This window comes from uncultured Desulfosarcina sp. (genome assembly GCF_963664155.2).
Classification (GTDB): domain Bacteria; phylum Desulfobacterota; class Desulfobacteria; order Desulfobacterales; family Desulfosarcinaceae; genus Desulfosarcina.
On record NZ_CAXXXH010000001.1, the window covers coordinates 1,498,793 to 1,556,463 of the forward strand.

The following is a 57,671-nucleotide window of genomic DNA, read 5'->3' on the forward strand; positions in this document are numbered from 1 at the left end:
TTGAAAGCCGGCAAAGCCGTCTGCATGCTGGGGCAGACGGTTCGTTCAGAGCTGTTCGGCAGCGCCTCACCAATAGGAAAATCCATTCGCTTGAAATCGATTGCGCTACAGGTAATCGGCACCCTTGCGGAAAAGGGTCTCTCCAACTTCGGCAGCGATCAGGACGATCTGGTCATCATTCCTTTGCGCACCCTGCAGCGCCGCTTGGCCGGCAACACCGACGTCGACACGATTCTCATTTCCGCGGCCGAGGGGGTTTCCACCGATACCACCAAAGCAGACATCGAACGGTTGATGCACGAACGGCGTGGGATTCAGGCTGGCCAGGAAGACGATTTCCATGTCCGCGACATGAAGGAAATCATCGACACCGTCACCGGTACCACCACGGATCTCACAACGCTGCTGAGCGCTGTGGCCGCAGTCAACCTGCTGGTGGGTGGTATCGGCATTATGAATATCATGATGGTTTCAGTAACCGAGCGAACCCGTGGAATCGGCACCCGGCTGGCCATCGGTGCGCTCGAACGGGATGTGATGCTGCAGTTCCTGGTTGAGGCGGTGGTCCTGGCTGCCTGTGGCGGGATGATCGGAATTGCCGCGGGATTGGGCGCTTCCGTAGCCGGTGCATATCTGATCGGAGTTCCCTTTGTATTCAAACCGGGAATCGTGCTGACGGCTTTTTTATTCTCGGGTTTTGTGGGTGTGGCCTTTGGGTATTATCCGGCCAGGAAAGCCGCCCAGCCCAATCCCATAGAGGCGTTGCGGTACGATTAAACCCAAACCTACCTGTCCATTGCAAGTAAAAATTTCTTTGTCTCTGGGCAAATCCCAAACAGGCCAGTACAAAGCGGTCCCATAAATTTGTGTAGCCATGTGAAAGGAGGACAATAAGACATGAATTTGCATACAGTTGACAGCTTCATCGAGTTATATATCAATGACGGGCTTAGCTACTATGAAGTCAATAGATCGATTGAGTTATTTCGAGATCTGATAGGAGATTTCCAAGATCTTATCGTCTATGTGTCTTCCGAAAAATGCACATTATCATATCGACAGCTTCGTCTCATTATTGAAAAAGGACTAAAAAAAATGAAGCGGTGCAATATTGGTCGCATCGGTATTGTCGTGAATACCAGTCTGCAAGCTGGCATGGTGCGACTTTTTGTAGAAGGACTTCAGGAAGTGGAGTGCTCTTTTGGGGTGTTCAACGATAAAAAGAGTGCTCTTGATTGGTTGTTTGAGCGATAAATCCCGAGAACGAGATTACCATCGTTTATTTTGTTTTACTGCAACTGTTGAAAAACTGTGGCGATTAATTTGTTTCTCCACTCTTAATGAGGTGGAATCGTTTATGGAGAAAGACATCGTATTTTTGTTCAGGGCAGTATTGCTTTTTGCTTCGATGGTTTACGGCATCAACCCGTTCACGACCTGGAGATGCAGTCTGCATATGCATCCAATGGTCTTGACTCAACCGAAGACCTCCTCCGCCCGTTCGCAGAATTTCGGGTTGATGCGATAGCCTTGTCGATGTCTGAAGCGTGCTTTCTTTGGCCCACATGCACTGTGGTGTGCCATCTGCGATACCGAGTGGCAACTAACAGCCGATATGTCATCTCATTGAAAAAAGCCAAAAAGATAATAGCCGACAAATTATCAGACCCAGGTGATCAAGATGATATGTGCGAAGGTTGGTATGTAATCACAACTTTTAATTGCTTTGAGCCGACCATACTATTTTGAGGTTCCCAAGTCTGGACTTAAACTGCAGATGTGGCAAGAGCTATACATAGCTTTTGCTACCCTTTCTTTGAGTTAGAGAAATCTATTTTAATAGCAACTGTGTTTTGAAGTTGGGTTTAAATGATAAAAAGTCTCTACGACGAACAGCTCTGGATGGCTACCGTGTAATAAACCACCGGTTCCTCTTCTTTCGTTCCATGATACATCAATTGAATGAATGCCGCTATCCTTCACCTCTGGTAAGCAGTTGCGGTACCGGCGCATGCTGCCCATGATGCTCGACTTTGTCCTTCCGACGCCCCATCAGCCGTGCCAAATCGTCGACGATCAGGTAAAGCGAAGGCACCAGGACCAGGGTGATCAGGGTGGCAAAGAGCACACCGAACCCCAGGGATATGGCCATCGGGATCATCATGCGCGCCTGGAACGAGGTTTCCATAATCATGGGCATGAGCCCGCCAAAGGTGGTCACCGTGGTGAGCAGGATCGGACGGAAGCGCTGAACGCCGGCATTCAAGACGGCATCCAGGGGCTTCATATCCTTCTTCAAGTTGCGGTTGGCCATGTCGATGAGGACCAGGGAGTCGTTGACCACTACCCCGGAAAGGGCCACGACGCCGAACAGGCTGTTCAGGGAGAGAGAATAGCCCATAATCAGATGCCCCAGAATGGCACCGATGATACCGAAGGGAATGCTTACCATGATGATCAGCGGCTGGGCGTAGCTTCTGAACGGTACGGCCAGCAGGGCATAAATGCCGAACAGGGCCAGCAGCGAACCGGTCAACATCGCGCTGAGGCTCTCGCGCATGTCAGCCTGGTGCCCCTCGAAGCTGTAAGTCAGCCCCGGATAGCGCGCGATCAAATCGGGCAGGATGCCGCTTTTAAGTTCGCCAAGAATGTTTTCCGCCTGGGCAGGTGGATCCACGTTGGCTGTCACCGAAATATCCCGTCGGCCATTGGTACGCTCAATGGTGGTGTAGGCCCGTCCGGCGGTCATCTTTACGGCATCGCGCAAAAATACCTCGCCTTCGGGCACCCGCAGAATCAGGTTCTCCAGGGTTGCCTCGGATGTCCGCTCCTGTTCTGGCAGGCTCACCCGCACGGTGACCTCATTGCGGCCGCGTTGCTGGTGGACAGCCTGGGCGCCCTGAAACGCGTAGCGTACCTGCTGGGCGACTGACTGGGAGGTCAATCCCATCCGCTCACCCAGGGGTAGCAGCTGGATGTCGAACTGGCGTTTGCCCCGGGCCGAACCGTCATCGATGTCGTGCACGATGGCGAACTGGGCCAATTGTTCAGCCAGGTCACGGCTGGCCGATTCCAGCGTTCCAGTATCGGTGTGGCTGAGCATGACGGTTAGGTTTTTACCCGCCCCGGGGCCGCCCATGTTAGATTCAAAACGCAGGGTTTCCAGACCGGCTATGGTGCCGGCCTGTCGACGCCAGCGATCGACCACCTGGGAGGTGGAAATGGGCCGCCGATCCGCCGCCGTGAGAAAAATTCGCACCGAAACGGTGTTCGATGACACATTGCTGAGCACGCCTTTGGCCAGCTCGCTGCCGCCATTTTCCGCAATCACCTGCTGGGCTGTCTCCACCAAGTGCGTTTCGACGCTTTTCAATCGACTTTCGGGGCTTCCGTAAGCCAGCGTCGCCGAGGCATAGGCAAAGTCCGACTCGCTTCGCGGAAACATCTCCAGCCCCATCCGCCCCGAGGCGACATAGCCTCCCAGGGCCAACATGAGGAAGATACCGAAGGCCAGTACGGCATAACGTTGCCGCACCATAAAGGCCAGAAACGCGCCATAGCGTTCGCGTACGAACCGTTCGAAGGCCAGGCTGAAACGGGCCTGCCAGCGTTCCAGGTAATTCAGCGGCCAGACGGGCACCGTCCGCGTCCGATGGCCCAGATGGGCTGGTAGGATGAACAGGCTCTCGATCAAGGAAACCCCGAACACCGCCGCTACCACCAGGGGGATAACCTTGAAGATTTTGCCCATGAAGCCGGGAACAAACATCAGCGGCATGAATGAAACCATGTTGGTCAATACTGAAAAAACCACCGGCATGGCCACTTCACGGGTGCCGGCTACGGACGCCTGAAGGGTCGAAAGACCTTTGCGACGCCAGTGATAGATGTTTTCACCCACCACAACCGCATCGTCGACCACGATCCCCAGGGTCACGATAAAGGCAAACATGCTGATCATGTTGATGGAAAAATCGCCGGCCGAAAGGAAGATGAACGAGCCAATAAATGAGATCGGGATGCCCAGGCTGACCCAGAAGGCCAGGCGTGTTTCGAGAAACAGGGCCAGGAAGACGAAGACCAGTACCAGCCCCTGCAAGGCGTTCTTGGTGAGCAGTTCGGCCCGCTGGACGAAAATCTCCGACCGGTCCTCAAGCAGGGTCAGTGACAATCCCTCGGGCAGGGAGCGGTTCAGCTTTTCGAGAACGCCCTTGGCGGCGTCGGCGACTTCGGTGGGTGTCTGATCGCCGACCCTGTAGACATCGATCATCACCGCCGGCTGGCCGTCGAATCGCGCCCATGTATTGGAATCCTCGAAGCCCTCGCGCACCGTAGCCACATCGCCGAGCAGGATCCGGGACCCTTCAGCTTGTGTGAGCAGGGGCAGGCGGGCATATTCGCTGGCATAATCCCGGCGGTCCTTGACGCGCACCAGGATGTCACCGCCACCGGTTTTCAGGCTGCCGCCGCCAAGCTCCACGGATGCAGCGGCAATGGCATCCGACGCGTCACCCAAGGTCAGGCCGTAGCGTCGCAAGGTCGCCTGGGGAATTTCCACCTGGATCTCGTGGTCCTTTATACCGGTGAGTTCGACCTGGGTAATGTGATCATTTTCCAGCAACACATCGCGTACGCGGTCGGCCGTCGACCTTAAGGTTCGTTCGCCAACACTGCCGGAAAGGGCCAGGGTCAGCACCTCTCGCTTGTGGGCGGCGATGGCTGCCTGGGGATCTTCGGCCTCGTCGGGAAAGGTGTCGATGCGGTCCACCTCGCTCTTGATCTCCTGCCACAGGCGCATCACATCAGCCCCTTCCATCACGTCCACACTGATGCTGGCACCGCCCTCGCTGGCCGTGGAGGTGATCTCGTCCACGCCCTCCAGGTCACCTATGGCCTCCTCGATGGCCAGGATGATGCCGTTTTCCACTTCCTCAGGACTGGCGCCGGGATAGGCCACCGTGATGTTCACGGTATCCATGGTGAAATCGGGAAAGACTTCCTGTTTGATGTTCCAGCCGACGATCAGGCCGCCCACTAGGAAAACGAACATCAGCAGGTTGGCGATCACCGAGTTGCCCACCATCCAGGCCAGTGGTCCGCGATCCGAATTTTCAGGGATATGGGTCTGCATGAGTCAACTCACTTTCCTTCAGTGTCCGTTGGGGATCCGGCGACGGCATCCTCGGTCGTTTTCAGGGGCATCCCCTGGACCGGCGTGGTTAGACTGGACATGATTACCTGCTCGCTGGCCGCCACGCCGCTGGTCAGGTAGACGGCGTCATCGCTTTTCCAGGCAAGGGTGACGTTGCGGATATCCAGAGTATTGTCCTGGTTGATCCAGACGGTGTCGTCATCCTGCAGGGCCGCGCGTGGCAGTTCGATCACACCGGTCAGTTCACGGCCGGTGATGTCTGCGTATACGTAGTCGTCGATCATCAAGCGTGTGGACGTTGGATGACCCGCTGTGCCCAGCGGATTCTTGACCGATATGATCACGGTCGCCATGCGGCTGGTGTCATTGAGTTTACCGGCCACCTGAACCACATGTCCAGTCCATTGGCCTTCCCCCGCCTGAGATCGGATGGTAACCGGGCAGCCGCCCAGATAGTCGAGGTCGACCAGAGGCAACTGGCCCAGGGAGACCATTGCCTCGACCCAGAACTCGTCCGTGCCCACCAGGGTGGCCAGGCTCTCCTGGGAACCCACATAAGTCCCCACATTGACATTACGTTCGACGATCATGGCGTTGAATGGTGCTTTCACCACCGTGCGGTTCAGATCCAGCATGGCCTTGCGCAGGTCGGCCTCGGCGCTGGTGACATCGGCCTGGGCTTGCTGCAGTTGGGGTTTACGCATCGCGAGGTCTGTCTGTGCGACGCTTTCACCGGATATTTCTACCAGCAGGCGCAGCTCCTCCCGGGCGATGTTTTGGCTCCCCTGTTCGATGGCCAGGGCTGCCTGCGCAGTGGCCAGTGCACTCTGGGCTTTTTTCACGGCCACCTGGTAATCGGCCGGATCCAGGGAGAGCAGTTCTGCACCTTTGGCGATCCGCCCGCCGGGGATGTAAGCCTTGGCCGCCGATTGGACGACACCTGAGACTTGGGCTTTGAGGGTCACTTCACGGGCAGCGACAACGGTACCCATGGCCGCAACAACCGTACGTGCATCGCCGAGGCTGGCCGTACGGACCTCTACCACGGCAACCTTACGCTCCGGTTTTGAACGCTGCATGACCGGTGCAGTGGCCTTGAAATAAGACCAGGCGACCCCGCCGGCAACAATCAGCACAAGCGGCACGAAGGTCCTGCCCACTTTCGTCCAAAATGAGGTGTTGGTTTTGTTTTCTGACATATCGTTTGACTCCATCGTCTCTTTTTTATCCGTTCGCGAGTGCATCAACAGCATCCTTTTGTTTGCTGATACCGTTGGCGCCGGCCGCCCATTCACCGGTCCATTCGCCGCCCAGCGTCCGGTACAGGGTGATCCGGTTCTTGATCAGGGTGGCCTGCTCGTCCACCAACTGCCGCTCGAGGGTTTGAACACTGGTCCAGGCCGTCAGGTAGGAAAGGTAGTTGTCCTGGCCATTCATGTACTGCAGGTGCGCATCTTTCAGGGTCAGGCGCGACGCCTTGAGTTGCTCCTCCAACAAATCGATATACTCGCGCTGGCGCGTTTCCGTGACCAGGCTATCCTCGACCTCCTTGATCGCTTCGGCAACGGTCTGGGCGTAAGCGGTCAGATACTCCTCGGCCACACCCCGGGTACGGTCCACCTCGGCTGAACGATAGCCGCCGTCGAAAATCGGTCCGGTCAAACTGGCTGCCAGGGTGGTGACCCAGTTGCTGAACAACAGATTGAGGGCCTCGCTGGAAAAAGCGGCCTCGGCTGACAGGGTGATGGCGGGCAGCCGATCGGCCTGCGCAGCGCTGACCTGCCAGTCGGCCGAGCGTAGGCGCAGACCGGCAGCACGGACATCCGGTCGGTCGGCCAGAAGATCGGCCGGTAACCCGGCATCCGGAAGTGGAATCAGGTCCGGCAGTGTATTCTGGGCGATAGTGAGGCTGCCTGTGCCGGCATGGCCCAGCAAGACGGCCAGGGCATTTAGCTGCTGCTGCTCGGTCAATTGCAGTCCTGGCAGGTTGGCCCGGGCCGCAGCCAGGGCTGAACGCTGCTGGGAAACGTCCAGAGCATCGGCTTGGCCATTGACGAAGCGCAGTTCCTGGAGTTTCAGCATGCGCTCGTTCATCGCGATCTGATCCTCCAGGACCGCGATCTGCCGTCGTGCTGACAGGATGTCGACCCATGTCGTGGTCACTTCGGCGGCCACGGTAATGGCGGCTGCCTGCAGGTCTTCGGCGCTGGCATCGCGTGTCAGTTCCTCGGACTGACGCTGGGCGTCCAGACGCCCCCACAAATCGAGTTCGTAGGCCGCAACCAGTCCGGCTACAAAGGTTTTGCTTTGGGTATGGTCCGTACCGCTATCGTCGGTTCGGGTCTGCCGCCAGCTCTTATCGGCACCAGCGCTGTAATCGATGGTAGGCATCAGGTCGGCACCGGCCTGACGGGCGGCCGTATCGGCCTGTTTAAGGCGCGCCCAGGCCGTTCGGACATCGAAGTTGCCGGCGAGCGCCTCGATAACCAGCTGGTTGAGTTCATCGCTGCCAAAGGATTTCCACCAGCGGTCCGGTCCCGATGCGTCGCTGGTGTAGAGCGAAAAGTGCTCCGGTAGGTCGATGGGTGCATCCGGCCGCATCTGGGGCTGAAACATGCTGCAGCCGGCGATTGTAACCAGGCTGATGAGAATATAGACGGTTCTGATCATAGTTAACGCCTTTCGATTTTGCCCTCTTTTGCCTGGGCTATCAAGTTAAACGGCTGGGGTACCGAAAACCTGCGCAACTATTTTTAACGGTGTCGTAATAAATGGGATGTATGCCTGAAAATCAGTCGGTTTCTTCAAGCAGTTTACGCAACGTACGGCGGGCACGAACGAGAAGGGACTCCACAGCGCCGACAGACAGATCCATGACCTCGGCGATGTGGTTGTAGGCGAGTTGTTCGCTGTGGCGCAGCAAGATGGCGGTGCGCTGGTTGACCGGCAGATCGGCGATGGCCTTTTCCAGGCGGTCAATGGTGATGGCTCCCTCCAGAAGATCCAGCGGCGTCTCATCGGACGGCGCGTCGGGGATGTCATCGAGCAGTTCGGGACGCTTTTTACGGTAATGATCGATGCAAAGGTTTTTGGCAATCCGCAGCAAATAGGTTCTAAGGGAAGCGTTGGCCTGGTAGCGGCCGGCAGTCTGGTAGAGGCGCAGGAACGTTTCCTGGGCAATGTCCTCGGCCTCCTCGCGGGCGTCACCCAGCATCCGGAAGGAAAATCCGTACACCGCATCCTGGTGGCGCACGAGTAATTCGCCGAAGGCAGCCTCGTCGCCATCGGCAGTGCGGGCAACCAGTTCGGCATCGCTGTGGCGGGAATGACGACGAAAAATCATCGATCGTGTTTATCGCTGTGGTTTTCGAAGTTGGCGAGCAGAAGGGAGAAAAATTTGGATCCCTTCTCGTCGCCCAGCTGCTGGCGCAAATCGACCACATGAGTTTCGAATATGTTCGATTTTTGACTTTCCTTGGCCTGAGCCGCTTCGAACAGCCGATGGAGTTCAGCCAGATCCGCAGGGCCGCTGCCGGCCAACAGGCGGATAATATCGTCACGGGCCGTCTTAAGGTCGCGATCGTAGTTATCCATGGTTTCCCTGAAGCGGGTCATTGTCTCGAGAACGGTTTTTTCCTTTGACTCCGGGAGATCAAGGCGTTGCACTATCTCGACGAGTTCGCGCCAGGGGCGCTCCCGGTGCGATGTCGGGTAATTGATGATCATCGCAATCGCCATGATCACAAACCCGATGTTCAGGGCCACCGAAAACAGGATTAGCAGGCGTTTTTGAAAAAGGGTCACGGGTAGATTCCTTTGCTGGCATAAAAATTCTGGTAGAGATTGCCCGTGCCGGGGACCTGGCTGGCAGTGACATTGATACCCAGCACCGCACCGCACAAAAGCCCGGCCAGAGCCGCTCCGCAAACGGCGCTGCGCATGGCCATGCTGAGTCCCTGCCACCATTCGGCCATGCCCGGCCGCTTTAAATTGGAGCGAAATGCCCGGCGCGCCCGGCGGGCAAAATGATTTGGTGCTAAAATGGGTGGCAAACGGCTCAAGGCATCGGCGATCTGCTGCCGTGCCGCCAGTTCCTGCCGGCATCCCTGGCATTCTCCCAAATGTGCTTTCATCCGTTCCACTTCGGCGACCGGCAGTTCACCATCCAGCAGAGCATCGAGTCGATTTCTGACCATTTTACATTTCATCAGATCCTCCTGATCGACGGTGCCTACTGCACCGTGCCACATTTTGTGTCTCTATAGTACCATGAACGTGTGAAAGTGTAATTTCCTGCGCTATTATTTTTTTCCATGGGACTGTTCCAGCAATGGGCAGGTTCAAGGAGGCCAAAGACTGGGGAAGATCAAATAAGGTTGGTTGTGAATATCAAAAAAAGAATGAGGCGAAAGCCAATTCATACATCACGATTTATAAAATCGGAATTTACTGCTGATATGTTTGAAAGTGTCAATCAGAAAATACCAATCCAGCCCTATGCGACATAGGTCATCATTCAGCTCCCGGGCTCACTGAAGGAGCGCGATTTTTTAGCGACGGATGATCATGCTGATATACGCGGGTTGGGTACCGCATGACTTAGGTTCGTCGCGGAGCTGCCTCTCTCTATGGGCGGGAGTTTATGTATTCCCTTAGCAGTAACGAGGGTTCTCCATTCCGTTACCACGCTCCTTCAGTGAGCCTGGGAACACTTGTCTTTATGCAATTGTCTCCTGCATCTCTTTGTCGATTGCCCAAATGAAACCACCCAACTCACGAGCAATAGCGGTCACTACTGTTTGTTTGGATTTCCCCCTGGTAAGCAACCGACGGTAGCGGGCGCATAACCGTGTCTGGGCTTTCCAGGATATGTCCCGGATGCTTCTGGGAAGACCCTGCTGGCGATTCAAAAGAACGGTTGATACGCGTGCGGGCATTCGGTATGTCCACGCGGCCTGTACCAACACCCGCCGAACATGACCGTTTCCCGTTTTGGTAATAGCGCCTCGGCGAATGGACTTGCCACTGGAGTGCTCGGAGGGGATGAGTCCCAGGTATGCCATCAACTGCTTTGGATTTTGGAAGCAACTCATATCCCCAATCTCAGCCACAACCGTAACTGCCACGACAAATGAGACACCCCTTAACGCCTGGTATGCCTTAACCAACGGAGCTCGGCTCCACTGTTCAACAAACGCATGGATTTGCTCAGTGATCCGCTTGAGTCGCTGGCCACATTCATTGACCATATCGACATATTCCTGAAATGCAATTTGATCTGCTGGATGTGTGAACCTGACGGTCGCCAGCCAATTATAGTATACCTTGGTCCAATGACGATTCCCTCGATAATGGTGGCCGTAACGCAGCAAAAAAGATAACAGGCGTTGCCGTGCTTTGTGTTCAAAACGCCTCATGTCATCTCTGCACCGGACCAGGTCTCGGATAGCTTCATCTTCAGCGGTTGGGACATGGATGCTGGTCAACTCACCTGCTCGAAACAACCTGGCCAGGTTGATGGCATCACGACGGTCGGTCTTGATTCGGTCGCCACTCCGTTTAGGGATCATAGATGGTCCGACCACCGCGCAGTCGATATTTTTAGGATGAAGATGCCGATAGATTTGATAACCGCAGGGACCGGCCTCGTAAACAAATCGAAGTTCAATTGTTTTGGATTGTAACTTCTCAATCAATTTGTTCAAGGCATCGAGGGTGCTGTCGATTTTACCGTATGACCTTACTTTACCGTTTGATCGGTCATTTGCCAAAGCAACGTCAATCGTGTTTTGGTGGACATCCAATCCAATGTATAATACTTTTTTCTTCATGGCCTGCCTCCTTGGTTGTGGCTCTGAGCCGTTGTGACCTTAATGGTTCACATAGCTTAACCCACGTCGCAAGGGCGGCAGGCCTTTCAAACATTATGTCTATGTCCCCCAACACCAGCCTGACCAACAAAAAGTTGTACTTCCATCTATCATCAAACACCAGAATCCAGACACATGGCCCACGGTCCCGGGATTGATCCGGTTGGCCCATCGATGGTGCCGGCGGCTTGAACCGATTTCCAAATTGATTTTTCCGTTCTATCACTGGATCGAGGTTAAAAACCAAAACCGCGGATCCTGCTCAGTTGAACACCGCGTTGCAACTTATGGATTCCTTGGGTAGCGCCTGTTAAAGACCATCCCGCTGCCTTTTTCAGTTGGCCAGTCCTTCCGGCACCACTGAAATGCCGACCATGCTCTTCTATATCTCCAACAGCTTTTGATATTCTTCATTGTATTCCCGCTGAGTCAGGAACCGGGATTGCGGATAGTTTATGTAAATATGCGTTTTTCCAGTTTTTCCATCTCTATTTTTATCGACCTTTAAGACGACTTTTTGCGGCAAATAAACGTCCTGGGCACCCGTTTTATCGTCGGGGTTCCAAATACATCATGGCACTGAAATCCGCGATAAACAGCTTTTGAATCGATTCAGATATCATTTCCGAGCCAATCTCTGTTCCCTTTCCCTTCTTGATCGACCAAAATCCACCGCAGATCGTATTGTGGATCATGGCCAGGCCCAAAGGATTTTTAAATCCGAACTTATAGATTCGTTCGAGAATCCTGCCGTCGACTCCTTTGCCGGAGCCGAACTCGGAAAATTCAACGGTCTCGTCAGGATCGAATTTTACTCGCTTTCTCGGGACAAAGGGAAAGGTCCTGAACAAGGATTGCCTTATCGGTCAGTGCCTTCATTGAAGCGGTTCTCCTGCATTTTTTTAAGGGCCATTGCGACCGCTTCCCGAACCTACTGCGCCATTGAAATCTGCAGGTTGTCCGTTATCAGTTTAATCTGATCGAAATGCTCCGATGGCAGCGCCACACTTAATGATTTTGAAAATTGTCGTGTCCTCATTTATGAGTTCCTCCTTGTTAAATTGAATGAAAGGCACATCAAATGGCCATATCGTTTATTTGTTCTTCAAATTCTGGTGTGTTAGTCTCAGTTTGGAACTCAGCTCGGCTTTCAAATATAAATGGGGAAATCCCGATTTTGAGATTCCTCCATGACCACTATAGTCTCAGCTAACGATCTATATACCGACCACTTTCAGGATGCTATCCTTCCATTCAATTATAGGGTTACTGTTATATCTCTGATATATCGCCTTGATTGCAGCGTCGGTCTGACCCCTCTCAATTCTTCGAATCTCCTGCATCAAATATGGGTCTGCTCCTTTCTTTAATGTTCCTAAATGATTTAATTTTCCCAACCATATCTTATTGGTTACGAATGGAGAGAGATCGCTGATAAGGGTGGCCTTGCTTGAATCAGTAACACCCGAGTTCAGCGCCTTTACGGGTCTGTCGGATTCAAACCATTTGGCCTCGAGCTACGCGAATTATTGGTCGACAGCAAGTATGACAATCACAAATCGTGAAACGTGGGATAGCTGCTGAGGCTGTCGAAAAAGTAATAGCCCATCCACGGTCATCCATAGTCCATTTTTCTTGATATTTAACCACCTTAAAAGAATTTATTCTGTTTAAATATAGTTAGTTATGTGGTATATTGTATCTAAACTATCGATACAACAACCCGTAGCAATTAGGTGGCCTATGGCCCAGTACAAGCAATGCGATTATTCACAATCGATATTCGTACCCGTTTATCTAAAAGATCAATTAATGCCGGGCACGCTTGAGTTTGCCATCCATACCCTTGTGGAAAAGCGCATGGATCTATCCATCTTTGACGGCCAGTACAACAACGATGAGACCGGCCGCAAGGCATATGATCCCAAGGTATTGCTGAAGATCGTCTTGTTAGCCTACTCCAGGGGAATACTATCCTCACGCCAAATAGAGCGCGCCTGTAATGAAAATATTATCTTCATGGCATTGGCATGTGGTCAATGCCCGGATCATAGCACCATTGCCAAATTCGTATCATCGATGAAGGATCAGATCCTTCCATTATTTAGGGATGTTCTACTGGTCTGCGATCAACAAGGGCTTTTGGGAGGGACATTTTTTGCATTGGACGGATGCAAGCTTCCGGCGAATGCTTCCAAAGACAAAAGCGGTAAGTTTAATGAGATAAGAAGAAAAAAAGAAAAAATCGAGCAAACTGTCCAACGGTTGATGCAAGAGCAGATACAATCGGATCATAGTAAAAATAGTGGCTGTTCAGAGTCAGTGTCTCAGCAACAACAAATCGAAAAGTTGATGCACGAGGCGGATCGGATCGATCAATGGTTAAAAGACAACAAGCCTAAAAAAGGCGCCCAGGGTAAAGAGCGGCAAAGCAATTTAACTGACAATGAATCAGCCAAAATGCACACTTCCCACGGAGCGATCCAGGGTTATAATGGCCAAGCCTTAGTCGATGGTAAGCATCAGGTGGTGGTACATGCCGAAGCATTCGGCCACGGCCAGGACCACGGCCATCTATCCCCAATGGTTGATGGCGCAAAGAAAAATCTAATCAAGATTGGTAAATCCAAAAACTGTTTAAGGGGCAAGACATTTGCGGCTGACACCAATTATCACACCCAGGAAAACTTAAAAAAATGCATTGATGAAGATCTGGATACTTACATACCGGATCGATACTTCAGGAGCCTTGACGGTGGCTTCCCTGCGACGCTGGTTGGCACAGCAGCGTCTATCCATCGCCTTGAAATTATGACCAAGGCGTTTTTGGGCATCTGAAGAAGACAGCAGCGCGAAATCGACGGGTAGACAGCTGGCTCCATCAGACCAGCATAATGTCAGCATTCGGAATCCCTTGATGTATTTGCCTGTCGAATGGTCATAAACCCGCGACAGCAACTCTACCGTCTTGGATCGTGATCGGTCGTAGGTGCTGTCATCGATGATGAGAACCGACTCGCGATCATCATCGGTCAGGCGATTGAAGATCAGAAATATTTTTCGGGCCAAGGACAAGATCAGTTTACGCCAATTATGCCGAACCCCTTTGAGAAGTTCGTAGGCTGCATCTTTGCCGAAAGGCAAATCCTGGTTGAGGACAATGCCGCGATAAAAGTTTTGGCCCATAAATGACAGGCGGTTCCTCGCTGTTTCATGTGGGTAAATCGAACTTCAGTTTGCCTGCAATAAGATAAATCATGGTGATAAGTGTTCGCTCAGTTCGATACCCTCGGGCTCTGGCTTTGGCAGCTTGAATCAGACTGTTTATCCCTTCTAGGATTCCGTTATTGATCCTGGAGGTAAACCAACGCAGGACGCCGTCCCAGTGGTTCTTGATGGTGTATGCGGCTTTTTTCATGGGCTCCAGGCGGCTGTGGGTTGCCCAGAAATACCATTTCTTCAAAAAGGTTTCGGCGGTCCGGGCGGTCTGATTGTAGAATTCCTGAAAGTTGAGTTTGATGTGGTACGCCCGGCTGGTTTTGAGGTTGAGCTTTTTGATCGTCAATTGTTCAAGCTGTTCGGCCTGGGACGCCTTGAGGTTGGATGGGTTCTTCAGCCAAAGATAGCGGCTGCCCTTTAGCACCGGCCGGCCTTTGGATTCTTCCCGGCGAACCTGGTCCACCGCTTCGTTGAGGACTTTCAGCACATGGAACTTATCGAAGGTGATATGGGCTTCGGGAAAATGTTTTTCGACACCGCTGATGAACGCCGGAGACATGTCGCAGCACATCTCCTCGATAGCGCCGGGATTGCCGCCATGGTCGGTGAGATCTCTTTTGAATCGATCAACGGTTGATGCATCCTTGCCGCCGGTGGCGAACAGAACCCGGGTTTCGTCAAGATCGACAAACAGGCTGACATAGTTGTGGCCGCGGCGTCTTGAGGTTTCGTCCATGCCGACATGCTTGACCTGACTGTGGTCGGCGGCCTTACGCGCTTCGCCCACATAGTGATGCAAGATACGCCATAACCGGGTATCGTGCTCACGGACAAACTCGGCGACGGTTTTCACCGGCATAGCCTTGGCCAGTATCATAATCATCGCTTCAAACAACAGCGTGAAGCCGCTGCCGGGTCTGGCCCAGGGCACATCAACCAGACGGATGCCGCATTTTTTGCAGTCGATTCTGGCAACCCTGGCGGTCAGATACGCTTCGTGCTGGAAGAAGTTCAGATGCCGCCATGTTTTCTCGACGGTATCGTGGGCCTTGACTCCCGATAGCCCACATTTCGGGCAAGTGAAGGTGCTCCCTTTGGGAAAATCAAGGCGGATATCCAGACGCTTTTCATCGGGGTTGAAATCCGCTGTCGAAACCTGCCAGGGCGGTTTCAGACCAAGAGCCATTTGAAGGAGTTCTGTATCTTTCATAGTGCTTAGCGATTATCACTAGTGCGGTAAGTCAATCAACTATCTACCCATACGAAACAGCGAGGAACCTGACAGGCTGAAGATCGCTTGTGTAAAAGAACGAACGCTGTGGCCATGCCTTTTTCGGATGCCACATTGATGAAGCAAAGTGCCGATCCGGAATCGATTGAAAAAAGTGTCAATTTGCCCGTGAACACGAATGCCGGCTTGCGATTGGGAGGATATCTTGTTATGGTCCACTTGAGCCCTTTCTCTTTGTATTTATTGTGAATTTTCGCAGATCCACTATAAATCAAAGGACTGGGCTCTTCAAGTATTTTCTATATTAAATCAGATAGATAGACCATAAATTTGCTTCTCTATTCCAATCCCGAAAGTTGAGTTATTAAGCCCTTCAGAAAGGAACGGGGAGGCGGCAATCTTTTTTACATATCAATCTGCACGTCTCCAAGGTGTGTGGCTTAGCTTGTTATGGCAGGGTAAAATCTGATGTAATTTAGGATTGGTTTTTTCTAAGGACTTGATTTCTCTGACAGTTTGAGAAATGCTTGGCGGACGGTATTGTAACAACGGTCAGCGACCTCTGAACGAAGGCGAAAAAGAGGTCTGAGAAGGTAGTAGCTAAATAGATAATCAGTCTCTATTCTTTTGAAATCCACATTTAGATCGCTTTTGAATAGTTGTTTTAAGGTTTCATATGTGACTTTATCAACAATCGTCACTAAATCATTTTGAATAGCAAAAATAGCCATTGGGAAAAAGTTCTGGAATTCAGCTTGTACTGCAGTACCAATGTTCTGGAGTTCGGGTGCTCTAGAAAGATTATGTTCAGAATAAAGGGAACAGGTATTTGTAAGCTTAAGTTCTTCAGTACTGATGCTTTCCTTGTCACACTTTAACAGTCCTTTGCGATACAGGGCATAGATTGGCACGCGGAATTCCTCGAAAGAATACAGGGCAGATTTAGGTATTTCTGTTTCTATCCCCAGATCACACACACCAAAATCATATTTCTGATTTTCCATAGCAGAAACAACCATAGCCGCTGGCCCGAGCATAACCCGATGTTTCAAGGGTATGTGTTTTCCAACACTCTGGAGACAGGAGGGAATCAGTTGAATCCCAGTAATGTCAGCCGAAATTACGGAAACGGTGGGTTTTGGGAAATTTTCAAGTTTAGAAAAATCTTCCTTGATACTGCGCATCTGCATAATGATTGGTTTTGCTCTCTCATAGAGCACCATCGCCTCAACTCTGGGAATTAACTTACCAGCCTTGCGTTCAAAAAGCTTCGTACCTAACTGATTCTCTAGCTCTTTTATCGTCAAACTGACAGCTGGCTGAGACCGGTTAAGACTGCGCGCAGCAGCGGATATGCTGTTCGTAAGCATAACTTGGAAGAATGTTTCTATTTGATGGTAATTCATGCTGTCGGTTTCGATTTCAATAAGGGTTGATCACATGGGGGACGGCCTCAAGTTCCAATTTAAGGCTAATCATGACAGACCAATGACCATAAGTAAACCTTATGAAGTCATTTTATTTTAGTATTTGTGCAAATAATATATTTGTTGGATAGTAGAATATCGTTCGTTCGTTATTCAAACGCATAAATGATGAATGCCAGCGCATCGTGGACAAAGCCAGGGAAGTCAAAGTCTTTAGTGCCACAGGTAACCCTAATATGACGTTTCTAAAAGAGGCAAATTGATCCTTTTTTGAATAGTTGCAGCGTAAGTTCCACCGGTAGAAATGTCTCTGATTCGCAGGGATCTAACAGGTCGTTGAAAAACTAACCGGGAGTTGACCCATTCTATCCCGAAAGCGTTTTTTTTGATCTTTGACAATCTGTGTTTCGTTAATTCCGGGCTGTATGTCCTTGTTTTGAGTTCCGATGGTTCCGTTTTCTGCCATCCGTTGTTGATTTTTGTTCTTTTCTGGTCAGGTTGCCCAGATCAGATTGCGCATTCGGGTCAAGTTGTAGGCCGCCATGGCAAACTCGAATATCCAGCCGACCAGACCAAGTCCTCGATAGCGCGTCTTGCGCAGGCAGCCTATTGTTTTGAGCCAGCCGAAGATCTCTTCGACCCGTTTACGGATTTTCTGCTGATCCCATAACCTTCGTGGTGAGTGGTTCGCCCGTCGATCGCCGTTCTCTTGTCTTTCTGAACCACATGCGGCGTTGCCAACAACGCTCGCAGGCCATCGACAAAGGCCGGTACATCGTATCCCTTGTCCCCGCCCACCGTGATCTGGTTGGTTTCCGGCAGGTTTTCGACCATCTCCAGGGTGGCATCCCACTCGGCGGTGCCGTTCTGGGTCAGACGACTGTCGACCACCAAGCCGTTGCCGTTCTCCATCAGCGCATGCCCCATGTAGCAGAGCTTCGTTTCCTTGCCTTTGCCCTTTTTGAGGAGGCGGGCATCTGGATCGGTTGTCGACTGATGGGTGTCGTTCTTGCGTTTCTGTCCTTTGAAATCAACCTCAGGGTTGCGACCACCCGCCACCGGCGGGTCTTGATCCTGATCGTCTTTGGGACGGAAGCTTTTCATCGAGGCCCAGGCTTCGATCAGGGTCCCATCGACGGTGAAATGATCCTTCGACATCAGTCCGGCCCGCTCGGCAATCCCCTTGGTTGACTGGGAGACCGCTGTCGCCACCTCGAACTGCATCAGGCGCTCCCGGTTTTTGGAGAAGGAGGAATGATTCCAAACCTTATCGTCCATGGACAGCCCGACGAACCAACGAAACAACAGATTGTAATCCAGTTGCTCGACCAGCATCCGCTCGCTACGGATGGAGTAGAGCACTTGCAGCAAAGAGGCCCGTAAAAGCTGCTCCGGCAGAATGGGCGGCCGACCGGTATGCGAATACATCTCTCGGAACAAGGGAGCCAGATCATTCAACGCGTTGTCGACCATGTCCCGGATCGGCCGCAAGGGATGATCCTTGGGAACCCGAGCTTCCGGGCTCACATAGCTGAACATGGCCTGCTGGTTCTGGTCTTCGCCGCGAATAACGTTTTCTCTTGAAATATCGGATTGTTATGCGCGACATATTAACAAAACCACGACCCCGATTCCAGCAAATTCAGGGGTTTAGGTGAATAGTTATTCAACAACCTGCGAAAGGGTTTGGCTAATATTGTCCACAATGTACTGGCACCCAACACCTATAAAGGAGTGTTTCACATGCATGTTAAGTCTCGTAAAATTTTGAATGTAAGTGCACTGGGTAAGGAGGCCCTTTAATATGCGAATCACTAATTTAAAGGTTTATCAAATCCATGGTGCTGGCATGCACCCGGTATTGGTTGAACTGAACACGGATGATGGCATTTCTGGCTTCGGTGAAGCTGCTGTCGCATATGGCCTCGGGGCCAAGGCAACGGCCGGAATGTTAACTGATATAGCACCACTAATTATTGGTAGTGATGCTCGTTATCCTCGCAATGTCTGGCACCGGGTCTATGATAACTCGTTCTGGACAAAAGGTGGTGGTGCCATTGTTTTCTCCGCATTGTCGGCCATTGATCAAGCGCTCTGGGACATTAAGGGTAAGGCGATGGGCGTTTCTGTAAGTGAATTGCTTGGTGCCAACTTTACTGGAACGGTTTCAGTTTATGCCAATGGCTGGAACCATAATCACGATGATGCCTTGGAATGGGCTAAAGCTGCTGAGCGTCCCCTGAAGGATGGATACACAAAGCTGAAGAGCTATCCCTTTGCTACTAAGCAGGAAGGAGGAACGCTTGTTCATGTGCAACGCAGAGCGCTTTTAGATGCTGAGTTTAAACGTGCCTGTGAGCGTACCCGCAATTTACGTAAAGTAGTTGGGGACGGAGTTGAATTAATGTTTGACTTAAGTGGTGGACTTTCAAGTGATCAATTAATTCGTTTTCTCGAACTCTGTCAGGAGGTGAACATTGTCTGGATTGAGGAGCCACTGGATGCTTTTAACATGTCTGGATATAAAGCGTTGGCTGGACGATGGAATATGCCAATTGCGACAGGGGAGCGGGTTTATACACGTCACGCATTTAAGACATTGCTCGACACAAACGGAGTAGATGTTATCATGCCCGACGTTGGAAACTGCGGTGGAATTTGGGAATTGGTACAAATTGCAGGTATGGCAGAGGCTTATAACGTCCGTGTTTCTCCGCATAACTGTGCTTCAGCCCTTTGTACTAAAGCCTCAATTCAGGCGTGGGCAGCATGTTCAAATGCAATGGCACTAGAGATCTATCCTTATTTCAGTGATGCGAATGATTATGTACATGTGCTGAAAAACCCTGCTGAGGAGGAAATCAGTAAAGGTGAGCTGCGTCTGACGGATGAGCCTGGGCTGGGTGCTGAAGTTAATATGGAGAACATAGCTCCGTTCAAATCCTTTGAATACCAGCAAGCAGTATTGTGAATTTTGATTTCCCGAAGGTGGTAGAGGCTCTCACGATCATTTATCTCTATTGGCGCATTTCGTATATGACAGAAAATCTCTGGATGAAAAACTTCGAAAAAAAACCAATTAAGCTGACTTCACTGTCAAGGTATCGGGTAAGGGACAGACCTTGGTGTACACTGGTAGCAAAATTTAATTTCCATTGTTGATTGTCAGCATTCGTTGATTTTGACTTAATTTAGCAAAGAAAGAGCGATAACCAAAGCATGACGACAAAAATTACCTCAGCGACAATATACTTTGTTCAGGGCCAGGGACTGAAACCTGTGATAGTGAAGCTCGAAACGAGTGATGGCATTGTCGGGCTGGGTGAAGCTGCAATTTCCTACGGGTGTGGCGGAACAGCAGCAGCAGCAATGATCAGAGATCTTTGCGAGCGGTTTATCATTGGCTCCGATTCTGTAAACATTAATGCGCTGGTTTCTGAAATGTACGACCAGTCCTTCTGGCTGAAGAATCCCGGCGGCATTGCCGGTGCAGGGCTCAGTGCCATTGAGCTGGCGCTATGGGATATCCGTGCGCGTGAGCTTGGCGTACCAGTCTACGATCTCTTCGGGGGCCGCCTTCGCGATTGTCTGAGCTACTATGCCAACGGATGGTATTTTGGAGCCACGTCTGTTGCTGATTTGCTGAAGCAGGCAGAGGCAGCGGTTATCGATGGACACCGCGCACTTAAAATGTATCCACTATCCAGAATCCAGCCCAACGGTACATTGCGCCATCCAACAAACCGTTCTTCTGATGATTGCGGAGCGGTCTCTTCTGCGGTTGATGTTGTGCGCCGGCTACGGGACGCGGTAGGCACTGACGTGCAGCTAATGCTTGATCTCTCCGGGGGGTTGTCGGTCGGTGATACGATCCGGTTTTGCTGTCAAGTCGAAGAGTTTGATATTGCCTTTGTTGAGGAGGTCAATGATCCTGGAGATTTGGGAGCATTGCGCCGGATTGCCGATAAAACCCAGATTCCTGTCGCAGCCGGCGAGCGTCAGTATATGCGTTACGGATACCGTGATCTATTGGAAAGCAGAGCAGTAAGTATTCTGCAGCCAGATATTGGCAATACCGGTGGATTTTCTGAAGCACATAAAATCGCCGCAATGGGCGACACCTATGGTGTGAAGGTTCAACCACATGTATGCGGCAGTTCGGTCGCCGCGAGTATCGCAACCCATCTAAGCGCTTGTATCCAGAATTTTTATATACAGGAGCATTTTCCTTTCTGGCAGAGGGTTCCTGGATATGTGGAGGTTGCCACTGAGCGATTCGAGGACAGGGTGCGCGATGGGGTCATTTCGATTACTGATATGCCGGGTTTTGGGGTCTCACTGAATGAAGCCGTTATGGACACCCATATATGGGCTCAGGTCTAGTGACCACCGCGAGGTATTATATTTAAATTTTTTAAAAAACATAAACGTTGGTAAAAAGGTCACTTGGCACCAATTTGGAAGATATTAATCTATTATTAATTTAATTCTTAATACTGTAAGTTTGTACGAGATAATAATTCCAAATTGATTTTTAACAATAAAACGATTTTAGGGAGGTAACAATTATGAGGTTCGTATGTGGTACATTGTTCATCGGTTTAATGTCATTTTTTTTTGGAGTTTTTACTCCAACTACATCTCAGGCTGCAAAATATGTACTAAAAATTGGCCACTCAAATCCTGAACAACCATACTCCAATGTGAGTGCTCCTTGGGCAGTCTTTGCGCAAGAGGTTGAAAAAAGAACTGGTGGGGATGTTCAAGTCAAAATTTATGCAAATGGTGTTCTCGGTAATCAAAAAGCGATGTGGGAACAAGCTTCAATGGGGGTCATCCAAGCCACCATTATGTCCGCAGGCAATATCGCCCCATATTATCCAAACATTGCAGCTATATCCATCCCATACTTATTTCTTCATCATGACGTCGCTTGGGAAGTTTTTGACGGTCCCGTGGGGGATTGGCTCAGAAAAGATATGGTAGAAAAAACGGGAATGAGGCCTTTGGCTTGGTGCGAAGATGCCGGATATCGAAATTTTACAAATAGCAAGAGAGAGGTAAGAACACCTGCTGACCTTAAAGGTCTGAAAATAAGAACGATGCCAGTTCCGGCTCATATGAAACTTGTTGAAGTGACGGGCGCAAAACCGACGCCAATTGCCTGGAGTGAACTTTACAGTGCCCTTCAAACAAAAGTTGTAGATGGAGAAGAGAATCCAATTAGCACCATAAAGCTTGCACGGCTTTACGAGGTCCAAAAATATTTGACGCTTGATGGTCACCTCTATGGTGCTATTTCAATATACCTTAACGATAAGTGGTTTCAAGAGTTACCAAAGGAATATCAGGCCGCGATAATAAAAGCCGGAGAGATAGCGAAAGTTGCCGCCAGGGGGATTTGCCGCATTAATGAATCAATAGACCTGGAATTCTTGAAGTCAAAAGGTATGGAGGTTTATGCACCTACCACGGAAGAAAAGAGAATGTTTCAAGATGCCACTCAGAAAGAAGTCATCACTTACTTGAAAAGCCAAATGGATCCCAAAATTATCGATATGGTTTTGGATGAAACTGATAAGGCTGAAAGAAAATTAGGTTATAAATAGTTCAATCTGTGGGCCGTTCGATTCATTTTGCTTCGGTTGACTCGAACGGCCCTCTACTAGAAGATGAGGAGACTGTCCATCCCCAGTTTAGTCCTCTAGTGAATGGAATTTCGAATGATAACTTTTGTTGAGAAAAGCCGAGAACTTATAGGATCACTATGTAAATGGTTCTCGATAATTTTATTGTCGCTTATGACAATAATTATGGTTGCCCAAGTTATTAGTCGCTACTGTTTTTCTTCACCTTTGACATGGGCTGAAGAACTTGCCAGATACCAGATGATAGCATTGGCTTATGTTTGTTCCGTATCAGTTATGCTAGACCGGGCCCATTTGAGAGTCACTTTTATCCTAGACAAATTATCTAAAACGACTCAATCCATGTTAAAAGTCCCAGTTCTTTTACTTCAAGCTGCATTTTTGTTTCTTATTTTTTACTATAGCATTCCAATGTTGAAGGAAGGATTAAGGGTTGAAGCAGTAAGTTTGGGAACATCCATGTTTCCTTTCTATCTCCCTATTACAATTTCTTTTTTCTTAATGTTTTTGGAATCACTGATTCAGACTGTTGAAGCATTTATAAAAGCTTATAAGCTATTATTCACAGGAGTTTAATGTGCTTATTATCTGGATAATCCTTATATTTTTAATTTTAATTATGCTCGGGATGCCTATCGGGCTGTGTATGGGATTTACTGGGGTCTCATACTTTATTTTATCAGGGCAAGAGGCATTTATGCCTATGTTGCCTAACTATGTATTCAATGGTCTTAATTCTTTTGTTCTTATGGCTTTACCATTATTCATGTTAGCAGGGGAAATAATGGATAAAGCCAAAATCTCGGATAGATTAGTGAATTTTGCTAATCTTATTGTAGGAAGAATGGAAGGGGGGTTAGCTCAGGTCAACGTCCTTTCTAGTATGCTTTTTGCGGGTATTACCGGAGTTGCATTGGGCGATGTCGCAGCATTGGGTAAAATATTCATTCCAGCTATGAGTAAGGAAGGATATGACAAGCCATTTTCGGCAGCCATAACCGCATCTTCATCGCTTATCGGTCCAATTATCCCTCCGAGTATTGTCATTGTTATTTATTGTGCGGTTGAAGAATTATCAGTTGGAGGAATGTTTGCCGCAGCTCTATTGCCAGGCCTTTTAAAAGGTTTAGGCGATATGGTGATCGTGAATGTTCTTGCAAAAAAGCGTGGGTACCCCAAAAGGACCATCTCAGCAAAGCCGATAGAATATGCCTTAGGATTGAAAGATGCTTTATTAGCTATTTTAATGCCAATTATTATCTTAGGAGGAATAGTCCTTGGCGTATTTACTCCAACTGAGGCCGCCGCCGCAGCTGTGGCTTATGCGCTTGTTGTCAGTATTATTATTTATCGAAATTTGAAAGTCAAAGAGCTTCCCCCAATAATTTATAGTGCCGCATATTCTTCAGCCAAGCTTTTTTTTATTTTAGCATTTATTGGAATCATTTCGTGGGTTTTTGGTTTTGAAGATGTCCCTGGGTTGATCAGGGATTTCGTGCTTTCACATGTTTCTAATAAATATGTAATACTTCTTCTTCTGAATTTATTCCTTGTTTTTGTGGGTATGTGGATGACAGAAGGGGCAGCTATAATTTTATTCGCTCCAATGCTTGCTCCATTGGCCTATTCCGTTGGACTGCATCCCTTTACGTGGGGAATAATAATGATAATGAATTTAGTGATGGGCTTAATAACACCACCTGTTGGGGTTATTTTATACGCCACAGCCGATATAGCTGGACTATCTATGGAAAAGGTATTTAAAGCAATCCTCCCTATGTTTATGATGAATATATTTGTAGTTTTTCTTCTTAATGTTTTTCCATCACTAACTACATATCTGCCCAAAGTACTAGGATTCATTGATTGATAAGCATGAGATACATCTTTTTAAAAATAGGTATCGCTGTCCAACAGTTAGATCAATAAATAGTAGGCCTGGAACCTGTTAGTGTTTTAATGTAAGTGTCCATCTAACCCCATCTTCACAAAACCGGTAAGGCGTGGCAATATGCTCCTCCAGGAAAGGAGGAGAACTCGTGCCGGAAGATTACCATCTATTCAATCTCCATTTCATATATCATTCGTTTTCTTTTCCGATCTTTTTTGTCGCATATCATAACACAAACCTAACGTAAAAAGCTTGACTTAGAGCCGGTTTCGGAAAAAAGGACAGGCTTTTAAGTGAAAACTCTGCTCTAATAACGCAGTAACTATTCGTTAACCAAGGAGAGCAGACAATGAAACGACCTAGACGGAATCACGCAGCAACCTTCAAAGCCAAGGTGGCGATAACAGCCTTACGGGGCGACCAGACCTTAGCGGAGTTGGCTCAACAGTTCGATGTTCACCCGAACCAGATCGTGCAGTGGAAGACCCAACTGCAAGAGCACGCCAAGGATCTGTTCGCTACAGCGGCAGAGCGCAAGGCCGTCAACGGCCCCAATGTCAAAGATCTACATGCCAAGATCGGCCAGTTGGCAATGGAAAACGATTTTTTGGCCGGCGCGCTCGGTCGTATTCCCGATGCGAGCGCAAAGTGACGATTGATCGGCAGCACCCGTTGCCGGTGGTGCAGCAATGCAAGATCCTGAAAATGGCGCGCTCGTCGTTCTATTACGCCCCCCGGGCCGTCTCAGCAGCAGATTTGGAATTGATGCGGCAGATTGACAGGCTGCATCTTGCATATCCCTTTGCCGGCAGCCGGATGCTACGGGATCTGCTGCGACAAGACGGGGCCAGTGTCGGTCGCAGGCATGTCGCCACCTTGATGCGAAAAATGGGGATAGAGGCCCTTTACCAACGCCCCCGCACCACCAAACCGCATCTGGGCCATAAGGTGTTTCCGTACTTGCTGCGCCATCGAAAGATCACAGCGCCTAATCAGACCTGGGCCATGGATATCACCTACATTCCGATGAACAAGGGCTTTATCTACCTGGCGGCTGTATTGGACTGGGCGACGCGACGTGTCCTGGCTTGGCGGCTGTCCAACAGCATGACGGCCGATTTCTGCATTGATGCTGTCGAAGCAGCGATTCGGGATTACGGAACCCCGGAAATCTTCAATACCGACCAGGGCAGCCAATTCACCGGCAAAGACTTTGTCGGCTTGTTGGAAAAGCATCATATTCAGATCAGCATGGACGGGAAAGGCTCCTGGCGCGACAACGTCTTTGTCGAACGCCTCTGGAAGAGCGTCAAGTATGAAGAAGTATATCTTCATGCCTATGACTCGGTGGCGGATGCCCGGCGCGGCCTGGGGCGCTACTTCCTTTTTTACAACCAACGCCGACCGCATTCGGCGCTTGACGGGCAGACCCCCGATGTGGTCTATTTCGGCCAACTTCCTCAACACCGGGCAGCCTGATCCCAACCCGGCAGAGTTTCTTCACTTAAAAATGCGGGTTTCTGTCCAGCACCCCGGAGCCAGCGCTCATTTTACCATTTCACTTATATCCAGAAGTCTTTAACTTGTACTCCAATTTCACGATAAGCCTCTTGAATTTCATATCGGAATTGACCTCTCGGTTCGGAGTCATTGACCTCCGGATACATTTCAGCAATTTCATCAATCCCCTTGTTGATTTCGCTGACGGCTACTTCAATCGTTAGTTTTCCCGCTATTATTCGCTCACAGATCCCCTTTGAAAGTTTTTCACAAAGATTGTTTCCGGCATCAGAAAACATTTGATACCTTTTGGGATCACTTTCGAAAATTTTAAAGATATTGCCTTTTGCGGTTCTCTATAAAGCTCAAGTTAACATTCCTTAGGGCACTTCCATTTTTGTCATTCCGGACGAAGCGCAGCGAAGATCCGGAATCCAGGAGGCCTCATGTAAAATCTGGATTCCCGCCTGCGCGGGAATGACAGCAAAAAACGTATAGCTTGAGTTTCATAGATAAGCGTTTTGCCTTTTTTCAACATAAGAACACCTCCGAATAATTCGATGAAATAAAAACCTGACAGAAAGTCATAGTTTTGTTATTTTAGGAATTTTCTTTGCCAGCTTTTTTCTCCAATACAGGTCCCTATCGATCTCAATCCCTGGCGGGACCACCAAGTCCCGCAGCTCCTTGAATGAAATATACCCCCATTCGGCATTGGCCGTGTCTCCGTTCAGGATGGCATAGTCCCAAAACAAATCATCTCCGTCGTACTCCGCGACATACCAATCACACCCACCAATGAAAAAGTGCATGTGGATGATTTTATCCTTGAGGGGAATGTTTTCAGTCTCGTAGAGCCGCGGTATTTTCGAAAGCTCTTCTTTAGTTGGCGTATTCCACATTTTATTCAACTCCTTTCGGTTTCAGAATCAGGTTCAGGACTTTCTCGGTTTCAGACATGACCTTCAGACAGGCTGCTTGGGGTGTGAGTTTGATTTTCTCAGCGTAGCGTCCAATGTACCGGTATGAATTGCCGGTGGTGTCACGGGACTGTTTCCCAACCATACGGCAAAGTACCTGTGCAGATAGTTCCGCAATAATCTCTTGCAATGAATCCTGCCCCGGTTTTAGTACCCCTTTAATTTTCTCGTGGGCAGCATGGGCAAGTTCATGAAAAAAGACACCCTCCTCCGCCGTGGCAATGGCGATCTCCTTGCGTCCAGGCATGTAATACCCGTAATAGCGGTAATTGCCTGGAATCGCCTTAACAGAAATACCCCATTCCTCGGCCCTCTCAATCAAAGGAAAGTCCGGCAGTTCCAACATTTCGTAATCCAATGCCTCACCATCGGTATCCTCCAGTCGAAAGACCGGCCGACACATGAATCCCCGAAGATAATTTTCAATTTCGCCATTTTCCTCGTTCTCGTTTTTTACAAAAGACGGAACCAATATTCGAAATGACCTGGCTCCTTTCTTCACGAATCGGCCAACCTGTTTCCATTGCCTAAAGCCGCGTGCATCCTGTGTTCCAGCCAAAAACGTGAGTGTCCGGTTGAGCAATGACCACTTGGCAGATGGAATGTCGGCAATAGGAAATACCGAATACGCAATCGCCTCTGGTATGTCCCCTTGTTCAAAGGACGCAATTATGCCGCTAACGGTCTCATGGATTGACGCCGCCATGGAACACCTCCTTAAATTGTGATTCAGCTGATTGTTTAAATGGTTGGATTGATCGGTGGGATGTCGGTCTTCAGATTATTAAAATCCCTTGAAATCAGTAAAATAGGGCAAAAAAGACCCCGAAAAACAGGCAAAGCCCCCTCTTTTAAGTATGTTTTCAACCCCATGTTGTAAAAACGGGTCCCGGCATTACAATTTTACACGAAACGCCCTTAGAATGGGTTTAGGCGATATTGCCTGCCATGCTGTCACCGGCTATTCGTCAACCAATTTGTATTGGTCTTCGCCGGGAACCAACCCCAGTGTTGAACCGTTATCCCAATTCACATGGATCGTCCCCATGTCGTCTACAACGTCTACGGTTCCCCTATTGCCCGGTCTGAGATTGGTGTACGGGTCACTCGTTGAGATCAATTCTATTCGCTTGCCTGCAAGTTGGTCTTTCATATGCTCACCTCCGTTTGGATTGGAATCGGTTGGGTGTATTCAACCTGGCAGTTACCGAAACTGATTTCCCAGTCTCCAAGATCCTTGTTGACGGAAAAGCCGGTGTTCATCCATGCGCCACCGGGCATGCAATCGGGATGATGGTCGTGGTCAAATTTCTGGAACAACCGACAGATGTAAGACCACATTTCATTGCCGATCTCCGGATAGCCTTTGATTTTCGAAATCCGGTCCCATTCCGGAAGCGCCAGTTTATAGATTTCGATCACCACATCTTTCTGGTGCTCATGTTCAACGAAAAGAGCGACAATGAAATCCTTGAGCCGTTCCGGGTTCGAAATTCCCAATGATTGCCAGTGCCGGCGGCATTTGGTTTTTAGTGTCATTTTTCCTCCTAATCGTAACAGTTATGGCAGTAGGTCTTGCCGTTGGCCGTCATCACGAATGTATTACTGAACGGATGCAGGCAATACCGATGGCCGCAGTCCAGAACGATATATTTTCCGGCCAGAAAGCTCTTAAGATCCTCCAGCGTCAGCTGTTTTTTTTACCCCTTTCGAAACCGCTCCATCGCCTGATGGTTTGAAGTGTCCATTGCGTTGCGCAATTTCCGATCGCAGCATCTCATCCACCAATGCCGTCATTGGCTTTTGTTCCTGCCTGGCCAGCCGGTACAGAATCGGAATCAGGTCTTCTTTGACTTTCGGTGAATACATGGTGGATCCCCCTTCCCTGCAATTGGTTGTGGTTTCAAATTCAGGGCGCACCAATGGCCCCACGGTAAATGACGAAATCGCCCGTTTAATCGAAGCTGCTAATCAGTTTTTCAGTTGGGGGATTATTCTGGATCAGGCTTGGTGGGATGATCAGAAGGCGGGACGGTTTCAGTTTCACCGGTTTCGGAATCTTGGTCGTAGTTTTCTTCGAAAAGCCCGTTAACAGCTTCCAGGGTCTGTTCAACGGTGACATCCGCATAAATCGTGGTCGTGGCTATGGATGAATGCCCCAGCTGTTTCTGGACCAACCGCAGGTCCTTTGTACGCTGATACAGATAGGTGCCGTAACTGTGCCGGAGAGAGTGGATGGAGTAATAAATCGGCAGACCCGATTCAACCATTGCGACTTTGAACGCATACTGCAGGGCTCTGGTTGAATAGGATTTCCCGTGACTGGATACCAGCAGGAAATCATTCTTGTCCATGGGTTCATCCATGGTCCGTTTCCATTCCAGAAAGCCCGAAAGGTGCTTCATGAGGTCCCGAGAAATAAAAACGTCACGGGTTCGGTTACCCTTGCCGGTTACCCGTATGCGGGGTTCACGGGTATTGAGATACAGGTTGTCGATCTTCAGGTTTGCGATTTCCGAAACCCGTAGCCCCGCGCTTGCCCCCAGGTCAATTGCCATCCAGAAACGAGGCCAGGTCGTTCGCCCCTTTTGCAGATCAGCTAAAGCCTTGTCTTCAATTGTCCGCCGAAGTTTCTTGACCTCGGACTCGGACAGAAACTTCTCCCTGTCCAAAGTCCATTTTCGATTAAACTGTTTCATGGCCACCTCCTGTGTTGGAAATACTACGGTTTACATAAGTGATACTGTACATTACCACGGTGAATCTCCGACTAAACTGCTAATATCTTTCAGATAATATGTAATATCTGAAGTATTCAGCCTATTTCTTCCTTCCGTATCCGGTTAATTTCATTCAGGATATTGTCGATGATTTCGTAAATCTGGCAAGCGCGACGGCGTAACGATTTCCAACTGTATCCTTCGTCGGGATCACATCGCAGCCGAATGGGCGGCCTGCGGTAATTCAAAGCGATTTTGTATAACGGTCGCAAGACCTGACTCGGTGAACCGTGATATGGCCATCCAATTTGATTCATGCGTTGCTTCACCTGGTTGAAATGGACGACTCCTCTCTTGCTCCAAATAACGGGACCGCAATCGAATGCACATAGTCCGTACCGGTTCCAACTTAGCGCCGATGACAAGAAGGTACTCAGGGTGCCTTTACTAAAACCCGGAAGCTTTTTATTGAGATTTTGAATGTACTCATTTTCAAGAGTCTCGCCGAAGCGAACAGTATTTACAATTCGGTTTCTAAGACCGGTCAGTGTATGCGACCCTTCGGACTCATCAAGACCCCACCGGCCTTTCCGGACTTTTCCACGTTCACCGTATTCAAGCTGCATCCGATCAAAAAGAAGTTCATGGGCACCGAGTTTGAGCCAGAAAAAATTGAGGACCATCTGACGAGCATTATCCAGGTTTCCGGTTTCCAGTGCACTCGCAATGGCAGCTCGAATGCATCGGGTGTTTTCTGTTAATCGGGCTTTGAGTGCTATATCAATTTCATCCATTCCTCGCGGAATCCCTTTCAGTTTTATTCTTGGTACTCCGCGAACACCAATACCGAAGGGGCTGATTGAAAAAGAACGTCCGTACCGTGAATTGATAATGCAGAAGTCTTCCTGATGATCCCAGAGGAACAAATGCCTATGTTCCGGCTTTGGTCCCCTTGCATATCCGATTGCCCAATTCAGATAGGCCAGTTTGATTTCTTGTAGGTCGAGTTCGAAATGTCTCCAGAATGAATTATTCAGCTTCATTTTACACCCTAAAAGTTTGCGTAACTAACTGTTTTTTATAATATTATACCAATTTTAGGATAGTGTGTAAATAGGATAACATACTGTAAATATAATAAAATAACACTATCGGGACTATTAGACAGACGAAAAAGGTGAATTTGGGGTAATCTTGACTAAAAACACGGCAAGGTCGAAGATCCCGCGTATTTAGGCTATAATCCAAATCTTATTCACACGATTGTGAAAAAGCGCCTATTACTTAATTTTTATGTTGCAATTATTCATATAATGAAATATGGATGTGTAAGTTTGATCTTTAATTAATTATTAAACTGGAGAACAAATGAAAACTCCCGACATCGAATCCCTCCAAGATCTTGTTCCTCACGTTCAAGAACACCTTCTCCCCCAAATTCATCAAGCCGCTGAAATCTGTATGAATTGCTATTTGATGGACCCTGCCTTCAACGACATGTGGACTTTTGGAACCCAGTTCTGGAGGAACACATGGAACCGTTTCAGAACTATTGCTGAAGAGATTGATGAATGTCCTTTCGAAGTATCGGGCAAAGGCAACGAATATAAGCTCAGACTCGGTCCATACGTTTTACGGCACCATCGCATCAACAGCCAGTCCAGGCTTCCGAGCGGCGCGAAAGCCGTAAAATCCGCAGCAAATCACATTCAAATGAGCTTATTTAACGATGAGTGGGACGCACCGGTGGAAAAAGACAATATCGTCATAGCGATTGATGTCGATGTTCACAGAGGATTGAAAGAGGTATTTCTGGGCGAGATCATGCCGTTGGAGGTGGACTCCAGTAAGTATAAATGGGTGAGAAAAGCCCCGATCTTTCTGGTGGACGGAGGACAAGCATCAACCGCTGATGTCATCCACATCGCGGATATGCCTGGGTTTGTACCTGAAGAGGAAATCGTTGAAGTGCCAGTAAAACTCGATAAATCCAGAACAAATCTAAAAGGCTTGGAAAGTAAAGGTGACAAATGACCATTAGTAAGGGTGATTCGCCACAGTTCGCTTTGGATCGTCTTGATCCGAATAGAATTACGTTTGCGAGGGAATGGAGAGGCCTCACCAAGAAGGAGCTGGCAAAAAGCATCAAGAAGACACCGAGTGCAATATCACAGATAGAGCGGGGACTCATAAGCCCGGATCTGGAAACATTCATAAGTATATCATTCTCGTTAAAGGTACCGCCTTCATTTTTCATTGAAAGATCAGTGTCTTCGAAATCAATCGATATGTCCACATGCCATTTCCGGTCATTACGATCTACCTCTCAGGCAATGAGGCGGCAAAGTGCGCGAAAAGGGGATCTTTGGATCGACCTTATTGAAATCCTCGGATCAAAGGGTGTGATCTTTCCAGAAGAACAGATCTCCAACTTCCAGGTTTCGTCTGAATCCGATGACCATATCGAAAATATCGCTATAGCCCTACGTAGACATTGGAAGATGGGTCTTGGTCCGATACCGAATATCGTAAAATTACTTGAAAGCAAAGGTATTCTGGTCCTGCCCCTTCATGATGCCGTTGAAAAGGTTGACGCCTATTCCACGTGGCGCGGGAATCAACCCTGTATGTTCGTGTCTTACCAGAAGAGCGCTAGTCGGATAAGGTTTGATGTGAGCCACGAGCTTGGTCATCTTGCAATGCATGAAGACCTCGTCACTGGTGACGCCATGGCGGAGAGACAGGCCAACAGATTTGCTGGCGCATTCCTGGCTCCTAAAGAAAGTTTTTTGGAGGAATGCCCCAGGAGTTGGAGCTATGCCGCATTCGCCAGACTAAAAGACAGGTGGAAATTGTCGATCCAGGCCTTGTTGTACCGTGCAAAAGAATTGGGCCGGATTTCCACATCAACTCATCGACGGGCAATGATCCAATTATCAAACGCGGGTATGCGTAAAGATGAAGGCGATGAATGGGAAAAGGAAAAGCCCGTGATGGTCACGCAGGCGTTGGAACTCCTGAAAGACCAGATCACTCTCGATGAACTCGCAGACAAGCTCTCGATTTATATCAACGACTTAAGGGATATTTTGTGTCAGTGCGTCCCCATGGAAACGCTGAACAAGATTGATCGCAGGATAGATGCTGATTCTGCAACAATTGTAAGGTTTCGAAAAATGAAGCATTCGATTTGATTTAAAATCAATTTCTTTAAATAGGTCAAATTTAGAGTTGGTTATTTACTTTGCGTAATGAATTTTACTTTTACCATAAAATAGGAAAGGAAAGAAAATGGCAAGAAGATGTTTCTTTAGTTTTCATTACAAACATGTGTGGAAAGTAAACCAAATCAGAAGTATGACGAACGTAATAGGAACAGCGGCAGCAGGATTTCAAGACGCATCTTTATGGGAGGAAGCTAAAAAAAAGGGGGATAAAGCCATAAAGGATATGATTGATAAAGCCCTCTTAAACACATCTGTTACTGTTGTTTTTGTTACTTATGGAACTGCTAATCGTAAGTATATCAATTACGAAATTGATCAATCGCTATCCCGTGGTAACGGCCTTGTTGCTGTTCAAATTCACCATCTCAAAGATCAGCACGGCCAAACTGGAGCTCCAGGTGCTATACCATCACAAATTAAGGCAAACGGATATAAAGCATACAAGTACACTACAAAGGAAAGCTTTGCCAAATGGATTGAAGAAGCTGCAATCTTAGCAGGAAAATGAACTGCTATGCATCAACTTAAAAACAGTGTTTCATAAATTGCCAAGGATTGTTGGAGAATTAGCCATACCAAAAAGACAAGTCTTTTACAGTTTCCATTTTGATAACGATGTTATGCGAGTGCAGCAGATCAGAAATATAGGCGCACTTGAGGACAATAAGCCAATTTCAGCCAATGCATGGGAAGAAATTAGACGGAAAGGAAATCCATCAATAGAGAAATGAATAAATGATAATGCGGTTCTCTATGATGCTCCAGTTGTCGCAAAATACTCGGACAGCGGGTCCAGATCCCAAGGAATCTCCGGCCAGGTTATCCGGGGCGTCTTTAGCGCTTGCTGAACGATGCGCATGAACTTTTTGCCAATTTTCTTTGATTTGCGGCGATTGAATCGAAAGACATACTCATCCAGGTAGTTTTGAAGGTATTTCGGTTCGAATCGACCCTGATACGTTCCTCTGATCAATCGCTTGATCAAGGTCGTCACCAAGTGAGCGCCGTATAGCTTATCGTAGTTCTTGCTCTTGCTTTGGTTGGTCGTTTCGCGACGGAACTGTTCTTTATCAATGATGTTGTAGCTTTGCCAGTCATCCGTGGCAATGGTTGAGCCGGGCTCAATATTGTCGAGAATAAAGGTTTCCAAAGAAAAACCTGAACAATCCAGGGCGACATGCAGGCGAATGCGACCCATTCGCTTTTCGAGGTCTCAGCGCTCGACGGCAACCGCTACGATGGTTTTGCCTTCGGCCCCACGGCCTCGCTTGCCGGTACGTTGACCGCCGATGAAGAACTCATCGACCTCGACGCGTCCAGACAGCTTTTCCCGCTCGTGGCGGATCGTACATCGCCGGAGTTTTTGAAGCCATGTCCAGGCGGTTCCATAGCTGCCAAAGCCCAACAGTTCTTTGAGATTTACCGCATTGACACCGGATTTGCGGGTAGTAAACCACCACATGGCTTTGAACCAGTAGGTGATCGGGCTTTTAGAGCTATCCATAATCGTACCGGACGTTAACGAATGCTGGTGTTCGCACTGGGTGCAAATATATAGGTTCCGCGAACTCAGCCAATACCGGTTGTGGCCGCATTTTCTACACACAAAGCCGTTGGGCCACTTTTGTTGGAACAGATACTCGTAACAGGCATCCGGATTTGAAAACCGTTGATCAAATTCGATCTCGGATCTTGGAAAGTCCTCAGTAATGGAAAAGTTTGTCATGGTGGCCTCCTTTTGTTGGTTGTGAGGCCATCATAACGCAGCCGTGTGACAGATACGGTCACAACAGGTTTACTGGAGTTTCATAGAGAACCGGAAATGATAATATAGCTAATCGATCTTGTGTAGTAGTTTTAATCGGTGAAGAAACTGCTAACCGCCCATGGGTTGCTTATGAAATTGAAAAGGCTTGGAATGATGGGAAGGGATTACTTGGGGTATATATTCAAAATTTTATTTGCCCAAATACCGGCAAATGCAATAAAGGTCCGGACCTTTTTGATCAGTTCAGCTTCAATGATGGCAAAAAACTATCATCACTGGTAAAATGTTATAACCCGAGTCGACCTGATGCCTATAACGATATTAAAAACAACCTTGAAGACTGGATTGAAGTCGCTATAGCACAAATGAAATAGAGAATTTAACAATTTTGGAGGTGAATTTTGGCCCTCTTTTACGAACTTGCTGTGTTGGGTGCCCCTACCGATGATCAGGTAGGCGATCTCGAGCAATTCATTTCGGACGCTTTAGAACCATTTGGAATGAAACTCGGGCATGAGGTATCATGGTTGGTTAAACCATTGAGGTTCTGCCCCAAACAAAAGAAAGCTGCTGCAGCAGTTTTTTTTGGCGGGAAGGGCGTCAAAATTACCGACTTGGATCATCTAATTAAACAATCCATTCCAGTTCTACCGGTGGTTTCTGATTCGGCAATGGTTCGTGATGAAATTCCTGAATCATTAAGATTTTTGAATTGTCTCGTATACAACGATGGTGGGACACAACGAGTCGCAACTGCTTTGTTGGAATGTGTCGGGCTATTACCACGCCAGCGCCGTGTTTTTCTAAGTTATCGACGAGATGAAGCAAGACATGCAGCACTCCAGCTCTTTGATGAACTTTCATCCAGAATTTTTGATGTCTTTCTGGATACACATGGCATTGCTCCAGCAGAAGATTTTCAAGCAATGCTGTGGCATCGTCTATGCGACTCTGATGTTTTAGTAATGCTTGATACTCCAAATTACTTTGAAAGCCGTTGGACAAGCGCCGAATTTGGACGAGCCTTGGCTAAAGGCATTTCTGTTCTAAGAATAGGTTGGCCTAGCGCATCTCCATCAGCACGAACTGCAACAGCAAGTCGTGTAGATCTATTAGATGAAGAGGTGGATCAGGATACAGGTCAACTGGCAAAAGGAGCTATCAAAAGAATTTGCTCGCAACTGGAGGCCGTGCGAAGCCAAAGTTATGCCATTCGCAATTTGAACTTGGTAAGCAATTTGCGAAATGCCATAGAAATGATTGGAGGCAATGTTACAGGTGTAGGGATGCATAAGGCAGTGTACATCCAACTTGCTGATGGTAAAAATGTCGTTGTCTATCCAACCGTAGGTGTCCCTACCTCGACAACCCTACATGATGCTACTAATAATTCACCAAATTGTTCATCAGCTGTCATTTTTGATCCGGTAGGGCTACATCCGGGGTGGATAGAACATCTTGATTGGTTGGGTAGCCAAATTCGGTCAACACATTGGGTTAAGGCTACTGAAGTTGCTTGGCAATTCGCGGATTGGGGGGATTAGGAAATGAGTGCCATTTTTCTTGCTGCCAGTGTTCCTATTGTCGGACGAGGTGACTACTATGAAACTTCTGATCCGTTTCTGATTCAGTTTGCAGTGCGAGAGCTCGTTAAAGCGGTAATTCGAGATAAAAAAATCGTTTGGGGCGGTCATCCCGCCATCACTCCGATGATATGGACGATATGCCAAGACTTAAATATTGATTATTCAAATTCCGTCGTTTTATACCAGAGCCTATTCTTTAAAGATCAATTTCCTAAAGAAAACAATCAGTTTGACAACGTCATTTTTATCGATGCCGTGCCTGATGATATAGAACAAAGCCTATTGAAAATGAGAGAGGCAATGCTTTCCCGAGAGGACTTGCAAGCTGCTGTATTTATCGGGGGTATGGAAGGGGTCTTCGAAGAATACAAGCTTTTTAGAAAATTTCACCCGAACACCAAAGTGTTGCCTGTACCTTCTCCCGGCGGCGCTGCTCTTCAGCTTGCAAAGCAAATTGGTTGCTTTGATGAAAATAGGCTAAGTGATGTTGATTTCGCCCGGTTATTCCAGACAGAACTAAATTTTTAGATTCTTAATGCATTCAATCCAACGTATTGTTTAGTGTATATGAGACACCATCTGAATTTGAAAATACTACCAGTGTGAAACGAAAAAATGAAGGTTATCTTAATAAGATTTCAAAGTAGATCAGTTACCAACCTCCCGATTCGATAGGTCAATCGCTGTTTACAGAACATATGAATTCAACAATAAACATTCGGTTTTACGGATAGGTATTTGACCTGTTATCGGTCCGCCTCTGAATCAAGGAGACTCTCGGCGAGTTTGAGGCTCTTGTTTTGAACTCTTTTCTACATTCTGGGCAATAATATTCTTCTGGTTCTTCGTGGCCTTTTTGTCCAGGTACATCTACGTGGAAAATGCATCCACAATAATCACAGGTTTGGTCAAATGAATCTTTGGTGTAACCATAAGCTGGTTCTATTGGGCTTGTCATGTGTCACCTCTTTTTTTTTCTTGCGGAAAGAAATATGATTTGGTGTAAAGGTTTTAAACGTATTTTTTTCCATTTTTATCCGCTGCAGCATGGCTGACAAAAATGAGGCATGTCAACATCTTCTAATAGCCATCTATCGTTCTGTATTTTTATAGAGTTGTGTTATAATATGGCTGCATAAATTTCAAGCTAAGAATGAACAAAAACTAACTTTTTCAGGATACGAGATGAATATTTCAGTCTTTATTGAATGCGGTTATGCACTAAATCCAGTCATCGAAGCCTCCGCATTGGTTTCAGTCAGGCTTTGCACGTCGTTGCAGCAATTAGTTTTTAGGGAACAGTGGTTTTCCTATATCATACGTTCCTGATTTTGCAAGTTTTCTGGATCTAAGTCAGGGTGGCAGGTCCGTTTCAGGATTCTTTTCAGTCTTAGTTCTAAGTAGAATTCCAGATACACGGCGGGCTGCAATCCTGTTTAGCTGCCGGATTGGCACTGGCGAGTCTATGGGTTGTTGTTTCCTGTTTGCGGGATCATCATGATTTTATCAGTGGTCAGCAGTCCTTACCCCAAAATGTAATGAGTCTGATAGATGATTATAAGAGATTTCAGAATAATAATTTGCTATGGCAACATAACAAATAAACCGAATCAGCTGAATTTTTTATTTTACTTTATACTAATGGAACGCCTAAATAGGCCGATGAGTACAATGCAAAACTATTTTATGCATTTAATTGGGGGTGAAATAAATGAATGACCAAAAACGACAATTAATTAGGTTTCAAAATTTCTTAGAAACACTATCCAGTGGTAAGATTGTCGATAAAGAGGCAGAAAAGGTTAAGAATTTTCTCGTTGAATGTTGGGATGAATTATATGGATCTGGTGATACATCGATGAGCATTATGAAGTTGCATAGGATCGAAAACATAACTTACACATCTCCAAAAAAAATTGAGTTTGATATCGAAAGGCATGGCGGCACAGTGATGGGAAGCATCTATGCTGAAGTTTATCACTGGACGATCGATCTTGAAAGTTGTACCGCCAATTGGGAGTACCCTAAGAAAAGACTAATCGCCACAAGAGATAAACCTTTGAAGGTAGAACCAATTGCAGAAAAGATAGCAAAAGATATTTTTGAACATAACACAAAATCTGAAAATATAGAGTGGAATTCTAATGCAAAGGTCCGGGTACTAATTTCCAAGGTTATTCCCGAAACCAACCAACAAACAACGGCCGCCCGCAGAAAACGTTTTAGGAAAAAGATTGAAGAACTTTTGCTCTCTAATGGGTGGAAAACTACCCCAAAATTTAATATCTTTGAAAAATGTTAACCATTGAGAATTATTCATTAGCCAAATTTTGATTTCCATGCTCCTTTTATAAAGGAGCCATCATAATAACTTACAGTGAGAAATCCGTGAAATGCTACATATCATATTCATCTGAACATTTATAGGATATTATTTGGCAATGTCATTAAGACAACTATATGCACCATCAATATTGAAAGAACGAGCCCCATAACCAATATCCCTTATCGCCTTAGGCAGAAAGTAGTCGTGCTTTTCCAAGATTGTATCTGGAATATAGTTAGCTATTTCAGTAGCTGTCAGCTTTGGCGATTCAATAATATTGCGAATCACGTCATGAACCTCGTCAGTAGTGCTATTTGTAATTTCAATGAACCCACCGAAGCAACTTGCCAATAGTCCATTCAATTTAAGTAGAATCGTGATGGTATTTGTTATTTGATCACCAAGCCATGGAGCTATAAATACAGTGTTACCAGATTGAAAAACCTGGATATCATCAAGATTTAATGCATGGTAATACTCAAAACCTTCGTAAACGATCGATTTGGCTTCTTCGTCAAGATAAATTGGAATCGACCGATTATGGTAGACTCGCCTCATTTCTTGTCTGACAATATCGTGAACAAATAAACCATCTCCGCTAAATGTTGGAGGGCTCCCGCCCTTAGCTTTTTTCAGTATTATCAATTTCCCTTCGTGATCGATGCTTTTAACTTCCCACCGTTTTCCGGCAAAGACGATTTGTTGACCTTCAACTAAGGGCTTATCAATGGGGACAGACCCCAATATTTTCCCATGATATTCGAGTCTGTATTCCTCGGGTGTTTTAAAAGCCGTATAGAAGGAATAATGCCCTACCAGTCTTTCTCCTTTAGCGCCTAAAATCAGTTGTCCATCGCTGGCTTGAGTTATCAGATCTTTCTCGCCTAAAGCACGTAAAAATGCGACGTATAGCGGCTGATCTATTGATGAAAATGGACCGGATTCACATAAAAGAGCCCATAATTGTGTGGCATGTACACCGCCATACTGACCAATCAGCGACAGGGTTTGCTGCACCAGGGTAGATAAGTGAAATTGATTTGTTGGTGCGGGTTCATACCATTTTTTTAGCAGTAAATTGATCATTGCTATGCACTGGACAGTGTGTACACGCAACCTGTCAAGAAGATGGCTGCTTTTTGTGATTTCCTGTTCAGGAATAAATAATCTTAGGATCGACGGTTCGCCTCGCCGTCCAGAACGCCCCAGACGCTGCCTTAAACTGGCTACTGAGTGCGGGGCCGTTACCTGCGCAATTGAGGTCACCTTTCCTATATCAATGCCCAATTCTAACGTTAGGGTGCAAACAGCTGTTGTGGGCAATCTTTCCTTTTGAAGACGGGCCTCCAGGCTTTCTCGGATCTCTTTTGAAAGGCTGCCATGGTGAGGAAAAAACTCGTTGGGTACGAAACTTTTTTCACATAAATCGGAAAGGGTCACCGCTATGTCTTCAGTCCTGGCTCTGCTATTGGCAAAGACCAAATGTGACTTCCCGCGTAAGATCGAATATAGATCATTGGTGATTTTTTCAAAGGATGATGGAATATTCTCATTTTGCTCATGAGGCGACAGATATCCTCTAAGCTGAATTTTTAGATCGGAATGAGAAGCTGTGGATTCTATGATCTTGAATGGAATTTTATGATTTGGCCGCAGGTAATACGCTACCTGTTCCATATCCCCAAGTGTCGCGCTCAGAGCGATTCGCGGAATAGTTTTCTGAAGAAGGAATTCAAGGCGCTGCATCAGTGACTGTAGCTGGCACCCTCGTTCCGAGCCTATGAATGCATGGAATTCGTCAATGATAATGTAGCATAGGTTGCTAAACGCCTTTAATGTCCAACTTCCCTGGTTCAACAACAGTGATTCGAGTGATTCGGGGGTAATCAGCAGGATTCCGTTTGGATTTCGCTGCTGTTTCAATTTAAGGGATCGGGATACATCGCCGTGCCATGGAGTGACAGAAATATCCAGAATATCACAAAGCCCCTGAAGTCTTCGATATTGATCGTTAATCAATGCTTTGAGCGGACTGATATATAAAATTCCGATACCGTCAGGATTTTGATCAACAATCTTTGAACATGCCGGGAGAAAGGCAGCTTCGGTTTTTCCGGCTGCAGTTGAAGCGCTGATGATGACATCACTGTCTGCGTTTAAAATCGGAACAATGGCCTCTTCTTGAATATCCCGTAGTGACGCCCATTTCTGATTCCATATCCAACGCTTGACGCCCTTATGCAACTTTTCAAAATTTGCCGAATCGCTCATAATTCCATCTAAAGCCGAAACGTCGCCAATTCATCCTCTTCAGCACTTTCTGTAGCGACCATCGGCATATCGGTATTAACCTCCTTGTCAATCTCAACATTATCAATCAATTGGTCCCACTTCAAAGAGTCGCTCTGATCAAGGACGGCAAGCAAATCGACAAAGGCTTTAATGGTATTCCGAGGGGTTCGAAAGTATGCATCGCCGATTTTTTGGGAGCAATGTTTCAAGAAGGCGACAAGGGCTTCATCGGGAACCAGGTACTGTTCCGGATCACCGGAGGCATAAACGTGTCGCAAATTGCCCAACAATACATACAGCTCTTCCGGCAGCAGACTCGCCAGATGCAACGTGGGAGACGTATAATCGATGACACCCGCCGATTTTGCGAAGGCATTTTCTGCCAATCGTGATTGAAGGGCTTCATAGCTGTAAAGACCTTTTCTCGGATCAAGCAAAAACTCCGGTGTCCCTCCGAACAAAAAGCCTATGTATTCAGCACTACCCTGAAGGCAATCATTCAGTATGCGAAGGATCTGTTCGTAGTTGGATACACGGGCTTGTTTGCTGGAAAGCTTATAGATATTCACCATCTCATCCAAGATGACCAACAATCCACCATATCCTGCCTGCCGTACAAACAGGCTAAGCAACTTCAAGTGATCATAAACACTGGCATCTGTGACAATTGATCGAACACCCAATGCATTGCGGGCATCCGTCTTAGTCGAAAATTCCCCTCTAAGCCAACGTACGGCATCAATTTTTAGCTGTTCATCCTCTTCCTTATGCCCTTGCCAATATGATGCAATTACCTTCGAAAAATCGTAGCCTCCGACAAGCTCAGTTAAATGGTTGAGACGTTTTTCAATGACCACGTTGACCTTGTGTCCGGATGCTTTGGCCTTCTTACGAGCTTCGGTGATGAAACGCTCAACCACGCTGGTAAGTGCATTGCCATCTGGCTTTGTACGCGTAGAAAGGTTACGCATCAATTCGGCATATAAATTTCTTGCCTGGCCACCCGTGGCATGAAGTCTTCTATCCGGCGCAAGATCCGCATGAATAGTCACCAGTCCTTTTTCAAGGGCAATTATGCGGATCAATTGCATGAAAAAGCTTTTCCCAGACCCAAATTCCCCAATGGAAAGACGAAAGGAAGAGCCACCATCCATGATACGCTCGATATCCTTTATAAGCGCTTCGACTTCCTTTACGCGCCCGACCTGGATGTGCTGTAAACCAGTCCGGGGGGTAACTCCGGCTCGTAATGATTGAATGATGGCATCTCGCTCTCTCGGGCGCAGCCGTGGTTTATTGTTGGACATCTACAATCTCCTTTGCGAGGCTAACATCAACATAGATTGGTTCGCCATCATCGATAAGTGGTGCATTCGCGTTTTCAAAAGCCCATTCATTGAGAACTTCCATCGCCCCATCAACCATCAGTCCCAAACTTTTGCAGGTCGCCTTAAAAGCTTCACGTTCCCAGGATTCTTTGGACCTAAGATGGTTGAACAGATTTTGATGAGCTTCGTCCAGTGAGGCTAACGGGTTGTTTGAAACCATTGCACCTTCTGGAATCGAGTCGGGTTCGTCATCCTCCTGTTCCGCGAATATATCCTCAAGAACACTTTTGACCTGTCTGGTCTCTTCTTTTCGAATGCGTATGAGCTCTTCATTCAGGATGAACCCGCGAGCAGTTCCAACGGGCCTTGCGGGTTGCGGAATGGCAAACGATGTATCCGTATCTTTAAGACCTACGGTGACGGGCCCGCTCTCAGCGGCAAGCGCATGAATATCCCCGGTTACCTGTTCTTTGTTCAACCCCAGTGTGGTGTAGAGCTTTTCAAGCTGTTTGATCTCCTCAGGCTTTATTTCACCATCAGCATGAGCCACAGATACGAGGATATGGCTTATTGCCGTCTTCTGGTTTTCACTTACCCCTGATAACCGGGCTTTAAGACCCGCTGCATTTTGGGGGGTTCGCATTGACCAATGCAGAAAAGCGAGGAGAGACTCTTTTTCGATGTTGGTCAATTCACGATTATCTTGAACAAGACTCTGAAGTGTGGCTTCTTCCTCCGGAGCTACATCCTGGTCGATTTGGCTGACCATTGCGCCAAGGCGAAGGATGGTACCAACAGTTCTAAATTCCTTTGAAGGATTGAAATCAATGCCATGTCCTTTCGGGAACACAGCAATATTTCCGTCAAGGGAAAATTTCATGTTGTGATAACGAATATCAGGAGCGATGCCAAATCCCATATTTTCGACAAACGAGGCAAGACTTTCCAGGTCCTTCTTTAAAAGTTTGGGCGGTACCTCTTGACCTATCGTTTTGTACAAGGTGGCCACTGGGAGGAAGCCTATGCCACCGTTGCAGATTTTTGCTAAGCGTTCATTGATGATTTTTGCTCCGGAGGTTTGGCTGATCAACTCTTTGGGAATTAACGATAGCGCGGCCAACGATTTTGGGTCACTACCTTTCCTGCCCAGAAAACGGCTGTAGGATTCTAATTCCTGAGTGCATTCATCAATGATGGTTCCAATTCTATTAATTGGACCGGTCAAAATGAATGGATCGGGCAAGTCTGGAACCTTGAGTTTTCTGTCACTTCTGATGGATGGGCTCGCGGCCCGATAATCGATCCTGAGACGGGTTTTATTAGGTTTGACAATAATGCCATCTCCAAATTTCTGGAAATACCTTCTGGCAAACAAATTCCGAAATTCTTTGGCGCAGCGGCGTGCAGGTGTTTTAAGATTCACATTCGGATTGAGTCGAAACCAGTTGAGCGCCATATCTGCCGGGATGGAGTTTCCGGCAGCGACGTTTTTCGCCAGAACCAATTGGAATGGCTCGGTGCAGTAACGATCGTCAAAATCTATGTAAGAAGGAGTGGGTTTGTCATTTTGAAAGAGAGCCCATTCCATTGCGAGAAGGTTGTTGGCATATCCACGAAAGGAGCGATTGCGGCCATAAATTTTCAATAGCCGCTGAACTTCGTTAATGATTTCCGATCGCTCCTGGGATGAAACCGATCCATTGGTTCCATCAACGATCAGTCGTCGTTCAAGCCCGTAAAAAAATAGAAAAACATAACCAATGTATGCCTCAGGTTCAACACGCCCACCCGCAAGCCATTTCAAATATGCACCACGGCATTTGGCAGGGATATGACCATAATAAGGCCAATAGCCCATTTCATCGCCAGCTTCCCATGGCTCAGCTGGTTTGATTGGCAGCTTCGGATTGATCAAACAGGCATCGTTTTGATACCCATCGTAATCAGAAAGATTAGTTCCTACATAAATTAATCCACCAGGAATATCGTAGCCTTTTACGCTTACCTTGCTATTGAGTGGGTACCAATCGGCAGGCGGTCCGCTGGGTTTGTCGGATCGATCATAACTACCTCTGTAGCTGCCTGGACCTGAAACTTCTACACGCAAAGTAACTTCGTTAGACTGCGTTGGCTTCTTGGTCTTAGAAGATCCTTTGAGTGCCCTATAGATCACGTACAGAATAATCAAGCCAATAATAATTTTCATGGCGACCCCTTTTTATCGGTACAGCATTGTTCATACCAAACCCATGATAAAATATTTGCTGATACGTAAAAGGTGGCTGAGAAATTGGTCAGAGCAGACCCAGCTGCCTTTTGATCCTTTCTACTTATTGTTATGATACGGTATTTTCATAGTTTGCGCCACCAGTCTTAACCCAATCGTCCACTTCCTTCTTATTGAATTTCCATAGACGCCCCATACGATGAGCGGGCATTCCAAACTTATCTATCCATTTGTAAACGGTATCACTGCTTACACCAAGGTGTTTGCAAATTTCTTTGATTGATAGCCAGCGGTCTTCCATAGTGTTCATTCTATTTTGCTTGATCTTTCCAGTTCCAGTTGGGCAAGGGACCTGTATCTGACAAGAGGCTCATTCCATAACAAAGACAATATTTTTAATATTCTGGAGAAATTATAAGTATATGTCAACAAGTTTAAGCCGATTTCACCCGATTATAACCGTTTTCAATCAGGTTCTACACTAATCGTTTCGTATAGTTCAGAAGCACAATTCCTAATAAAAATTGAAGAATTTGTGGGATGTCTTTTCCCGGCCCGATGAGATTTCTGCCTTGACCCAGAATAGCTTGCCGATATGCGGCTGGAGAATCTGCTGAACCCTCGTGGTGATGTCTGAAAGGGAAAAAAAGCGTGTATTGGTGGGTTCGGTCATATCAAGGGATACTGCTGTATCTGTCTATTTCTGGTTGATCTGTTCCCTCAGCTTGTTGGAGCACTTGAACGTCACCACCCGTCTGGCCGGCAAGATGGCATCCTCGCCGGTGGCCGGGTTCCGGCCCTTGCGGGCATGCTTTTCCTTTACACAGAATTTACCGAACCCGCTCACCAAGATATCCCCACCGGACTCCAGGAATGACTTGATCAATTCAAGTAAGGCTTCTGTGATGTTGACGGAATCTTTTCTGACGATGCCGAGTTGGGCCTGAATACGATCGACGATATCATTCTTGTTCAAAGTCATGCCTGGGTGTCAACGCCTCGAAAGTCGCAATATTCGAAGTGGCAGTTTTTTAGTACGGCGTCACTGAAGTCTGATCCCCTGAAGTCTGATCTTTGTATGATGCAGTCCCTTATGTCTGAGAACGTAAAGTCGCATTTGTGAAAGACGCAGTGATCCGGGAACCTCAAGTCTCTTAGTACTACTTTGTGGAAGGTCTCATTTTTAAGGAGGTGGACGTCTCGGAGCTTAGCTGTATGAGGACGGACTTGACTTGACACCTTGCTAAAAAATGGGTGGTCAGATACCTTCTGGATTGTCGCCAAACAATCTAAAACAGGAGGCACATCATGACCACCCAAGACAAAATCGCAAGAGCTAAACTCAGCATACTGGAACTGGCCGAATACCTAAAGAATGTTTCCCAGGCCTGCCGCATCAACGGCGTTTCCCGCCAACATTTCTACGACATTAAAAAAGCGTATGAAGAGCACGGCCTTGAAGGCCTCAAGGATAAAAGCCGGCGCAAGCCGTGTATCAAAAATCGGGTTGCTCCTGAAATTGAAGCGGCCGTGATCAAAATGGCATTTGAATATCCGGCTTATGGTCAGGCACGAGCTGCCAATGAACTGCGTAAAGAGGGCATTCTGGTGTCATCCGGCGGTGTTCGAAGCATCTGGATTTGGCACGATCTGGAAACTTTCAAAAAACGTCTGGCATCGCTTGAAGAGCGGGCAGCCAAAGAAGGCATTGTTTACACCGAGGCCCAATTGACGGCGTTGGAAACAGCCAAGCGCAGTCGGGAATCTCACCCGGATGAAATCGAAACCCAACATTCGGGTTATCTGATCAGCCAGGATACCTTTTATGTCGGGTATCTGAAAGGTGTCGGCCGGATCTATCAGCAAACGGTGGTCGATACCTATTCGTCGGTGGCCTTTGCCAAGCTGTATACGGCCAAGATCCCCGTCACCGCTGCCGATACGCTCAATGACCGTGTGTTGCCTTTCTTTGAGGAACACAATGTCCCTGTATTGTGCGGGTATTGACGGATCGGGGAACCGAGTTTTGTGGCAGCCTGGATAAACACCCTTACGAGTTGTTCCTGCAACTCAACGAAATCGACCATACCAAAACTAAGGTCAGAAGCCCTCAAACTAATGGTATTTGCGAGCGTTTCCACCAAACCGTGCTGAATGAGTTCTACCGTGTGGCATTTCGAAAGAAGCTGTATCGTGATCTTGAGACTTTACAGATCGACCTGGATGAGTATATGGACGAGTATAATACAAAACGAACCCATCAGGGAAAACGCTGCAAAGGTCGTACGCCAATGGAAACATTCATTGAAGGCAAGCAGCGATATAAAGAAAAGAATCTGGAAAAAATAAATGCTGCATAACTGTCGTTGACACATCCAGAAGGTTTCTGACCACTGTCAACTCAAGTTCCGTTCAGGACAGCTTAGCCAACAGCTTCTCTGGGTAACCATTTTTCTTGCGATCACTTAAATGATCCCAGCAATGGTCTTCAAGGAAGACGCAGCATTCTTCACAACCCGCATTAGAGCATATCTTCATACTTGTTAGACCTTAAAGGTTTACCTGTGATTTCGCCACCGATATTTCACAGAGAAAAAGCCTGAGACGCGGTTCGTGCGGCTCCTCGAACCTGATAGCTTCATTATAGTCCTTTTCTGGAAACCCGTATTTACTCATTTTTTCGACCACCGTCCAAATCATTCCTTTACCCGAAATGTTTATTGTCTAAATCGCTTACTGTTTCTTGCACGAAAATAATGGTGTTTTGCAGTCTCCATCCGAGTTCCTCGCAACAAAACGTTGCCCATTCCACCCATACCGCCGCCAATGTCCGTATCATCGAAGATATGTCTATAAGCACCACTCGTGGATCATAGTGATCCCTGCTATACGATAATTGTCTTCTCAGCGACCACGCGGATCCGTGGATGTAGGCACTCATCTGTCGGTATACTGAGTTGTAGAGACGACTGTATCTTTTCCCGCATTGTTGTGCTTGGACAGACACACTTTTGTTGCACCAATTAATGAACGGCCGGACCCGCTTTTTTTTGTCTTCATACGAATAATGTGGCCTTGCTTTCTCATGTGCCGGTTTGATGGACTCTTTGAATTTAACCATTCTTAGTACGTGTTCCGGGTTCGCCGTTGGGCTCTCCAATTCCAATAAGGCTTCGGTGACCTTATAGGCTTCGATTCCCATGTAGCCCCAGAACTGCGCGGCGCGGCTTTCCCGTTCCATCGCGACATATCGCATTGTGATAAGGCTTTCGCAGAATAGGCGAACGTGCGACGCTGCTTGGTGGATCATCTCGCAACGCAACAAGAAATAGGTCGCGTTGATGGTTTGGAGGTCCTTGTTGATGGCGCAAAGCAAATATTTCTTGTAAGGAGTGTCTGCGCGGAAACCTTTTTCTTGGATCATCGCTTCTTTTTGCAACTCACCCGCGATTGTTTCCATTAGGTCGAGCCATTCCCAGGTCTCAGACCCAAAATCGATTTGTTCGATCGTTTTTATTAAGTCTATCCTGTTCACCTTCATGGTCTCCCTGACGGTTCACGGCGTCATTCTCGTCCGGGAATAGTGTTTTTATGGTTATAGGTGTCTGCAGGCGAGATCCCACAGGTAGTCCGCCGCCTCTTTCGGCGTCAGCGCCTTATCGCGTTCTTGTCCGAACGCCCCCATTCCGAGCGGTTTGAGCTTCAGTTGTCCCTCGCTTTCTTCCAGCGATAAGGACTCGTTCATTGATCCGTCGTTACCGACGTCAATGGATTGTCCGTGAGAGAACGCGATCGAGTTGCCTCCGAGTATCCCGCCGATCCAGATCTTGAACTGGGTTAATTGTTGCTCGTTGTTGTACAACGTAAACAGCGCCTTTCTGGTAGTGATCCGTTCAGTATCGTGGTCGAACTGCGGGTGTTCCTGTTTTGTCGCGGACGCATATCCGTCAATAAGGTTCACGATTTCGGTGAACGACGCTTTTAGGAAATCGTTTTTTTCTTTGTCTGTGTAGGATCTTTTCAGTTTCGGGAACTGGGGCTTACGGGGCAGCTCTACTGGTTTCTGTTGCTGCGTGCGGCCAGTTTTCCGCCCAACCTTTGTCAGGAAGGCGTCCACGACCACTTCGGGGTCTGAGCTGCTGACGGCCAGGTAGCTGATGACTCCGGACATACCCGGCACTTCGCCCGTGTAACCGTCGAGTCGGACCGGCAAGATATAGGACTTTCCTTGTTGCTTTATCATGCGCTCGATGGCTTGTTGGCGTTCGTGGCTCGGCCACATCTTTTTGACGTAGTGCTCCGAAATGATCATGATGCAAAACTGGCTTGAGCTGTGGTACACCTCGCGCAACTTGACGCTGAGGTCCTGGCCCCATAGGTCTGCTGCGTAATAGTCGTCGTAAAAAATATTGACACCGGATTTCGTTAGACTATCGGCAATTGCTTCGGCGAATCCGCGATCTTCGCCTGCGAACGACAGCGCCACCTCGTATTCGTAAATCATCATTTTTGGTTCTTCCGGCTTAAGCGTATTTCATTTTATTGCTTCTTGGGATCTTCGACCCAGAGATCCCTTGCAAAGTCGTGGCTGAGTGCTGCTCTACTTATAAACGCGGCATATGATGCTTGGATTGCTTCAGCGTATGGGGAACGAATACGCCCGATACGCTCAAGAGGAAAGTAATATCGCGATTCTGCGAAATCACCGTACAAGTCAAGGTCACGGTCGCAATGCGTTAAAGAACCCATGGCATCCGGGTCATGGCCGTTGCCAAGAAACTGTTCCATTGCTCTGAATCGCTCAAGCCACCCTGGAAGAAGTTGAACAGGTACTTGTTGTCCAATTTTCCAGGTGACGTGACCATCTATGTTATACACAGCTATATCAAGGACTCGCAAGTTGACAGAGAAAGCCTGCCGAAAGTTCACCAACCAAGACTCTCCATGGTCACCGACACCTTGAATAACGAAGTTGGTCTCGCGCTTGGCCTCCCCAGGTTCCCCCTGTTCGAGAAGCACCAGTTCCGCTTCATCACGTCGCCGCTTGCCGAAATCTGGTCCTTTTTTCCCCCGAACAATCAGGTCACACGGTTGCGCAAGCAGTACGTATCGCCTTCCATTTTTTATATGGCGAAAGATATCGCCACAACGTAAAGGCGAATGAAGAGCGTTGACGTAGTCACCATCATCAAACACCTCAGCAACACGCCATACATGCAGTTGTGATTCCGTCGTGTATTTTGGAGCATGAGGCCCGCACTGGTTAAGTGCACGAACGTTGCGAATGCGCTGAAGCCTAACAAACAAATCACTTTTATCTGCGAGAGTCTTTTGCGAAGCAAGGCGTTGATTGACTGCCAGGATTCGGTTCACAACCTCAAGTTCCGAAGCACCTTCGCCCAACGAGTTCTCGAATATGGCAGCGTCAATGGTCTCAACAGAGAAGGCTGCCATTTTATGCGCGGCATCTAACGCAGCATCATTCATAACAGAACATGTATCAAGAGCGACATCACAGCAGAAACGGCAAAGAAGAGACACTCTGAGTGCACGTGAGAAGTGGGATGAAATATCTGAGACACCAACACCGAGGCCCCGCTTGGACATGACGCCAAATTGGTGAGCCTCAATTGAATCCATCTTTTTACCAATCTCAAATCGAAGTCCATCGGCAGCATCAGTCCCCACCTTATGTGTGAACATAATGCAGTGCGCTTTGGACGCATTTGTCAGAATATCCGCCATGATCTCGTCACCAAGATCGTCAGCAAGACCCTCTCTCACAAATTCTCTGTCAACCAGAAAGAGGGTCCTGTCATCGACATCAGTCAAAATATCCGATCGTTGAGATTGCCACTTCCGATATGAGTAGACATCAACATTTTTTAGGCCATCCCTAAGTCCAATGATCTGGGCTGGAGTGAGATCCTCATCCGGACCTCCTTGCAAGCCACAAGCATTGGCCTGTTTCGTGAGACTCTCAAGCATACGTGGAAGTTTGTCGCTCTGGCTATTTAAGACAGTCTCGATCTGTTTGTCACGAATTGCCTCTGGGGCATCCATACTGATATTACTAAAAGCGTTGTGCTTCGGCAGATATCCGTTGTTGTGAAGAACCCTTAGCTTGGCCTGGATCGCCACTTTTAAGGCTTCTTCAATTGGTTCTGCGAAAACATCGTCAACCCATACCACTCGGTTGATTCCAGCCGCCTCTTGTAGATCTGCTATCGCAAACATGGGCTCCTACTCCTGAACCACACCACTGAAATCAACTACAAATTTGAAACGCCGCCCGGCTTTATTCCTATCCTTTGCAAGAAAGATTGAACATCCTTCTTCTTCGAGGAGTTGTCGAGCGATAAACAACCCAAGGCCGTGGCCTTCGTTTGGCGGTTTGTCTGTGGTGAAGATTTCAAAGCAGGCGTCTTCCATTCCTTTCCGTACCCCCGGCCCAGTATCCCAAAACGTCATCCTTGGGCTTTCTATAACGACGTGGATGGCGAGAGGGTATTTATGATCATGAATCTTCATGCTCCTTAACCAATACACGCTATTGCGTGTTAAATTGTCTACTACCTGTGTGAGGCGTCCTTTATTAATCCTCAAACAGAAATCACCTTCTCCAACACACTCAATGAAGGGCTGGATGCCAAAGCGTTCAAAACGATCGTTTCGGAGAGCAAAAAAATCAGACATAAACTCGGAAAGGACTATTTCGTGTTTTGTTTCCCTGAAAGTACGAAGCATAGGATCTATGAAACTTAGTTTCTTGCCTACCATTACCGCATGGGCACGGACGGATTCGAGGTCTCCTGTGATCTGAGGATCTTTCACACCCACCTTACGTAGTCGGTCGGCGATGCTCCTCACGCGTGCACCGATCTCATCGACCGTTGGGTGTACTTCGTGCGCAAGCGCCTGTGCTACAAGCCCAATGCCAACAGTCTCGTATACCTCACTTATCTGTTCTTCCAGCTGTTCAAAGCGGTTGTTTATGACATTGATGTATCCTTGTTTGTCGGCGAACTGAGTTAACACTTCCTGTACCTGTGAACTTTCCTTTGTCACCTGTTGAAGAAGATTCTTGATGTCGTCAAGCGCTTCCATGAACCTCGTCCGTAATTCGTTAGGAAGAGAGTTTGACTTAATCGCGTGATCAAGGCCAGTCATTGCATTCTTCAAAACAACTGTACGACTGGCAGAAGCCTCTTTAACTTGCTCACCGACTTGTGCGGAAACGGCCATAAGTTCACCGATCTCTATAGCGCTCTGCTTAACGGTTATGATCTTTGGAAGCCGCGCTTCCTCTCTCACCTTCTTTGAGCGAAATTCGTTATATGTACGTCGCATTTCCTCCAAAGTGTTGTTTGCAAAATCACGAAACTTCACAGCCAATGCCCAAAAGCCAGACCACGCATCATTGTCAACAAAGCTTTCACGGTCTGACTTCTCAATTAAGTCTGGGTTATCCTGACCGGAGATAGCAAAGAATCCAATTGCATTACCAGGTCTGAGACCGTACCAGCTTCCACCACTTGTCCATTGTTCTCCGAGGTTTAGCCAGTCCTTCCCAAGACGAATACGGAAGTTGTCCCTATAAACATATACGCCAGACAGCTCCTTAACATATTGTGTATAGTCTTTTATCCGACTTGCGACTTCCCGTATTTCACCTACGCCGCCCCTGAGATGGAACATGTAGATTTCACCAAGGAATGGACCAGGATCAGCTCTCTTCGTTCCTTTTGGAACATCGGCTGACACATCCTGGAGTGAAAACAAATCACTGAGTTCAAGAAACCAGTTTTTTGAATTTGGTTTCTTCGGCGTGTAACGTGCAAGCCGCTTGTGAGTAAGCAGATACTGTAGGAGTTCATCACCAGAATCCGGGAGCACGTGCTGCTCGAAAAAATCAGGATCATTTCCTTTGAACACAGGCAATTTTACTGCACCTTGCAGGGAGAGCTCACCTTTGTCCCAGACGAAATCGAATTTACCAAGCGCGGTGTCGAAGAAACGCGCTGGAAAGCTGACAAGATTTAAGTCGTGCTTGTCCACCCTTAGCGCAACTGTGAAATCAGTAAAACTTCTAAATGGTGAAATAAATGTCGAGAGCTTCATCTCAAGTCTCTTGAGTTGAGGCTCTCCGATCCAATAGGGTATATCTCTCAATCCGCTGATCTCAATCACCGTCCCTGTTGAACCGGATGCTGGCAACTCTTCAATGTCCACTGGGATTGTGCTAAGAGGTCGGCCCGATTCGCAATCATTCCAGAAAATTGTAACCTTGTGACCGTTCTCAGTTGGGGAGTGGAAGGTCTTGATGACAAGCCGATCACCGAGGCGCATTGTACCGAGACGCCCTAATCCTTTGTCACCTATAGGAGTCCGTTTAAATTTGGGAGTGACTCTGCCCTTGGCTTTCATGGCCCTCTTGGGTGAGATGCTTACTGTCAGCCAGCCCCGCTGGATGTCGGTGGGGGACATCCCGAAACCGTTGTCCTCAACACTTATTATCCCAACCAACTCGACCATCTTATATTGTCCATCAATCTGTGAAGCAACACTATCCGTTGCATTCTCGCTCTTTCCATCCACGGGCGACTTGTCATTCGAAGAGATGGATCGCTTAACGGTTTCTACAGCTTCAGTGTCGATGATTACATTGCACCATTCAGCATCGGCATCGTATGAGTTCTTGACCAATTCCAGCAGTGCTTGCTCTGAGTCGGTAATTAGCTCGTCCCCAAGCTGGTGAACGACATGTGCATCAATATCGAGATGGGGGGTAATCATTTGTTTACCTTTCGCATGACCAGGATTGCCTCCCGGGTCATTGTATTCGCGATACTATTCTTTGGGGCCATTCTCTTTGAGGAAATTCGACGATTAAGTTTACAAAGAACAGTTACACCGTATTCACAGAGTAGCTCGGATAGGATATTGTCGAAAGGAACGCGACGGTTCCCAACGTTTCTGTTACCCAAAGCCCAAACCATGAGACCACCTGAGTGTAAGGAGTTCTGGATTGAGGGCAAACATGCGTCCACATCCCGAAAGAATGAAAGCACTCGCGATACCCGGTCAACAGGCTCTTTATCTATATATTCGAGGTAGGACTTGAGAGACGGTGATCGGTTAAGCAACTCAACATGATCAGCGGCCTTCACACGACGGCTACCCCCCAGGCTTCGACTATCGATCTCGTGCGTAGACTTCAGGTAGTTGCGATCTGCAACGGGGTCAATATCTGTGAGCTCGATCCACTGCAGGGGAAGATACGAGTACTGGCCATACGTCACAGTGGTGAGATTATCACCATATGGCGGGGATGTGATAATGATATCGTTCTTCTCCGTTGCCTTAATTGTGCGCGTATCCCCAAGGGTTACATTGATCCTACCTTTGTACCGACCAGCCTTTATTGTTCCTAAATCATGCATGGTACGAGCTTGCGATCTGAAGTATTTTAGATTGCGTTCGATAGCCTTACGGAAAATCGCTATGGCATCGCATGTACGATTATCAATTTCTTCCTTCGGGCGGGTGTGTAGCTTTACGGTGGATGTCCTGGAATTGCTGGAAAACCGGGCCGCTTCTGCAAGGCCAATCCAGAAGAAGCGCCGAGCCCAGAGGGCATCCTCAACAATTATGGAGCGACGTATTTTGGAAAGCGCAATCTGGTTTGATTTCGAGAACCACTTGTCGATGTTCATAAAGTCGACGTTTATGGATGTGGTTCTATCCGCATCGATCCGCTCAAGCATTTCTTTTAATTTCATTTCAAGACTGTTAACGTAAAAAGGACCAGCCTTGACGCGGCACAATAAAACAGCGAGGGGATTGATGTCTATTCCGCTGAAATTCAGTTTCCTGTTCATCGTTTCCGTGAGGACAGTTCCTGACCCCACAAATGGGTCTCCCACTCGTTCAATCTCAGGGTGGATTTCACATGCTACGTTAAGGATTGCTTCGGCAACTTGAGGGACCATCATTGCTGGGTAGTGGAATAGACCATGACCGTTTTTTCGGTCGGCTTTGCCTTCAAAAGACCAGTAGTTGGGATCAAGCGCCTCCAAAGCGACAAGGCGGTCTACAAGACGCTTATCACGAGATGGCGTTGATTTGATCACTTCATATTTCCTGTATTACCAGCTTTATCTATTATCATTACGATCACCAAATTCTCCATTACAGAACTGATACCCCCGGACAAGTTCATACTTGATAAGTTACCCCAAACACAGTATCGGAAAGCCATTTTTTAAATCCGGGATTGTCGCAAAACTGTTTGAATAACTCTGTGTGGTCGGAGAGCAGGTCCATCATGACCCGCTGCAGTGCTTTGTCGTGTTCGATGCGGGCATTGTCCAGCTGATTCTTCATGACCAGTACGGCGTCCTTGGTCGGTTCCAGGAGGCAGTCAAGTCGGCGGATCACCGTCATAGGCAGAATTACGTCCCGGTATTTTCCGCGCACATAGACATCCCTCAACACATCGTCGGCAATATTCCAGATGAAATTGGCAATGCCGTTGTGAACCTTCATATTCATGATTTCGCCACCTCGTCTCGGTTACCGAGCCAGGCATCGATGGTTTCCTTGTGAAACCGCCAGTGACGCCCAACTTTCTGGGCTGGGATCTTGCCCTCCCGGACCAGTTTGTATATCGTCGATTTGGGGATATCCAAATAACCGACCAGTTCGTTTATGTTGAGAACATCTTTCGGTTTTTCCATCGATATGGCCCTTTCCCATGGCCGTGAATGCAGTTTGCCGATCATCTTATAATTGACAGTTAGGTTATCGTTAATGACAGTTAATGTCAAATTTTTTAGGATAGTGGACAGTATTGGTAATGGAAACGAAACTGATTTGATTGTCTTAGCGGGCGTAGGCAACTATATGCCACTTCACTATGGAGAACATAATTTATAAGACACCGTTATAATAGGTAAAATCGACAGTAATTCTTCGAAAAAGTGTGTTTATAGGGGCTCGAAATATATAACCAGCTGTTTCCATGGGTAAACTGCGACTTGATGTCCTTCATTCGAAGATAGTTTTGATGTGAGGGGATAAGTTTCAACCGCCTCATATTTTGTTCCCCAATCGAATCATGCTCCAGATGCTCCATCTAAAGCTGAATAATGGCCGGGAATGTTCCGAAAAGGATCATTTCTGCCATCCAAACCTGCTCTCATCTCCCTATGATTGCTGCAAAATGCCTAAATTGATCGAAAATTATTCGTTACATGTCTTCCGGTATGGGCAAGATGGACACGGCGGAACGGCAAATCTCCCTGTTTTATCAATTCTAAAACCTGCCTGATTCGTTTATCAGACATTGGTGCAAAATAATGCTTGACATTTTATTGCATAATGAATATTCATTATGCAATAAAGGTTGAAATGCTATATTCAAACCAGCAAATGTTAGAAATTACAGGGGAAACCAAGCCTCGGATTCAGTATTGGGTCCTGAAAGGATTGTTCCAGCCTGTTGATCAAGGAAAGGGAGTGGGCACCTCCCGGAGATACTCCGAAGGCAACCTTCTTGAAATATTGGTTATTCAAGCGATCACCCAGAATCTGCCCAACGTTGATTTCGCTAAAAGTATTTTGGCCGAGATTAGAAGAACAAATCCATCATTTTTTTCTCAATTAGGTGACAGGGAGGACTCGATTGATAAGGCTGATTGCATTCTGACGGTTCTTTTCGAGTCAGTGAATGCCATCATGGTCTATGTGCATGATTTTGAAGATGCCACGGTGTGTGACCGCACGTACCTGTCGCTTGGACTCAGAGTATACCGTATGGATCTTAATTTTTTGAAAAATACGCTTAGAGAGAGGATTAAATCAATTTGAATCTTTACTAAATTTCTCTGTAATTGTGGTTATGGACGCTAAATAGATATACGAACCTCCAGATAAGAACAAAGATAACAACGTCAAAGATAACCAACCAGCTTCAATACGCCGATTAGTCCTTAATCCACCCTATCTCACACAATTTTCAATTTGTTTTTGGGATTGTTCGATTAGTAGGTGCAGTTATGGAAATGGACGATCGCGTACTAAAGGCCGGCTTAGAGCACATAATTGAGATTTCCAATGAACGTAAGGCTATGCTTGAAAAACTAAGACAAGCTTTGATCAGTGACGATGTTGATAGCATAAAAGTATATGCTCGGTTGTTATGTGGTATAATCAATGAAAATTAAGGTCATTGAATTTCTGAGGGTTTCAACGGAAGAGCAGGGAAGCGATGATCGGGCTGGCCTATCTCGCCAAAAAGAGGCCAACGCCAGGACTATTCAGAAGTACGATCTTGCCGTGATAAAAACTATCACACTAATTGATGTATCCGGTACCTCCGTGGTTCATACTCCTGAAGTTAAGGATTTGATTTCATTAATGGTAGCTGGCCAAATTCAAGGTGTGGTTTTAGCGGACTGGGACCGACTCATTCGTCTTGATAATTTTAACGACTTTGCTCTACTTCAGCATTTCAAAGAAACCAATACGTTAATCTATCTTCCTGACCAACTTATTGATCTCAATACACAATCCGGTTTTCTGATTGGCGGATTTCAGTCTATTATATCTGGGAATGAGTTGACCCAAATCAAGAAGAGGATGCTTGCGGCCAAAGAGGTCAAACGGAAAGACGGCAAACATCCCAATTGCGACATCACCCTTCCTCGTGGTGTGGCTTACGATCGACAAAACGAAAATTATTATTACACCGATGAAGCTGAACAGGTTAAAATTTTGTTCAGGTTGTCCTGCGATGAGGGTATCAATAATTATTGCGAATTAGAACGCCGTACCGGAATCAAACATCGAACCATACCGAACTTGCTAAAGAATGAACTTTATATAGGATACAGGACCTATACTGAAAAAAGGGGCCCTGAAAAGTATCTAAAACCTGACGGCAGACAAGGTGACCGGAAAAAGGTCCAACGTTCGCCGGACGAAATAATTAGGGTCAAGGTCATAGATGAGCCTTTGATTGATGAACAAACCTTCTTTAAGGCTCAGGAGATGATGAAAAACAAAAACGGGCGCTATCATGCCAAGAGATCTAAGAAAGGGGAACGATTTCTATATAGTGGCTTCCTTATTTGTGGCTCATGCGGTGAGATCTTGTATTCAACCTCGGGCGGCCGAAACCACAAAAAGGATTATTACCTTTGTAGATCGAAGAATTATATTTACGTTAGCAAAAATGGACCTTCGAAATGTTCAACTCGCTATCTTCCACGTGAGC

At 47.4% G+C, this 57,671-nt stretch carries 52 protein-coding genes and 5 pseudogenes (2 of these 57 running past the window's edge); 20 read left to right on the top strand and 37 right to left on the bottom strand.

Features of this window, described 5'->3' with window-relative positions:
• Both ACHZBS_RS06735 and ACHZBS_RS06740 read left to right on the top strand, forming a co-directional pair.
• Window positions 1-777: the 3' portion of an ABC transporter permease gene (locus tag ACHZBS_RS06735; protein WP_319405745.1), read on the top strand. Its footprint begins 435 nt before the window's first position; only the last 777 of its 1,212 coding nucleotides appear in the window; the start codon falls outside the window, past its left edge; it ends in the stop codon at window positions 775-777.
• 120 nt (window positions 778-897) lie between these two features.
• Window positions 898-1,254: a hypothetical protein gene (locus tag ACHZBS_RS06740; RefSeq protein ID WP_319405746.1), complete on the top strand. Its 357-nt coding sequence runs from the start codon at window positions 898-900 to the stop codon at window positions 1,252-1,254.
• A gap of 718 nt (window positions 1,255-1,972) precedes the next feature.
• Here the strand turns inward: ACHZBS_RS06740 and ACHZBS_RS06745 are convergent.
• The 8 genes from ACHZBS_RS06745 to ACHZBS_RS06780 form a co-directional block, all read right to left on the bottom strand.
• Window positions 1,973-5,131 (bottom strand): efflux RND transporter permease subunit, encoded by a 3,159-nt coding sequence (locus ACHZBS_RS06745; RefSeq protein ID WP_319405747.1) that lies wholly within the window; start codon window positions 5,129-5,131, stop codon window positions 1,973-1,975.
• An 8-nt stretch (window positions 5,132-5,139) separates the two neighbouring features.
• Entirely contained in the window at window positions 5,140-6,351 is a 1,212-nt protein-coding gene (locus ACHZBS_RS06750; protein ID WP_319405748.1) for an efflux RND transporter periplasmic adaptor subunit, read from the bottom strand.
• Between the two features lie 25 nt (window positions 6,352-6,376).
• Window positions 6,377-7,822 (bottom strand): efflux transporter outer membrane subunit, encoded by a 1,446-nt coding sequence (locus ACHZBS_RS06755; protein ID WP_319405749.1) that lies wholly within the window; start codon window positions 7,820-7,822, stop codon window positions 6,377-6,379.
• A gap of 121 nt (window positions 7,823-7,943) precedes the next feature.
• Window positions 7,944-8,495 carry a sigma-70 family RNA polymerase sigma factor gene (locus tag ACHZBS_RS06760; protein WP_319405750.1) on the bottom strand — a complete coding sequence of 184 codons (552 nt, stop codon included), beginning with the start codon at window positions 8,493-8,495 and terminating at the stop codon, window positions 7,944-7,946.
• Window positions 8,492-8,956, bottom strand: coding sequence for a periplasmic heavy metal sensor (locus ACHZBS_RS06765; RefSeq protein ID WP_319405751.1), 465 nt, complete (start codon window positions 8,954-8,956; stop codon window positions 8,492-8,494). Before ACHZBS_RS06765 ends, ACHZBS_RS06760 begins: the two co-directional genes overlap by 4 nt.
• Window positions 8,953-9,360, bottom strand: coding sequence for a zf-HC2 domain-containing protein (locus ACHZBS_RS06770; RefSeq protein ID WP_319405752.1), 408 nt, complete (start codon window positions 9,358-9,360; stop codon window positions 8,953-8,955). Before ACHZBS_RS06770 ends, ACHZBS_RS06765 begins: the two co-directional genes overlap by 4 nt.
• A gap of 510 nt (window positions 9,361-9,870) precedes the next feature.
• Window positions 9,871-10,983, bottom strand: a complete 1,113-nt coding sequence (locus tag ACHZBS_RS06775) for an IS110 family transposase (RefSeq protein WP_319405753.1) — start codon at window positions 10,981-10,983, stop codon at window positions 9,871-9,873.
• A 587-nt stretch (window positions 10,984-11,570) separates the two neighbouring features.
• Window positions 11,571-11,873: a hypothetical protein gene (locus tag ACHZBS_RS06780; protein WP_319405754.1), complete on the bottom strand. Its 303-nt coding sequence runs from the start codon at window positions 11,871-11,873 to the stop codon at window positions 11,571-11,573.
• A 1,009-nt stretch (window positions 11,874-12,882) separates the two neighbouring features.
• On the opposite strand from ACHZBS_RS06780, the gene ACHZBS_RS06785 reads away from it, so the two are divergent.
• Window positions 12,883-13,860: a transposase gene (locus tag ACHZBS_RS06785; protein ID WP_394708034.1), complete on the top strand. Its 978-nt coding sequence runs from the start codon at window positions 12,883-12,885 to the stop codon at window positions 13,858-13,860.
• Here the strand turns inward: ACHZBS_RS06785 and ACHZBS_RS06790 are convergent.
• The 4 genes and pseudogenes from ACHZBS_RS06790 to ACHZBS_RS06805 all read right to left on the bottom strand — a co-directional run.
• Window positions 13,837-14,208, bottom strand: a pseudogene (locus ACHZBS_RS06790) (transposase); the annotation flags it as partial. The gene ACHZBS_RS06785 and the pseudogene ACHZBS_RS06790 overlap by 24 nt on opposite strands.
• 25 nt (window positions 14,209-14,233) lie before the next feature.
• The gene (locus tag ACHZBS_RS06795; protein ID WP_319405756.1) at window positions 14,234-15,451 is read right to left on the bottom strand and encodes an ISL3 family transposase; all 1,218 of its coding nucleotides are present in this window, start codon (window positions 15,449-15,451) and stop codon (window positions 14,234-14,236) included.
• A gap of 512 nt (window positions 15,452-15,963) precedes the next feature.
• The gene (locus ACHZBS_RS06800) at window positions 15,964-16,878 is read right to left on the bottom strand and encodes a LysR family transcriptional regulator (RefSeq protein ID WP_319405757.1); all 915 of its coding nucleotides are present in this window, start codon (window positions 16,876-16,878) and stop codon (window positions 15,964-15,966) included.
• A 514-nt stretch (window positions 16,879-17,392) separates the two neighbouring features.
• A pseudogene (locus ACHZBS_RS06805) lies at window positions 17,393-18,468 on the bottom strand (IS5 family transposase).
• Window positions 18,469-18,703: 235 nt separating this feature from the next.
• Between ACHZBS_RS06805 and ACHZBS_RS06810 the strand changes: the two are divergent.
• The 6 genes from ACHZBS_RS06810 to ACHZBS_RS06835 all read left to right on the top strand — a co-directional run bounded on the left by ACHZBS_RS06810 (window position 18,704) and on the right by ACHZBS_RS06835 (window position 25,917).
• The gene (locus ACHZBS_RS06810; RefSeq protein WP_319405758.1) at window positions 18,704-19,870 is read left to right on the top strand and encodes a mandelate racemase/muconate lactonizing enzyme family protein; all 1,167 of its coding nucleotides are present in this window, start codon (window positions 18,704-18,706) and stop codon (window positions 19,868-19,870) included.
• Between the two features lie 248 nt (window positions 19,871-20,118).
• Window positions 20,119-21,282, top strand: coding sequence for a mandelate racemase/muconate lactonizing enzyme family protein (locus ACHZBS_RS06815; protein ID WP_319405759.1), 1,164 nt, complete (start codon window positions 20,119-20,121; stop codon window positions 21,280-21,282).
• A 185-nt stretch (window positions 21,283-21,467) separates the two neighbouring features.
• Window positions 21,468-22,508, top strand: coding sequence for a TRAP transporter substrate-binding protein DctP (dctP, locus tag ACHZBS_RS06820; RefSeq protein WP_319405760.1), 1,041 nt, complete (start codon window positions 21,468-21,470; stop codon window positions 22,506-22,508).
• 204 nt (window positions 22,509-22,712) lie between these two features.
• Window positions 22,713-23,123, top strand: a complete 411-nt coding sequence (locus tag ACHZBS_RS06825; RefSeq protein ID WP_319405761.1) for a TRAP transporter small permease — start codon at window positions 22,713-22,715, stop codon at window positions 23,121-23,123.
• Window position 23,124: 1 nt separating this feature from the next.
• Window positions 23,125-24,417 (top strand): TRAP transporter large permease, encoded by a 1,293-nt coding sequence (locus ACHZBS_RS06830; protein WP_319405762.1) that lies wholly within the window; start codon window positions 23,125-23,127, stop codon window positions 24,415-24,417.
• A gap of 370 nt (window positions 24,418-24,787) precedes the next feature.
• A protein-coding gene (locus tag ACHZBS_RS06835) for an IS3 family transposase (protein ID WP_319405763.1) occupies window positions 24,788-25,917 on the top strand; the annotation gives its coding sequence in 2 pieces (ribosomal slippage) (window positions 24,788-25,058 and window positions 25,058-25,917; 1,131 coding nt in all).
• 83 nt (window positions 25,918-26,000) lie between these two features.
• On the opposite strand, the gene ACHZBS_RS06840 is transcribed toward ACHZBS_RS06835, so the two are convergent.
• The 8 genes from ACHZBS_RS06840 to ACHZBS_RS06875 all read right to left on the bottom strand — a co-directional run bounded on the left by ACHZBS_RS06840 (window position 26,001) and on the right by ACHZBS_RS06875 (window position 30,681).
• A complete protein-coding gene (locus ACHZBS_RS06840) occupies window positions 26,001-26,237 on the bottom strand; it encodes a hypothetical protein (RefSeq protein ID WP_319405764.1) in 237 nt (78 codons plus the stop codon).
• 285 nt (window positions 26,238-26,522) lie between these two features.
• Entirely contained in the window at window positions 26,523-26,840 is a 318-nt protein-coding gene (locus ACHZBS_RS06845; RefSeq protein WP_319405765.1) for a DUF2958 domain-containing protein, read from the bottom strand.
• 1 nt (window position 26,841) lies between these two features.
• Window positions 26,842-27,624: an antirestriction protein gene (locus ACHZBS_RS06850; RefSeq protein ID WP_319405766.1), complete on the bottom strand. Its 783-nt coding sequence runs from the start codon at window positions 27,622-27,624 to the stop codon at window positions 26,842-26,844.
• Window positions 27,625-27,879: 255 nt separating this feature from the next.
• On the bottom strand, window positions 27,880-28,071 hold the full coding sequence (locus tag ACHZBS_RS06855; RefSeq protein ID WP_319405767.1) for a DUF4314 domain-containing protein: 192 nt from the start codon (window positions 28,069-28,071) through the stop codon (window positions 27,880-27,882).
• Window positions 28,068-28,457, bottom strand: a complete 390-nt coding sequence (locus tag ACHZBS_RS06860; protein ID WP_319405768.1) for a hypothetical protein — start codon at window positions 28,455-28,457, stop codon at window positions 28,068-28,070. Before ACHZBS_RS06860 ends, ACHZBS_RS06855 begins: the two co-directional genes overlap by 4 nt.
• A gap of 132 nt (window positions 28,458-28,589) precedes the next feature.
• A complete protein-coding gene (locus tag ACHZBS_RS06865; protein ID WP_319405769.1) occupies window positions 28,590-28,787 on the bottom strand; it encodes a hypothetical protein in 198 nt (65 codons plus the stop codon).
• Window positions 28,788-28,909: 122 nt separating this feature from the next.
• Window positions 28,910-29,617, bottom strand: a complete 708-nt coding sequence (locus ACHZBS_RS06870) for a tyrosine-type recombinase/integrase (protein WP_319405770.1) — start codon at window positions 29,615-29,617, stop codon at window positions 28,910-28,912.
• A 116-nt stretch (window positions 29,618-29,733) separates the two neighbouring features.
• The gene (locus ACHZBS_RS06875) at window positions 29,734-30,681 is read right to left on the bottom strand and encodes a hypothetical protein (protein WP_319405771.1); all 948 of its coding nucleotides are present in this window, start codon (window positions 30,679-30,681) and stop codon (window positions 29,734-29,736) included.
• A gap of 325 nt (window positions 30,682-31,006) precedes the next feature.
• Between ACHZBS_RS06875 and ACHZBS_RS06880 the strand changes: the two genes are divergently transcribed.
• The 3 genes from ACHZBS_RS06880 to ACHZBS_RS06890 all read left to right on the top strand — a co-directional run bounded on the left by ACHZBS_RS06880 (window position 31,007) and on the right by ACHZBS_RS06890 (window position 33,373).
• Window positions 31,007-31,672 (top strand): hypothetical protein, encoded by a 666-nt coding sequence (locus ACHZBS_RS06880; RefSeq protein WP_319405772.1) that lies wholly within the window; start codon window positions 31,007-31,009, stop codon window positions 31,670-31,672.
• Window positions 31,669-32,832, top strand: a complete 1,164-nt coding sequence (locus ACHZBS_RS06885; RefSeq protein WP_319405773.1) for an ImmA/IrrE family metallo-endopeptidase — start codon at window positions 31,669-31,671, stop codon at window positions 32,830-32,832. Before ACHZBS_RS06880 ends, ACHZBS_RS06885 begins: the two co-directional genes overlap by 4 nt.
• A gap of 97 nt (window positions 32,833-32,929) precedes the next feature.
• Entirely contained in the window at window positions 32,930-33,373 is a 444-nt protein-coding gene (locus ACHZBS_RS06890; RefSeq protein ID WP_319405774.1) for a TIR domain-containing protein, read from the top strand.
• A 243-nt stretch (window positions 33,374-33,616) separates the two neighbouring features.
• Here ACHZBS_RS06890 and ACHZBS_RS06895 read toward each other — a convergent pair whose 3' ends face one another.
• The 3 genes and pseudogenes from ACHZBS_RS06895 to ACHZBS_RS06905 form a co-directional block, all read right to left on the bottom strand.
• Window positions 33,617-34,063, bottom strand: coding sequence for a transposase (locus ACHZBS_RS06895; RefSeq protein WP_394707972.1), 447 nt, complete (start codon window positions 34,061-34,063; stop codon window positions 33,617-33,619).
• 15 nt (window positions 34,064-34,078) lie between these two features.
• Window positions 34,079-34,369, bottom strand: a complete 291-nt coding sequence (locus ACHZBS_RS06900) for an IS1595 family transposase (RefSeq protein WP_394708035.1) — start codon at window positions 34,367-34,369, stop codon at window positions 34,079-34,081.
• 36 nt (window positions 34,370-34,405) lie between these two features.
• A pseudogene (locus ACHZBS_RS06905) lies at window positions 34,406-34,591 on the bottom strand (transposase); the annotation flags it as partial.
• Between the two features lie 104 nt (window positions 34,592-34,695).
• Here ACHZBS_RS06905 and ACHZBS_RS06910 point away from each other — a divergent pair.
• The 4 genes from ACHZBS_RS06910 to ACHZBS_RS06925 all read left to right on the top strand — a co-directional run bounded on the left by ACHZBS_RS06910 (window position 34,696) and on the right by ACHZBS_RS06925 (window position 38,521).
• Complete coding sequence (locus ACHZBS_RS06910) at window positions 34,696-35,007, top strand: TIR domain-containing protein (protein WP_394708036.1); 312 nt, start codon at window positions 34,696-34,698, stop codon at window positions 35,005-35,007.
• Between the two features lie 27 nt (window positions 35,008-35,034).
• Window positions 35,035-36,177 (top strand): toll/interleukin-1 receptor domain-containing protein, encoded by a 1,143-nt coding sequence (locus ACHZBS_RS06915; RefSeq protein ID WP_319405775.1) that lies wholly within the window; start codon window positions 35,035-35,037, stop codon window positions 36,175-36,177.
• A 3-nt stretch (window positions 36,178-36,180) separates the two neighbouring features.
• Complete coding sequence (locus ACHZBS_RS06920; RefSeq protein WP_319405776.1) at window positions 36,181-36,747, top strand: hypothetical protein; 567 nt, start codon at window positions 36,181-36,183, stop codon at window positions 36,745-36,747.
• 1,183 nt (window positions 36,748-37,930) lie between these two features.
• Complete coding sequence (locus ACHZBS_RS06925; RefSeq protein WP_319405777.1) at window positions 37,931-38,521, top strand: hypothetical protein; 591 nt, start codon at window positions 37,931-37,933, stop codon at window positions 38,519-38,521.
• A gap of 129 nt (window positions 38,522-38,650) precedes the next feature.
• Here the strand turns inward: ACHZBS_RS06925 and ACHZBS_RS06930 are convergent, their stop codons facing one another.
• The 7 genes from ACHZBS_RS06930 to ACHZBS_RS06960 all read right to left on the bottom strand — a co-directional run bounded on the left by ACHZBS_RS06930 (window position 38,651) and on the right by ACHZBS_RS06960 (window position 45,697).
• Window positions 38,651-40,816 (bottom strand): DEAD/DEAH box helicase, encoded by a 2,166-nt coding sequence (locus ACHZBS_RS06930; protein WP_319405778.1) that lies wholly within the window; start codon window positions 40,814-40,816, stop codon window positions 38,651-38,653.
• 8 nt (window positions 40,817-40,824) lie between these two features.
• Window positions 40,825-42,144, bottom strand: a complete 1,320-nt coding sequence (locus ACHZBS_RS06935) for an ATP-binding protein (RefSeq protein ID WP_319405779.1) — start codon at window positions 42,142-42,144, stop codon at window positions 40,825-40,827.
• Window positions 42,131-44,371 (bottom strand): TerB N-terminal domain-containing protein, encoded by a 2,241-nt coding sequence (locus ACHZBS_RS06940; RefSeq protein ID WP_319405780.1) that lies wholly within the window; start codon window positions 44,369-44,371, stop codon window positions 42,131-42,133. The genes ACHZBS_RS06935 and ACHZBS_RS06940 overlap by 14 nt, the downstream gene beginning before the upstream one ends.
• Window positions 44,372-44,501: 130 nt before the next feature.
• Window positions 44,502-44,702, bottom strand: a complete 201-nt coding sequence (locus tag ACHZBS_RS06945) for a helix-turn-helix domain-containing protein (protein WP_319405781.1) — start codon at window positions 44,700-44,702, stop codon at window positions 44,502-44,504.
• A 204-nt stretch (window positions 44,703-44,906) separates the two neighbouring features.
• A complete protein-coding gene (locus ACHZBS_RS06950; protein WP_319405782.1) occupies window positions 44,907-45,065 on the bottom strand; it encodes a hypothetical protein in 159 nt (52 codons plus the stop codon).
• Window positions 45,066-45,089: 24 nt separating this feature from the next.
• Window positions 45,090-45,374 carry an integration host factor subunit alpha gene (locus ACHZBS_RS06955; RefSeq protein WP_319405783.1) on the bottom strand — a complete coding sequence of 95 codons (285 nt, stop codon included), beginning with the start codon at window positions 45,372-45,374 and terminating at the stop codon, window positions 45,090-45,092.
• Complete coding sequence (locus ACHZBS_RS06960) at window positions 45,371-45,697, bottom strand: pentapeptide repeat-containing protein (RefSeq protein WP_394708037.1); 327 nt, start codon at window positions 45,695-45,697, stop codon at window positions 45,371-45,373. The genes ACHZBS_RS06955 and ACHZBS_RS06960 overlap by 4 nt, the downstream gene beginning before the upstream one ends.
• A 3-nt stretch (window positions 45,698-45,700) precedes the next feature.
• On the opposite strand from ACHZBS_RS06960, the pseudogene ACHZBS_RS06965 reads away from it, so the two are divergent.
• Window positions 45,701-46,752: pseudogene (locus ACHZBS_RS06965) on the top strand (IS481 family transposase).
• 344 nt (window positions 46,753-47,096) lie between these two features.
• Here the strand turns inward: ACHZBS_RS06965 and ACHZBS_RS06970 are convergent.
• From ACHZBS_RS06970 to ACHZBS_RS07000, 7 genes and pseudogenes are all read right to left on the bottom strand, one after another.
• The gene (locus tag ACHZBS_RS06970) at window positions 47,097-47,927 is read right to left on the bottom strand and encodes a DUF5677 domain-containing protein (protein WP_319405784.1); all 831 of its coding nucleotides are present in this window, start codon (window positions 47,925-47,927) and stop codon (window positions 47,097-47,099) included.
• 60 nt (window positions 47,928-47,987) lie between these two features.
• Window positions 47,988-48,899 carry a TIR domain-containing protein gene (locus ACHZBS_RS06975; protein ID WP_319405785.1) on the bottom strand — a complete coding sequence of 304 codons (912 nt, stop codon included), beginning with the start codon at window positions 48,897-48,899 and terminating at the stop codon, window positions 47,988-47,990.
• A 32-nt stretch (window positions 48,900-48,931) separates the two neighbouring features.
• On the bottom strand, window positions 48,932-50,629 hold the full coding sequence (locus ACHZBS_RS06980; protein ID WP_319405786.1) for a hypothetical protein: 1,698 nt from the start codon (window positions 50,627-50,629) through the stop codon (window positions 48,932-48,934).
• Window positions 50,630-50,635: 6 nt separating this feature from the next.
• Window positions 50,636-53,188, bottom strand: coding sequence for a sensor histidine kinase (locus tag ACHZBS_RS06985; RefSeq protein ID WP_319405787.1), 2,553 nt, complete (start codon window positions 53,186-53,188; stop codon window positions 50,636-50,638).
• Complete coding sequence (locus ACHZBS_RS06990; RefSeq protein WP_319405788.1) at window positions 53,185-54,525, bottom strand: hypothetical protein; 1,341 nt, start codon at window positions 54,523-54,525, stop codon at window positions 53,185-53,187. The genes ACHZBS_RS06985 and ACHZBS_RS06990 overlap by 4 nt, the downstream gene beginning before the upstream one ends.
• A 202-nt stretch (window positions 54,526-54,727) precedes the next feature.
• Window positions 54,728-54,946: pseudogene (locus ACHZBS_RS06995) on the bottom strand (type I restriction-modification system subunit M N-terminal domain-containing protein); the annotation flags it as partial.
• Window positions 54,943-55,131, bottom strand: coding sequence for a helix-turn-helix domain-containing protein (locus ACHZBS_RS07000; protein WP_319405790.1), 189 nt, complete (start codon window positions 55,129-55,131; stop codon window positions 54,943-54,945). The gene ACHZBS_RS07000 and the pseudogene ACHZBS_RS06995, both read right to left, overlap by 4 nt.
• A 643-nt stretch (window positions 55,132-55,774) precedes the next feature.
• Between ACHZBS_RS07000 and ACHZBS_RS07005 the strand changes: the two genes are divergently transcribed.
• From ACHZBS_RS07005 to ACHZBS_RS07015, 3 genes are all read left to right on the top strand, one after another.
• Entirely contained in the window at window positions 55,775-56,263 is a 489-nt protein-coding gene (locus tag ACHZBS_RS07005) for a MerR family transcriptional regulator (RefSeq protein ID WP_319405791.1), read from the top strand.
• A 188-nt stretch (window positions 56,264-56,451) separates the two neighbouring features.
• The gene (locus ACHZBS_RS07010) at window positions 56,452-56,619 is read left to right on the top strand and encodes a hypothetical protein (protein WP_319405792.1); all 168 of its coding nucleotides are present in this window, start codon (window positions 56,452-56,454) and stop codon (window positions 56,617-56,619) included.
• Window positions 56,609-57,671: the 5' portion of a recombinase family protein gene (locus tag ACHZBS_RS07015; protein WP_319405793.1), read on the top strand. 497 nt of this gene lie beyond the right edge of the window; only the first 1,063 of its 1,560 coding nucleotides appear in the window; its start codon is at window positions 56,609-56,611; its stop codon lies off the right edge, out of view. Before ACHZBS_RS07010 ends, ACHZBS_RS07015 begins: the two co-directional genes overlap by 11 nt.

Excerpts from the sequence above, each read along its gene's own strand:
- ACHZBS_RS06925 (WP_319405777.1), top strand. The coding sequence starts at position 37,931 with ATGAATGACCAAAAACGACAATTAATTAGGTTTCAAAATTTCTTAGAA.
- ACHZBS_RS06755 (WP_319405749.1), bottom strand. The coding sequence starts at position 7,822 with ATGATCAGAACCGTCTATATTCTCATCAGCCTGGTTACAATCGCCGGC.
- ACHZBS_RS06940 (WP_319405780.1), bottom strand. The coding sequence starts at position 44,371 with ATGAAAATTATTATTGGCTTGATTATTCTGTACGTGATCTATAGGGCA.
- ACHZBS_RS07005 (WP_319405791.1), top strand. The coding sequence starts at position 55,775 with ATGAATATTCATTATGCAATAAAGGTTGAAATGCTATATTCAAACCAG.
- ACHZBS_RS06865 (WP_319405769.1), bottom strand. The coding sequence starts at position 28,787 with ATGTATTCACCGAAAGTCAAAGAAGACCTGATTCCGATTCTGTACCGG.
- ACHZBS_RS06950 (WP_319405782.1), bottom strand. The coding sequence starts at position 45,065 with ATGACCGAACCCACCAATACACGCTTTTTTTCCCTTTCAGACATCACC.
- ACHZBS_RS06935 (WP_319405779.1), bottom strand. The coding sequence starts at position 42,144 with ATGTCCAACAATAAACCACGGCTGCGCCCGAGAGAGCGAGATGCCATC.
- ACHZBS_RS06825 (WP_319405761.1), top strand. The coding sequence starts at position 22,713 with ATGGTTGCCCAAGTTATTAGTCGCTACTGTTTTTCTTCACCTTTGACA.
- ACHZBS_RS06770 (WP_319405752.1), bottom strand. The coding sequence starts at position 9,360 with ATGAAATGTAAAATGGTCAGAAATCGACTCGATGCTCTGCTGGATGGT.
- ACHZBS_RS06800 (WP_319405757.1), bottom strand. The coding sequence starts at position 16,878 with ATGAATTACCATCAAATAGAAACATTCTTCCAAGTTATGCTTACGAAC.
- ACHZBS_RS06850 (WP_319405766.1), bottom strand. The coding sequence starts at position 27,624 with ATGGCGGCGTCAATCCATGAGACCGTTAGCGGCATAATTGCGTCCTTT.
- ACHZBS_RS06930 (WP_319405778.1), bottom strand. The coding sequence starts at position 40,816 with ATGAGCGATTCGGCAAATTTTGAAAAGTTGCATAAGGGCGTCAAGCGT.
- ACHZBS_RS06890 (WP_319405774.1), top strand. The coding sequence starts at position 32,930 with ATGGCAAGAAGATGTTTCTTTAGTTTTCATTACAAACATGTGTGGAAA.
- ACHZBS_RS06975 (WP_319405785.1), bottom strand. The coding sequence starts at position 48,899 with ATGATGATTTACGAATACGAGGTGGCGCTGTCGTTCGCAGGCGAAGAT.
- ACHZBS_RS06945 (WP_319405781.1), bottom strand. The coding sequence starts at position 44,702 with ATGAACACTATGGAAGACCGCTGGCTATCAATCAAAGAAATTTGCAAA.
- ACHZBS_RS07010 (WP_319405792.1), top strand. The coding sequence starts at position 56,452 with ATGGAAATGGACGATCGCGTACTAAAGGCCGGCTTAGAGCACATAATT.
- dctP (WP_319405760.1), top strand. The coding sequence starts at position 21,468 with ATGAGGTTCGTATGTGGTACATTGTTCATCGGTTTAATGTCATTTTTT.
- ACHZBS_RS06900 (WP_394708035.1), bottom strand. The coding sequence starts at position 34,369 with ATGGATAGCTCTAAAAGCCCGATCACCTACTGGTTCAAAGCCATGTGG.
- ACHZBS_RS06955 (WP_319405783.1), bottom strand. The coding sequence starts at position 45,374 with ATGACTTTGAACAAGAATGATATCGTCGATCGTATTCAGGCCCAACTC.
- ACHZBS_RS06855 (WP_319405767.1), bottom strand. The coding sequence starts at position 28,071 with ATGAAAGACCAACTTGCAGGCAAGCGAATAGAATTGATCTCAACGAGT.
- ACHZBS_RS06885 (WP_319405773.1), top strand. The coding sequence starts at position 31,669 with ATGACCATTAGTAAGGGTGATTCGCCACAGTTCGCTTTGGATCGTCTT.
- ACHZBS_RS07000 (WP_319405790.1), bottom strand. The coding sequence starts at position 55,131 with ATGGAAAAACCGAAAGATGTTCTCAACATAAACGAACTGGTCGGTTAT.
- ACHZBS_RS06785 (WP_394708034.1), top strand. The coding sequence starts at position 12,883 with ATGGATCTATCCATCTTTGACGGCCAGTACAACAACGATGAGACCGGC.
- ACHZBS_RS06845 (WP_319405765.1), bottom strand. The coding sequence starts at position 26,840 with ATGTGGAATACGCCAACTAAAGAAGAGCTTTCGAAAATACCGCGGCTC.
- ACHZBS_RS06745 (WP_319405747.1), bottom strand. The coding sequence starts at position 5,131 with ATGCAGACCCATATCCCTGAAAATTCGGATCGCGGACCACTGGCCTGG.
- ACHZBS_RS06760 (WP_319405750.1), bottom strand. The coding sequence starts at position 8,495 with ATGATTTTTCGTCGTCATTCCCGCCACAGCGATGCCGAACTGGTTGCC.
- ACHZBS_RS06775 (WP_319405753.1), bottom strand. The coding sequence starts at position 10,983 with ATGAAGAAAAAAGTATTATACATTGGATTGGATGTCCACCAAAACACG.
- ACHZBS_RS06870 (WP_319405770.1), bottom strand. The coding sequence starts at position 29,617 with ATGAAACAGTTTAATCGAAAATGGACTTTGGACAGGGAGAAGTTTCTG.
- ACHZBS_RS06875 (WP_319405771.1), bottom strand. The coding sequence starts at position 30,681 with ATGAAGCTGAATAATTCATTCTGGAGACATTTCGAACTCGACCTACAA.
- ACHZBS_RS06750 (WP_319405748.1), bottom strand. The coding sequence starts at position 6,351 with ATGTCAGAAAACAAAACCAACACCTCATTTTGGACGAAAGTGGGCAGG.
- ACHZBS_RS06920 (WP_319405776.1), top strand. The coding sequence starts at position 36,181 with ATGAGTGCCATTTTTCTTGCTGCCAGTGTTCCTATTGTCGGACGAGGT.
- ACHZBS_RS06880 (WP_319405772.1), top strand. The coding sequence starts at position 31,007 with ATGAAAACTCCCGACATCGAATCCCTCCAAGATCTTGTTCCTCACGTT.
- ACHZBS_RS06795 (WP_319405756.1), bottom strand. The coding sequence starts at position 15,451 with ATGAAAGATACAGAACTCCTTCAAATGGCTCTTGGTCTGAAACCGCCC.
- ACHZBS_RS06985 (WP_319405787.1), bottom strand. The coding sequence starts at position 53,188 with ATGATTACCCCCCATCTCGATATTGATGCACATGTCGTTCACCAGCTT.
- ACHZBS_RS06895 (WP_394707972.1), bottom strand. The coding sequence starts at position 34,063 with ATGGGTCGCATTCGCCTGCATGTCGCCCTGGATTGTTCAGGTTTTTCT.
- ACHZBS_RS06815 (WP_319405759.1), top strand. The coding sequence starts at position 20,119 with ATGACGACAAAAATTACCTCAGCGACAATATACTTTGTTCAGGGCCAG.
- ACHZBS_RS06980 (WP_319405786.1), bottom strand. The coding sequence starts at position 50,629 with ATGTTTGCGATAGCAGATCTACAAGAGGCGGCTGGAATCAACCGAGTG.
- ACHZBS_RS06740 (WP_319405746.1), top strand. The coding sequence starts at position 898 with ATGAATTTGCATACAGTTGACAGCTTCATCGAGTTATATATCAATGAC.
- ACHZBS_RS06860 (WP_319405768.1), bottom strand. The coding sequence starts at position 28,457 with ATGACACTAAAAACCAAATGCCGCCGGCACTGGCAATCATTGGGAATT.
- ACHZBS_RS06840 (WP_319405764.1), bottom strand. The coding sequence starts at position 26,237 with ATGTTTTCTGATGCCGGAAACAATCTTTGTGAAAAACTTTCAAAGGGG.
- ACHZBS_RS06810 (WP_319405758.1), top strand. The coding sequence starts at position 18,704 with ATGCGAATCACTAATTTAAAGGTTTATCAAATCCATGGTGCTGGCATG.